This is a genomic window from Algoriphagus antarcticus, from assembly GCF_002150685.1.
GTDB lineage: Bacteria > Bacteroidota > Bacteroidia > Cytophagales > Cyclobacteriaceae > Algoriphagus > Algoriphagus antarcticus.
On record NZ_MSSW01000017.1, the window covers coordinates 115343 to 160187 of the forward strand.

General features: G+C 40.6%; 40 protein-coding genes, 1 tRNA gene and 1 pseudogene. 11 read left to right on the forward strand and 31 right to left on the reverse strand.

Annotated features, from left to right (window positions below):
- Positions 1–38 precede the first annotated feature (38 nt).
- The 4 genes from BVH04_RS08550 to BVH04_RS26610 form a co-directional block, all read right to left on the reverse strand.
- Positions 39–665: a WbqC family protein gene (locus BVH04_RS08550; RefSeq protein WP_086541051.1), complete on the reverse strand. Its 627-nt coding sequence runs from the start codon at positions 663–665 to the stop codon at positions 39–41.
- Between the two features lies 1 nt (position 666).
- The gene (locus BVH04_RS08555; protein ID WP_086541052.1) at positions 667–1296 is read right to left on the reverse strand and encodes an L-threonylcarbamoyladenylate synthase; all 630 of its coding nucleotides are present in this window, start codon (positions 1294–1296) and stop codon (positions 667–669) included.
- Positions 1297–1463: 167 nt separating this feature from the next.
- Entirely contained in the window at positions 1464–1907 is a 444-nt protein-coding gene (locus tag BVH04_RS08560) for a (deoxy)nucleoside triphosphate pyrophosphohydrolase (RefSeq protein WP_240510881.1), read from the reverse strand.
- Positions 1904–2881, reverse strand: a complete 978-nt coding sequence (locus BVH04_RS26610) for a peroxiredoxin family protein (protein ID WP_086541053.1) — start codon at positions 2879–2881, stop codon at positions 1904–1906. The genes BVH04_RS08560 and BVH04_RS26610 overlap by 4 nt, the downstream gene beginning before the upstream one ends.
- A gap of 321 nt (positions 2882–3202) precedes the next feature.
- Between BVH04_RS26610 and mltG the strand changes: the two genes are divergently transcribed.
- The 5 genes from mltG (at position 3203) to BVH04_RS08590 (ending at position 7809) form a co-directional block, all read left to right on the forward strand.
- Positions 3203–4246, forward strand: coding sequence for an endolytic transglycosylase MltG (gene mltG, locus BVH04_RS08570; RefSeq protein ID WP_086541054.1), 1044 nt, complete (start codon positions 3203–3205; stop codon positions 4244–4246).
- Positions 4247–4248: 2 nt separating this feature from the next.
- Positions 4249–4665, forward strand: coding sequence for an acyl-CoA thioesterase (locus BVH04_RS08575; RefSeq protein ID WP_086541055.1), 417 nt, complete (start codon positions 4249–4251; stop codon positions 4663–4665).
- A 4-nt stretch (positions 4666–4669) separates the two neighbouring features.
- Positions 4670–5653 carry a YihY/virulence factor BrkB family protein gene (locus BVH04_RS08580; protein ID WP_086541090.1) on the forward strand — a complete coding sequence of 328 codons (984 nt, stop codon included), beginning with the start codon at positions 4670–4672 and terminating at the stop codon, positions 5651–5653.
- A gap of 168 nt (positions 5654–5821) precedes the next feature.
- On the forward strand, positions 5822–7603 hold the full coding sequence (locus BVH04_RS08585; protein ID WP_240510882.1) for a DUF885 domain-containing protein: 1782 nt from the start codon (positions 5822–5824) through the stop codon (positions 7601–7603).
- A 121-nt stretch (positions 7604–7724) separates the two neighbouring features.
- Positions 7725–7809 (forward strand) — tRNA-Ser (locus tag BVH04_RS08590).
- Positions 7810–8176: 367 nt separating this feature from the next.
- On the opposite strand, the gene BVH04_RS08600 is transcribed toward BVH04_RS08590, so the two are convergent.
- The gene (locus tag BVH04_RS08600; RefSeq protein ID WP_086541058.1) at positions 8177–9013 is read right to left on the reverse strand and encodes an alpha/beta hydrolase; all 837 of its coding nucleotides are present in this window, start codon (positions 9011–9013) and stop codon (positions 8177–8179) included.
- A gap of 165 nt (positions 9014–9178) precedes the next feature.
- Between BVH04_RS08600 and BVH04_RS08605 the strand changes: the two genes are divergently transcribed.
- The gene (locus BVH04_RS08605; protein WP_086541059.1) at positions 9179–9379 is read left to right on the forward strand and encodes a hypothetical protein; all 201 of its coding nucleotides are present in this window, start codon (positions 9179–9181) and stop codon (positions 9377–9379) included.
- A 255-nt stretch (positions 9380–9634) separates the two neighbouring features.
- Here the strand turns inward: BVH04_RS08605 and BVH04_RS08610 are convergent, their stop codons facing one another.
- The 5 genes from BVH04_RS08610 to BVH04_RS08630 form a co-directional block, all read right to left on the reverse strand.
- The gene (locus BVH04_RS08610; protein WP_086541060.1) at positions 9635–10540 is read right to left on the reverse strand and encodes an ArdC family protein; all 906 of its coding nucleotides are present in this window, start codon (positions 10538–10540) and stop codon (positions 9635–9637) included.
- Between the two features lie 1553 nt (positions 10541–12093).
- Positions 12094–12777, reverse strand: coding sequence for a hypothetical protein (locus tag BVH04_RS08615; protein ID WP_086541061.1), 684 nt, complete (start codon positions 12775–12777; stop codon positions 12094–12096).
- Positions 12778–12784: 7 nt separating this feature from the next.
- Positions 12785–17128 (reverse strand): DUF6443 domain-containing protein, encoded by a 4344-nt coding sequence (locus BVH04_RS08620; RefSeq protein ID WP_240510883.1) that lies wholly within the window; start codon positions 17126–17128, stop codon positions 12785–12787.
- Between the two features lie 5 nt (positions 17129–17133).
- Positions 17134–20496 (reverse strand): PKD domain-containing protein, encoded by a 3363-nt coding sequence (locus tag BVH04_RS08625; RefSeq protein WP_086541062.1) that lies wholly within the window; start codon positions 20494–20496, stop codon positions 17134–17136.
- A gap of 7 nt (positions 20497–20503) precedes the next feature.
- Complete coding sequence (locus BVH04_RS08630; protein WP_086541063.1) at positions 20504–21502, reverse strand: hypothetical protein; 999 nt, start codon at positions 21500–21502, stop codon at positions 20504–20506.
- A gap of 1002 nt (positions 21503–22504) precedes the next feature.
- On the opposite strand from BVH04_RS08630, the gene BVH04_RS25095 reads away from it, so the two are divergent.
- Entirely contained in the window at positions 22505–22705 is a 201-nt protein-coding gene (locus tag BVH04_RS25095; RefSeq protein WP_140160548.1) for a hypothetical protein, read from the forward strand.
- A 323-nt stretch (positions 22706–23028) separates the two neighbouring features.
- Here BVH04_RS25095 and ltrA read toward each other — a convergent pair whose 3' ends face one another.
- From ltrA to BVH04_RS26355, 3 genes and pseudogenes are all read right to left on the reverse strand, one after another.
- Positions 23029–24306: a group II intron reverse transcriptase/maturase gene (gene ltrA, locus BVH04_RS08640; protein WP_240510884.1), complete on the reverse strand. Its 1278-nt coding sequence runs from the start codon at positions 24304–24306 to the stop codon at positions 23029–23031.
- 624 nt (positions 24307–24930) lie between these two features.
- Positions 24931–25335 (reverse strand): zincin-like metallopeptidase domain-containing protein, encoded by a 405-nt coding sequence (locus BVH04_RS26350; protein ID WP_262481365.1) that lies wholly within the window; start codon positions 25333–25335, stop codon positions 24931–24933.
- A gap of 168 nt (positions 25336–25503) precedes the next feature.
- Positions 25504–25800, reverse strand: a pseudogene (locus BVH04_RS26355) (ArdC-like ssDNA-binding domain-containing protein); the annotation flags it as partial.
- Positions 25801–26579: 779 nt separating this feature from the next.
- Here BVH04_RS26355 and BVH04_RS26780 point away from each other — a divergent pair.
- Together BVH04_RS26780 and BVH04_RS08655 are read left to right on the forward strand one after the other, a co-directional pair.
- The gene (locus BVH04_RS26780; protein WP_449353821.1) at positions 26580–26660 is read left to right on the forward strand and encodes an IS1/IS1595 family N-terminal zinc-binding domain-containing protein; all 81 of its coding nucleotides are present in this window, start codon (positions 26580–26582) and stop codon (positions 26658–26660) included.
- Complete coding sequence (locus BVH04_RS08655) at positions 26661–27521, forward strand: IS256 family transposase, variant Zn-binding type (RefSeq protein WP_240510885.1); 861 nt, start codon at positions 26661–26663, stop codon at positions 27519–27521. It abuts the gene before it with no gap.
- A 241-nt stretch (positions 27522–27762) separates the two neighbouring features.
- Here the strand turns inward: BVH04_RS08655 and BVH04_RS25405 are convergent, their stop codons facing one another.
- Positions 27763–27924, reverse strand: a complete 162-nt coding sequence (locus BVH04_RS25405; protein ID WP_169714385.1) for a hypothetical protein — start codon at positions 27922–27924, stop codon at positions 27763–27765.
- 46 nt (positions 27925–27970) lie between these two features.
- Positions 27971–28294, reverse strand: coding sequence for a hypothetical protein (locus BVH04_RS08660; RefSeq protein ID WP_086541067.1), 324 nt, complete (start codon positions 28292–28294; stop codon positions 27971–27973).
- Positions 28295–28346: 52 nt separating this feature from the next.
- Here BVH04_RS08660 and BVH04_RS08665 point away from each other — a divergent pair, with 52 nt between their 5' ends.
- Positions 28347–29558, forward strand: coding sequence for an ISL3 family transposase (locus tag BVH04_RS08665; protein WP_086541068.1), 1212 nt, complete (start codon positions 28347–28349; stop codon positions 29556–29558).
- Positions 29559–30228: 670 nt separating this feature from the next.
- Here the strand turns inward: BVH04_RS08665 and BVH04_RS08675 are convergent.
- The 6 genes from BVH04_RS08675 to BVH04_RS25410 all read right to left on the reverse strand — a co-directional run bounded on the left by BVH04_RS08675 (position 30229) and on the right by BVH04_RS25410 (position 35372).
- Complete coding sequence (locus tag BVH04_RS08675) at positions 30229–30744, reverse strand: hypothetical protein (RefSeq protein ID WP_086541070.1); 516 nt, start codon at positions 30742–30744, stop codon at positions 30229–30231.
- A complete protein-coding gene (locus BVH04_RS25100) occupies positions 30735–32720 on the reverse strand; it encodes a type I restriction endonuclease (RefSeq protein ID WP_116116461.1) in 1986 nt (661 codons plus the stop codon). Before BVH04_RS25100 ends, BVH04_RS08675 begins: the two co-directional genes overlap by 10 nt.
- 161 nt (positions 32721–32881) lie before the next feature.
- A complete protein-coding gene (locus tag BVH04_RS08690) occupies positions 32882–34117 on the reverse strand; it encodes an ATP-binding protein (RefSeq protein ID WP_205635820.1) in 1236 nt (411 codons plus the stop codon).
- A complete protein-coding gene (locus BVH04_RS25770) occupies positions 34114–34539 on the reverse strand; it encodes an ATP-binding protein (protein ID WP_205635821.1) in 426 nt (141 codons plus the stop codon). Before BVH04_RS25770 ends, BVH04_RS08690 begins: the two co-directional genes overlap by 4 nt.
- A 4-nt stretch (positions 34540–34543) precedes the next feature.
- On the reverse strand, positions 34544–35128 hold the full coding sequence (locus BVH04_RS08695) for a hypothetical protein (RefSeq protein ID WP_086541071.1): 585 nt from the start codon (positions 35126–35128) through the stop codon (positions 34544–34546).
- Positions 35129–35216: 88 nt separating this feature from the next.
- Positions 35217–35372: a hypothetical protein gene (locus tag BVH04_RS25410; protein ID WP_169714387.1), complete on the reverse strand. Its 156-nt coding sequence runs from the start codon at positions 35370–35372 to the stop codon at positions 35217–35219.
- A gap of 150 nt (positions 35373–35522) precedes the next feature.
- Between BVH04_RS25410 and BVH04_RS25415 the strand changes: the two genes are divergently transcribed.
- Positions 35523–35696: a hypothetical protein gene (locus BVH04_RS25415; RefSeq protein WP_169714388.1), complete on the forward strand. Its 174-nt coding sequence runs from the start codon at positions 35523–35525 to the stop codon at positions 35694–35696.
- A gap of 42 nt (positions 35697–35738) precedes the next feature.
- On the opposite strand, the gene BVH04_RS08700 is transcribed toward BVH04_RS25415, so the two are convergent.
- From BVH04_RS08700 to BVH04_RS25420, 10 genes are all read right to left on the reverse strand, one after another.
- Entirely contained in the window at positions 35739–36191 is a 453-nt protein-coding gene (locus tag BVH04_RS08700; RefSeq protein WP_140160549.1) for a hypothetical protein, read from the reverse strand.
- A gap of 8 nt (positions 36192–36199) precedes the next feature.
- Complete coding sequence (locus BVH04_RS08705) at positions 36200–37522, reverse strand: AAA family ATPase (protein WP_086541073.1); 1323 nt, start codon at positions 37520–37522, stop codon at positions 36200–36202.
- A gap of 25 nt (positions 37523–37547) precedes the next feature.
- Positions 37548–37778 (reverse strand): hypothetical protein, encoded by a 231-nt coding sequence (locus BVH04_RS08710; protein ID WP_086541074.1) that lies wholly within the window; start codon positions 37776–37778, stop codon positions 37548–37550.
- Positions 37779–37830: 52 nt separating this feature from the next.
- Positions 37831–38721, reverse strand: a complete 891-nt coding sequence (locus BVH04_RS08715; RefSeq protein WP_086541075.1) for a restriction endonuclease subunit S — start codon at positions 38719–38721, stop codon at positions 37831–37833.
- A gap of 3 nt (positions 38722–38724) precedes the next feature.
- Entirely contained in the window at positions 38725–39147 is a 423-nt protein-coding gene (locus BVH04_RS08720; protein ID WP_086541076.1) for a restriction endonuclease subunit S, read from the reverse strand.
- Positions 39147–40394 (reverse strand): hypothetical protein, encoded by a 1248-nt coding sequence (locus BVH04_RS08725; RefSeq protein WP_086541077.1) that lies wholly within the window; start codon positions 40392–40394, stop codon positions 39147–39149. Before BVH04_RS08725 ends, BVH04_RS08720 begins: the two co-directional genes overlap by 1 nt.
- 8 nt (positions 40395–40402) lie before the next feature.
- On the reverse strand, positions 40403–41443 hold the full coding sequence (rhuM, locus tag BVH04_RS08730; RefSeq protein WP_086541078.1) for a virulence RhuM family protein: 1041 nt from the start codon (positions 41441–41443) through the stop codon (positions 40403–40405).
- 3 nt (positions 41444–41446) lie between these two features.
- Positions 41447–43015: a type I restriction-modification system subunit M gene (locus BVH04_RS08735; protein WP_086541079.1), complete on the reverse strand. Its 1569-nt coding sequence runs from the start codon at positions 43013–43015 to the stop codon at positions 41447–41449.
- Positions 43008–43574: a restriction endonuclease subunit S gene (locus tag BVH04_RS08740; protein ID WP_086541080.1), complete on the reverse strand. Its 567-nt coding sequence runs from the start codon at positions 43572–43574 to the stop codon at positions 43008–43010. The genes BVH04_RS08735 and BVH04_RS08740 overlap by 8 nt, the downstream gene beginning before the upstream one ends.
- An 814-nt stretch (positions 43575–44388) precedes the next feature.
- Positions 44389–44845: hypothetical protein (locus BVH04_RS25420; protein WP_169714389.1), on the reverse strand; the 457-nt coding region annotated here is incomplete at its 5' end.

The window sequence follows — 44845 nt, forward strand, 5'->3', positions numbered from 1 at the left end:
CGAATTTGTTTTGAAAACACAATCCTTTTGCAGATTGTTCACTGTTTTTTTACAGACTTTAAGACTATACCCTTAGATGCAGGCCCTTCGCAAAACAACAAATCCAGAATGCTGAGGTTAGGATCAAAGTCTAAGCCAAAAAGTTGGAAATAGGACTCTGGATCATAGTAATTCCGCTCAGAAAAAGGCGCTGAGGGTATCAGTTGCCCTCTTATGTCTGCAGTCAAAGTTTGATCCTGACTGTTATCATGCACCCGCATCTTGACAGACAATCCGAGTAACTTGAGACAGATTGTCAGCATTTCCCAGTTCAGCTCCCACAAACTCTCCAGATTCTGCTGAAAAACCTTTTCAAAATAAGGGAAATAATATTCATAAAACGGAGCTTTTCCATAAGCGCTCTGAATACTCCGTAAGTGAATATTCAGCCAGTTTTGGTCATTGTCAATCTTGATCCTGTTCTGCGAAATTCTTGGTCTCCTACCTTGAATCGGTACACTCAGCGTCGCTACTTTATTGGCTAGGCGTATTTGAGTACGGTTGAAAAAAGATTGTCTTTGATACGTTGCCTCTGGAAAAAGGACTATTTCATTTGCTTGCGCAATAACTGCAAAAAACTCAAGATTTGGAAAATAGTGCAGGTCAACTGCAATGCTCTTTTCCATACTATTCTAAATCTTCCAGTTTTCCCAAACCTTCTCTTATCACTTCCACTTCATCTCGTGTGCAGTCAAGTACAGTGGAAGCGATATTCTGCCCGTAACCACCATCAATTACTACATCCACTAGATGCTGATATTTTTCAAAAATCAATTCTGGATCAGTGCTGTATTCTATCACTTCGTCTTCATCATTGATCGATGTAGTGAGGATAGGATGTCCCAGCTCTTCTACGAGCATGCGCGGTACATTATGATTAGGCACTCTGATTCCGAGCGTCTTCTTGTTGCTGTGCAGTATTTTCGGCACCTGATTACTTGCTTCCAAAATAAATGTAAAAGGGCCTGGTAATCCTTTTTTCATCATCTTAAACACTGGCTTGGTAATCACCCGGGTGAATTGGGAAATATTACTCAGATCAGCGCAAATGATAGAAAAGTTATGTTTTCGGGGATTGATCCCCTTGATTTTGCAGATGCGCTCCACCGCCCGCAAATTCATAATATCGCAGCCCATACCATAAACGGTATCCGTAGGATAAATCACCACTCCACCATCTCGAAGCGTGTCAGCGATTTGTCTGATCTTATCTGGATCAGGGTTTTCCTCATATAATCGAATCAATTCAGCAGGCATATTTTATTTTATGATTAACCGCAATGGCCATAGTCTCTTGGCTTTTCAGGCTGAAAGACTCCTATCTATCTACAGGCAGGGAAGTGACCTTAAATGCTAGTCCTGATAGCTTTCGGAACTACCAAATTCTATAAGTCTTTTATCTCTCTATTGTTTGAAAAGCAGATTTACAAATTTTTATTTTCTCTTTTATAATCAACTAGTTGTTTCTGAATATTGTTCCAATTCACAAAAAGGTGATCAACTATGGGAATATCAGCGGGAGCCCAGTTCACCACTTTTAATTCTTCCCTTGCTAGCCATTGTAAGTCTAGGTGCTCTAGCAAAGTAATTTCCCCACTTTCCCAACTACATACAAATGGAATTAACCGAACCACTTTTCCCTCAGTATAAGAATGCTCATTAGGTTGCAAAGAGCCGACCAAACTAATCGAAATCGCCAATTCCTCCTTGATCTCACGAATCAGACAATCCGCCGGACTTTCTCCTTCTTCAATTTTCCCGCCAGGAAATTCCCATAAGCCAGGCAGCGACATAGTTTCAGATCGCTGAGCACACAGTACTTTTTTGTCCAAAAATATAAGGGCGCAGGTGACTGGAATGACTATCACAAACGAATTTTATTTATTTGCTCTTCATCATACCCAGCAAACACCATTTCGATTTTCCCTGATTCATCAATTAGAAAAAAAGAGGGATAACCACTAACGCCATAGTCTTCACCCACTTGCTTTGCATTTGTTAAGACGGGAAACGGGACTTTGACATTAGCTACATATTTCTCAATCTTATCCTGCTCGTCCACTGGGTTAATATATAGTGGCACTATTTCATCTTTGAATTGAAAATCGGGCCTATTGAATTCGTCAAGAGCAATTTTACACCAACCACATCGGATCATGGAGAAATCAAGAAATACTTTCCGACCTCTATAATCAGAAAGTCTAACTGTGTTGCCATCCAAGTCTTTTAACTTAAAATCAGGAGCCATTTCACCTTTTGAAAGCAGCTGTCTGCTATCTTTTTGATCTGCAACTTTCGATGTATAAGTCTGTGGTGGTAGGTAACTCAAGCGCTCTTCATTAATAGAGAAATCATATTCTAAAAATTCAATATCAATAAATTGGCTATGCTCGCCATTATGAAAAAGCCGTCGAGAATAATAGGTCAAGAAGGAGTTGGCCGGATTAATTATAAGGTGATTTACTAAGTAAATCTGCTTATCTCCAATCAAGGTATCCATTTCTACATTCAGAAAATCAAAGAAAGTTTTACCATTAATAACCGTATCTGCATTATACTTCCATGGCTCCATTTTCAATAAAATGATTGGAGAAAACTTCAGGAAGGTATTGGAAGAAGCCATGCTTTCAAATTGCTCCGCTTGTTCATCGTCATAGACTTTAACAGTACTTTCTTTATGATCCACCTGCATGAGCACATCATCCAAGTACACTATAGCACTAGTTTCTTTTTCGCCAATGTAATTGTAGCCGAAGTATTTATTGTCGTGCTTTTGGAAATCCAATTGGCTCACTGTGGTATCTACTTCTTTCAAATTAGGATCTTCCCAATACATCTTCATTGTAAGCCTGACCTGTTCGCTATCAAGAATTTTTGCCTTTGCCTGATGAAATACTTCCTCAGGTTTCTGTGACTGCTGGCAAGAAACAGTTACAAAAAAAAACCAATTAGGACGGTAAGAGATTTTGCTTTCATTTTATCTGTGTTGATTGTCAAGGTAAGCACTTCATCAAAGTAGTCATAATTGTTTAGGAGATTATTTAGTGTTGAAGTCAGTAACAGAAACATTTCAAAATGAAAAGGTAAGCGAGCTATTGGATTCAGTCATTGGATATTTCACTTAGCGATTCTCTTAGCTCTTTTCCCTATTTTTGGGACCTGTATGCAAAGCGATAAAAGAAAAAACATCTATCTCGTCCTAGTCATTGCCATCTCGGTGATGACTATCTCTATGAGTTTCTATTTCTATCAGGTTTTTTTCAGCCCCAATGCGCTGATAGATTCCGACCAGAATTATATGTTGAAAATCGGGAGCAATGATCCTTACAAGACCGTTGCCAACAAGTTGTATGATGACCGCGTGGTAAACGACTTGGTAAGTTTTGGCTTTCTAGCCAAAGTATTGGGCTACCAGGATGAGGTAAAACCTGGACTTTATACCATTACCCCGAAAATGACCAACCTCCAATTGATCAGACTACTTCGATCAGGAAAGCAAACTCCCATACGAGTCACATTCAACAATGTGCGGACTAAGGAAGACTTGGCAGAAAAAATCACAGCAAATATGGAGATTTCCGGAGATCAATTTTTAGACCTCGTGCAGGATTCAGTCTATATTCGCAAGTTTGATTTTGACGAAGAGACGATCATGAGCATGTTCATTCCAAATACATACGAACTTTGGTGGAACACGAGTGCCGAGGCACTTTTTGACAGAATGTATCGGGAATACAAAAGCTTCTGGACGGACGAAAGAAAGCAGAAAGCAAGTTTGCTTGGCTTAAGTCCAAAAGAAGTAAGCACTTTGGCAAGTATAGTACAAGCCGAAAGTCAAAAAGCGGATGAGAGATCCACAATCGCAGGTGTTTATTTGAACAGAATTAAATTAGGAATGCCATTGCAGGCTGATCCAACTTTGGTTTTTGCTTTGGGAGATTTTGAATTAAAACGTGTGCTGAACGTCCACAAAGAAACCGATAGTCCATACAATACCTATATGTATGCCGGACTTCCTCCTGGACCAATCAACCTTCCAGATATCAATTCTTTGGATGCTGTGCTCAATTCGGAAGATCACGAATATCTATACTTCTGCGCAAAAGAAGATTTCTCCGGCTACCATTCTTTTGCCACCAATTTGGCACAGCATAATGCAAATGCCCGAAGATATCAGGCTGCGCTAAATGCCGCGAAGATCTATTAATCATGTACACAGCCGAAACCCAAATCCGAGTTCGATACGCTGAAACCGACCAGATGAGTTACGTCTATTATGGCAACTACGCGATGTACTTCGAAGTGGCCAGAGTGGAAGCGATGCGAAGTATTGGGTTTTCGTACAAGGAGATGGAAGAGGAGGGTGTGATGATGCCTGTGCTGGAAAGCCATTTCCGCTATCTAAAACCAGGTAAGTACGATGAACTGCTCACGATCAAAACCACCATCCCAACTCTGCCTGGAGCGCGAATTCGATTTGAATATGAAGTCTATAATGAGCAGCATGAACTGATCACCGAAGGCTGGACTACACTCACTTTCCTCAAAAAAGACAGCCACCGCCCAACAAGACCTCCACAGAATTTGTTAGCTTTATTGAAAGGGTATTTTCAAGAAGTAGGATAAAGTGATCAAAACAAAAATCCTTAGGTTAGAAGTTAAGTTACTTTGGCAAGCTCGAAGGCTCAAGAAAATCCATTTCGGAGATCCTGACAAAAACCTCTACGATCTAGGAAGGATTTTTCTGATTCAGCTGCAAAAAGACGATATACTTGAGCGTTCAGGATCTATGGCGTTTAGCTATACGATAGCACTATTCCCAATGATCCTTTTTCTGCTTAACCTCATCCCCTACTTGCAGGATATTTTCCCTTACATCACCACTCAAAACATCCTGACTTTCACCCAAGAGATTCTACCCGAAGAAATCTACGCACAATCAGAAGGAACCATTATGGACATTGTGTCTAAGCCAAGGCAAAGTCTGCTCTCGCTGGGTTTCTTTTTTGCCCTGTTCGCGTCTACTCAAGGTGTGGTGTCTATGATGAACTCATTTAACTCAGTATATCAAACGAAGGAAAATAGAGGGTTTTTTCAGAGCCGAGGCATAGCTGTCAGCATTGTGTTTATACTCGCATTTACTGTGATTACGGCGAGTTTGGTGATGATCGTGGGAGAAATACTTATCCGAAGACTTGATGAGATGCAAGTTTTCAATTCCGGCTTTATGCTTTTCTTATTCACCAGTTTGAAATTCCTCATATTGCTTTTCATGTTTTACATCACTACTGCGTTCATTTTCAGATTTGCGCCAGCAGTCCATGACAGATGGAATTTTTTTTCTGCCGGGGCAAAATTAGCAGGACTTCTAATTACCCTTGGTTTTTATGGCTTCACTTTTTACCTAAATAATTTCGCTAGCTACAATAGACTTTATGGCTCCATCGGAACGTTGATTGCCTTGATGCTATGGCTCCTTATTACCTCCATTATCATCATTGTGTGCTTTGAGGTAAATGTGAGTTTGGATCTCGTAGAGGAGAATAAAAAACGAAAGAATATCAAAGAAATTGAGGATTTGATTCAAGATGAGAAAAAAATCATAGCCCGATAAAGTTGGCTTTGCTGCCTTTTCCAGAAAAACAAGGACTTATTACTTTACGAATTTCCTTAGATTTTATTTCCTTATATTTCTTGGAAATATACCCCCAACCAAATGAAAATAAGTCTAATAAAATGTTCTGCACTTCTGTTGTTGTGCTTGATTTTTTTCAACAGCTGCATGAAAACGGAAGAGGCAAAAGATTCCACGGCAGAAATAAACACCTGGTTTGATCAGGAATACGAAGAATTACTGCAGATGAGCCCTCTTCAGCTTACTACCCAAGGCAGAAAAGACCATTATTCAGAAATAGACGACTTGAGTGAAGCAGGCGAAAAGAAGAAGCTGGATTGGATGGAAGCGAGTTTTGCAGAGATGAAGGAAAAGTTCGCTCTTGATGAGATTGACCACCAAGCGCAATTGTCGTGGAGACTTTGGGAATACCAGTTGGAGCAAGCCAAATCAGAATATGAATTCAGGAATTCTGGCTATGAGTTCAATCAAATGACGGGCTCGCACACTTCTCTCCCAAATATGCTGATCAATTATCATAAAGTAGATTCCTTGGCAGATATGGAAGCGCTGATATCACGTTATACTGAGCTTGGCAGAGCAATAGGACAACTTTTGGACAGAGCAAAAGCACAGGCAACAGAAGGAAATAAGCCTCCAAAATTCGCTTATGACTATGTGATCAAGCAATCTGAGGCACTTATTCAAGGTCAGCCATTTGATGATTCAGATGAAAACTCACCGCTATGGAATGATGCACTGGCAAAAATCCAAAAATTGGAAGATGACGGGAAAATCACAACTGAGGAAGCAGGAACTTTAAAAACAAAAGCTAAAGAATCCCTAGCTAGCTCAGTCGAGCCAGCCTATGCAAGTTTGGTTGCTTGGCTAAAAGAAGAATTACCCACCTTGGAAGCTACCCCAACCGGGCTTAGTCGTCACAGCAATGGAGACAAGTATTATGCTTTTAGACTTAAAAGTGCCACCACCACAGATCTATCTGCTGACGAAATCCATGAAATTGGCCTTAAGGAAGTAGAAAGAATAAAAAATGAAATGCTTGCCATAAAAGAGCAAGTAGGTTTTGAAGGTGACTTAAAGGCCTTTTTCAAATTCGTCAATAGTGACCCTCAATTCTTTTTTCCAAATACGGATGAGGGAAGACAAGCTTATCTGGATGAATCCACAGCATATTTGGATACGATGAACGAGAAAACTCCTGATTTCTTTGGCATACTTCCAAAAGCAAAATTGGTTGTAAAGCGCGTGGAAGCATTCCGCGAGCAAGATGGTGCTCCTCAGCATTATTCTCAAGGTACTCCCGACGGAAGCAGACCTGGAACTTACTATGTGCATCTGTCGGACATGACTGCCATGCCAAAATCCACCCTGGAAGGTGTTGCCTATCATGAAGGCATACCTGGTCATCACATGCAGATTTCCATTCAGCAGGAACTTCAGGATATCCCCAAGTTCAGAACACAACTTTTCTTCAATGCCTATGTCGAGGGCTGGGCTTTATACTCTGAATCACTGGCAAAAGAAATGGGAGGGTATAAAAATCCATACTATGATTTTGGCAGATTGGTGAATGAGATCTGGAGAGCTATCCGTCTAGTCACGGATACTGGAATTCATTCCAAAGGATGGACAGAAGCTGAAGCTATTGCCTATTTCGAAGAAAACTCATCCATCTCAGCTGGGGCAATCCAGTCGGAAGTAAGAAGATACATGGTAATGCCAGGCCAGGCGACAGGTTATAAGATTGGTATGCTCAAGATTCAGGAATTGAGAACAAAGGCAGAAAATGCCCTTGGAGATAAGTTTGACTTGAAAGCATTCCATGACTTAGTACTTGGTCGAGGGGCACTTCCTTTGAACCTGTTGGAAGAGGAAGTGGATCTCTGGATAGCTGAAAGCTCGGGGAAAGAAAGTACGAAATCCGAATAATTTAAAAATTAATAGCAATACAATCAGAAGGTTAGCACAAAAAGCAAGAATGTGCTTTGCAAAAGTTTACTTTTATCCTACTTTTGCAATCCTAATCGGGCATAATACCTGATGACGACCCAGAGGAATGGCAGAGCGGTCGAATGCGGCGGTCTTGAAAACCGTTGTACCGTGAGGTACCGGGGGTTCGAATCCCTCTTCCTCTACATTTACAAACCCTAACTATCTGAAATATTGATAGTTAGGGTTTTGTTTTTAGATTCAGTAGCGAAATCAGTAGCGATTTGGTTTTATTTTTGGAAATATTCTGGAAAGCGTGGAGCTTTTAATTTTTCAGGAATTCATGTGCACTTTCAGAAATCATTCACAAACGATCATTTGCAAGCTGATCGAAATGACATCCTACTGAACCATGAACTCCTCATTTTAGAACTCGTAATAATCGTACGGTACGAGGTGTGCGAGCTGTACTACAAGTACGATTTGCCATCATTCTTTTTCCTTTTGTTGTTTCAAAAGTTTATATGATCACCTTACTCGAATTATTTTAGTAGACTGATCGTAAATACTGTTTCATGATGCAACATTTGCCAAAAACCTATCAATTTGCTCCAGATACCAACCCCCAAAACCTTTATTGTCATAATCCACTTGAAATCCAGTTAAGTGATCTCCGCTATATTGAATAACTTCACAATTGTCCTTAAGTTGCCTCTGAAGCTTTAAAGCTGAATCATGAGTCGTAACCTTATCATTCGAAGCTGTTAAAATCAAAACTGGGCACTCGATCGAATTAACAGCAATTTCAAAGGTATTACTGCTTTCTGGTAGGAGAATTTCTTTTCCTTGTCCTTTATAGTAACCCACTACTTCATCAGGATTAGTAACAAAGCCTTCACCAATAATGAAGTCAATTTGATTCTTTATCTGAGGATAGGCTCTTGAAGCAATCGTGGTTCCCATTGACATAGCCCAAATGCCTATTTTCTTATTTGGAATTTTGTCAGCTATGGTTTCAACTACAGCCTCAAGATCCCATGCAAACTCCTTGTAATACAGATATTCCTTTTGTATCTCAAAATCCTGGCTTTTTCCGAATCCGCGATAGTCAAAGGTAACAACCGTATAACCGGAATTTGCCAAGATTATCGAATGGTAAACAAAGTAGGACATATTCCCTGCATCAGGATAAGCCAAAATCAGAATTGTATCCTTATCATTTTCTGGTTTGGCTTCGTAAATCCAGGTATTTAAGCGAAAGCCATCGGCAGTGTGAATATCCAGTTGTTGGTAGCTCCATTTTAAAGAATCAGGTGTTCTTATATATTCACGATCTGGATCAATGGAATAGACTTGGTTGAACTTGAATAAAAGTATGAAGAAGAGTATGGGTATCGCTGAGTTTTTCATAATGATTAGATTTACTGATTCTTGATTCAAATTCCTAATATATCAAATAGAGATCTGTTTTACTTTTATATAAAAACATCTTTACTTATTTACACTTTTACGTCTGATTTTTTTGAAGTGAAACTATAAATTCGTTTAATGTAGTTTAACCAAAACCATCTGATTATGTGGTCAGTAATAAAATTTCTAGGAACCCTATTCATTAGCTTTATTGCCATGATTGGAGCATTGGGAGCAGAAAATCCTTTTCCTCTTTTTGCTGTAGCTTGGGGTATCTGGATCATTTATATCCTCAGCTTGCGGGCAAAAAGAGAAAAGAAATTAGACAAAGAGCGTCTAATCAGAGAAATTCTGGATAAACTTTAGAACCCAAAAAGAAACTTCAGCGAAGCGAAAGATCCAAGAAGAAAAAAACATAACGAACCGAAGCTAACAAGCCTAAAGCCCATTCTGGAAAGAAAGGGCTTTTTCATGTGCGCGGTTTGGACCAGAGAAAGTATAAATCTGGTTCCAAGAAATAAGGAGACAATCAGCAGTGGCTGTAACATAATATCAGGTTCAACGATTTGAATCAAGCAAAAGCTAAGTTACAATAAACCATCATTCAATAAAAAAGGGGATTTAATCCTCCCCTTCTGATTCGATTCCAAGAATATAATTAGCTGCTTGATGTGCCTTTTGAGCTGCATAGATCAGCATTTTAGGATCATCTTGCAATGGCTTCAACCATCCTTTCATGTAGGCCAAGGAATTCTTGAAATTGGCGTCTTTAATTCCTGCGAATGCATTCAAATAGCTAGCTCCCATTTCAGCGATCAATTCCTCTTTTGAATATTCAATCGAGCCAAAACCAACCAAATCGGATCTTTCAGCAAATCGCCCTAACCTGTTTTCATGTCCTGTGGAATGGATCATTTCATGGAAAAGAATGGAGTAAAATTGCTCGTCTCCTTTGAAAGCTTCCTTATCAGGCATATTGATAAAGTCATTTACAGGACTATAAAAAGCTTCATTTCCTTCATGCACAATGTTTGGGCAATCGGCATAACCTGAAATAATAGACTCACAAGTCTCGATTGGTGAGAAAACTCTTTCCTCAGACTCTTCGATTGAAAAATCAACTCCTTCAATTTGATCGATGTTGAAAACTGTCCAGATAAACGGAGTAAACTTTCGTCCAAAAACATCCTCGTTTTCTCCTTCATTATTGGTGCTTTTACCTTTGACAAATTTGGAGATCTTCCAGAACACAACCTTATTACCCTTTTCATTCTTCTTGACGTTTCCGCCTAACTGCTTTGCTTGTTTGTAGGTCAGAAAATAAGGAGTATTGAATTTTTTGGAGTTGGTTACCCAACCAAGCCAAAGCGCATTGAACCCCAAATAAGGACGATCTGAAGCATAATTTTTAGGTGCATTTTTTGGATTCCAAACTTGCTCCCAAGTGAGATTTTCATTTTGGATTCCCTCGATGATTTCGTTTGTTACGGTTTCCGCTAGTTTGTTGAAGTTTTCCCAAGCTTTCATAGTAGAGATGTTTTAAGGTTTGTCAAAAAATGCAGTTCACTAATCCCACTTACCTGAGAGCCGAGGCTCTGAAACCCCATGATATCCAAGGATATTAGGAAGTTCGACCCGACACTAGATCCAAGATTTTCCCCGAACACAAGGCGCAGATTTTTGGGAGTGAAGGGAGATATGTAGGAGTGATGTGACATTTTTTTTATCCACTGGTATTGAGGTTCTGACCGACATGCAACCCATAAAGGGGGGTTCTGCATAGGGCAAAAGCCTGGGATTAAAAACTGGGAGGCAGTTCGTAGGAAACCCTGTTTTTTAGCTTAGGGCGAAGCGTACTTTTGAACATTGCAGGTTCGCACTCAACCTTTGCATTGGCGTGTCATGTCCTCACATACCGAGGCATAAGGCAGAAAAAAATGGAACGGAGCGGATACCTCCCGAAACGGACTGAAAATCCCCCAAGGAGCGGAAGGAAAATCGAAAAAGGCTTGCCCCCCAAACGAGGCTAGGGGCAGTGTTCCCCGAAATGGCCTTTCCTAGTCCCAGGCTTGCCGGGACGTGGGAAAAGGTAAAGTGTAGGGGAACTTTGCCCGTGGGGAGTGAAAGCCCTATTCCAGAGTGAAGAGACGAAAGCTGTCATTTGCAAAAATGGTGATGAAGGATCAAACTCGGGAAGTGGGCGAAACAGGGAATTCGGCTTAGGGATAGAATCGAAAATCCTTTCGGAAGAGATAGGAATCTGCAAATGGAAAGATTGAAGGGATAGCCCGTCCTTCGGAAAGCCCCCATTACAGCAAAAAGAAAATGAGCTTTACTGGCAGAAAAAACTGACCAGATCTTAAGAATTTATAAGATAATTAGCAATGATTATTAACAAAAAAAATATTTATATTTTATATAATATATTTCTATATTTTGAAGCTTTTGAATCTTTAGCATCAAAATTTTAGGTATTTCAAAGCATTCGTAATCCGGAGCAATGAAAAAAATCAGAACATAAACCAGCCTAAAAAACCCTAGAAACCACAAGCAAAATCGAGCGTTATCCAATTCTAAACTAGCAGGAGAAATGACCACTGACTACTATTTTTTTTCTAAAAAGCCTTTCTCTGACAAAATCGGAGCTGTCGACAGGGGTTAAGAGGATTTCGGACACTGGCTTTTACTAAGGCGATGTAGCGGGAAATCTGTTTCCCGAAGAAGGAACTGATGAAGAAATGAAATTTGAGTAAATATGAAAAAAGAAATTTAACTGGTTAAGAGAATTAGTACGAAACTGGTGAAGTTGACCAAGAACTAACATTTTAGATATAATTATTTGAAAGCCAAAATTTTAATTGTTTCTTTAAAAAAACCAAATCTGCGAAATCATTTTCTATGACCTTATAAATCATTTTTGGTGTTCCATTTTGAAGACGTTGTTGATTCCTGTTTATTCTTAAATTCAGGAGCTAAAGTCATCACTTTTCCATTAGGAATATAATGAAAACATATAGTTACATTTAAACAGACAATTTCATTCTTATTTTTTAAAGCAAGTGCATTATTGGGCTTCTGTTTTATTCCGTAAGTTCTGAACTTTGAAGATTTGCGATTTTCTTATTCTGCTTGCTTGCATCTATTTGGTTTAAAAATTCATCTCTTTCGACTATCGCATCATGCAAACTTTGAAACCATTTATTTATATTTATACCACAAGCTTTAAAGTGATTAACATCCCAATTTCTTTTATGGATTTGCTCTAATATACTTTGAGCTTCTTCACTACTTACTGTTAAAGCGATTTTGAGTTTTGCCTTCTGAAGGTCAGCCTGCAAGTAAGAATTAGGGGAGGCACTCAATGGCGGTGTTTTAGAATACTCATCCAAAACTGCTACTAATTGTTTTAAGGAAATATTTCCCTCAAAGGGCAATGGACTTTGCTTTCTTATGGAGTCCAACACATCATCAAAAAACATCCCGTGATTTTCATAAGGTATATCGTATTGAAAGCCTTTTTTAGTTTTGAAGTCTCTTAAAAGAATAGGGTAATCAAAAATTGCTTTTAAGTCTTTTTTCCAGAGAGGGTAAATCACTAAATATGGACTGTAACTATCAGTAAAAGGGGATTTTATCAATTCTAGTCCAATGATTAACGGACTTACTACCTTGTATAGTTTACTCTGTGCATACAAAGACAATTCAGAAAAGGCATTTTGCCAATCTCCATTTACCTTCTTTTTTATTTCTTTACCTATTGACATTTTCAAATTAAGGTTTAATTATTTGTATTGTATATCCGGGAAAACTATTTGAATATTTCATATATTGAGCATTACTCATTACAGCTTTCCCAAACTTAAAATCAAAAATCGTCTTAGTATTATGGTTGACAACATCTAGAAATCCTTTACCTGTCGGACCATTAAAATAATTACTGCCTACACTAAGCCCTCTATTTCCATAAATACTTTGATAACGACTTAAAAGATTTTTAGCATAAACGTGCTTTGCAGTACCTGCAACACCTCCCGTACCTCCAATTGTCCTTTCTGCTAACGTGGCTGCCTTCTGAACTAACTGAGCATTTGAAAGCCCCGTTTTTGCAACATTCCCAAGCTGCCCTACCCGGATTGCAGGAAGCAAAAAACCTGCCGCGAAAACCCCCGCTTGGGTAACCGGGTGGTTGGCAAATGCCTGGTTTCCACTATAAATACCAGCCACTACCGGGTTCATCCCTCCAGAAAACAGCTTATGCCAATCTGCAACATTAAACATCCTGAGAGATTCGATGTGGTGGGTTGGGAGACTAATATAATCATGATTTACTCCAATTGACCCATAAATTTTCGCTGTTTTATCAAAACCTTGAGAGAGATTCAAAGGATTATTGTTGGCCATTGCTTGGCCGGCTAAAAAAGCGCCTCCCAACGCCCCCGCCCACTGACCCGCGGCTTGAGGCATTCCACCTCCAGCTAAATTCCCAGAAAAAGAGGCCAAAGCTCCGCCAATAAAATTGGAGGCCTGCACCCCTACTCCCGCAGCGTTGAGGCCAGCTGAAAACCCTGCTCCCAGACCCGCGGTTAAGCCTCCTAAAGCCGCTCCCCTAAACATTTGTGACCCTAACTGATTCCAGTTCCAGCTTTGCCCCGTTATAGCTGTGCTTGCAGCATATGTCGCTGCACCTACACCTGCTCCTATAACTGCTGCCTTAGCCGCGATCGCAAGTATTGGAAGAAATGCAGCAAACTCCCCATCCGGATCCACCATCATCACCGGGTTGTTGCCCATCGCCAGATACGGCGATGCAAACTGGTTTTGTGGATCCACCCCAAACCATCTCCCTAATGCAGCATCGTATTGTCTTGCGTGGAAGTCATACCATTTGGTCAGATCCTCGTATGTCTTGCCCTGAAAAAGATCCTTGGTAGCCTTCTCTCCTATCCTAGTCCAGTTCTTGGCGATCATCCCGTAGGTATAGTAGTCCGTCTGCTGGACGACATAGGACTCCGAGGTCATGATGCTGAAATCGTCAAAGAACGCCTCAGAGCCCGTCTGGCTCTCATTACTCAAATAAATATAGAAATATCCCGGTTCCTCTGCTACTACTTCCTGTGCCAATTTCTCATGCGGAACATTCGTTCCGTCTTCACGGGCGCTGTTGGTCATCTGGACAAACCCCCCGTATTTGTAATTCATCTCCCGGTCAAAAAAGAGGTAGTTGAGGAAGGCGGGAGGAGCGTCGCCTACATCCTTGCTGGACGTTAATAAACCAGCCATACCCACCGACTCCGTACCGATCATTTTTGCCGAGGCCGTCAGAGCTCCGTCGATGCCCATTGCCACGGGATCAGCAGCAGTGATGGCCATCAGCACAGCCATCACTGCTGGGTTGCGCTTCGCCTCACCGATATCCAGGTACTTCCCAAACACTTCCATCCGGACGGTGTCACCGGTCATCACGGAGACCGATTTGGCCAAGCCTATATTTTCCCCATTGCCGCCGCTGAGCCGCATAGCAAAGCTGGATTCAGATCCTTCGGTATGGTTGAGCATGTCGGCAGATATCCGTACGACCTCTTCATATCCGATAAACTGCTGGGATTCCTCCGACATATCACGGGGTTCCAGACCAGCCAATGAGGTAAACGCAGCGGGATCTTCCTGAAGTACCACACGGCTATTTCCAAGATGGTCTGTCAGGTAGTATTGATACTTGTTGCCATTATTAGCCAGTACTCTACCCAGCTCGTGGTTAATGTCCTGTAAGACGGTGCCCTCGAAAACCAACTCCCCAACGTAATGAACCGTTTTATTCGGGAAGCCACCAGTTCCCTGATAAGTCACATTCATTAGGGCACCACCCGCGTCGTAGGTGTATTTGATTGTGTTGCTGCCAAAGTTAACCTGTGACGGAAGGTCTTGATAGGTATAGGTAATGGCTGTGATACCTTTATTGGTATCTGATATCAGAAAACCATTAACATTGTATTGATAATCCGTACCGGACGGGTTCCCGTCTGTGAATCCCTCAGCTTTGTAAGTAGTGGGAGCATTGTCCGTCACGGCAGTCAGTCTGTTACCGCTGTAGGTATACGCCAGGTTGTCTGTCTGCACCGCTGTGCCTGCATTGCTCCTGTTCCGCGCTAATGCCGTTATATTTCCATTGGAACTGTAAGTTATGTTATTCTCATTATAAAGGCCATTACTGATCCAGGCGGTCGCTGGCTTGCTCTGATAAACGCTAGCTGTCAATTGCTGTGGAGTATTATAACTATAGTTGTATAGTTCCTCGGGAACGGCTCCATAATGGTGCCACTTTTGGGAGGTAATAAGTCCGTTGTGTTTAACGGTGTTACTGGCTCCGTTGCTCTTTTGATAATCCAGCTTTTCTTTGAACACGACCTGATTATCGGAAAATCTGTACAGGATCTCATCAGTCCATCCCTGAACGGTGGATTTCAACGTGGATTTATAAAGGAAAGTGCTGCCCTCATTTCGGCTGTGGTGGATAACATCGATAGCCTCCCCCAACTCATTGTATTGGTATTGGCTCAACAATACCTCTTCCTCTGAGTCAATTTGATGATATGTCTTCAGAGGTCGTCCGGCATGATCGTAGGTAAACCTTCGGTTGATAGTTTTATTTCCTCCTGTATACGAGTAGGCTGTTCTTACTTTTTCGGTCTCGCCGGAAAAAGCATATTGACTGGTAGCCCGAACGGTACCCCCCAACTGGTGGGAGGCTATGGTTTGGATGGGCTGGTAGTACTGATCGTAATAGGTTACAGCATATTGCCAGGCGATAGAAGTGCCCTGAGATCGGGATTTAGAACCTGTCGCCAATCCTTTAACCGCAGTTTCATTTGCAGCGGGAGTAAATCCTGAAACGGCCTGAAAAGCGTATAATGCATTGTTGTTAGACCAACCTGTATTGCTCCGAAAGCTGTAATCGTCGTAGTAGGCAATAGTTAGAATATTGGCTTCGGTGGCCGAGGCAGGAAAAGTCGCATTCAGGGAATATCCTACAGCAGTAGTGTTCTGGGTTTCGAATCTTCCTGTTGAAGCTCCAACATTTGTAGTCAGTGTTGCCCTCGTACTACTGGAAGCGAATGTACCGACAATTACCGGCCTGTTATGCGCATCGTATTTTACAAAATTCCATTCTGGATTTGCCATGGCGCGCTGGATGCCGTCTTGGGTGAGTACTGGGCGATCCCAACGGTCATAGATGGTATATACCCATTCCGCAGCAGGCGCTTTGCTGCCGATTTCTCTCCCTAGTTCATCGTATTCATAGCGAAAATGCCACATATTGGAATGTGCTGCATCCGGAGTAAAAGTGGCGGCAGAAGAAGGGGGAATAATAAAAAGTAATTCATTATAATCATTATACACGTAATAAGTACTCAGCCATGTAGTGGAAGTTGCTTGCACCTGAGAGAGGACTTTTCTACCCAACCAGTCGCTGTATTCTCTGGTTAGAAGGCCTACTTCGTCAAATGACTCTACTAGGGCAAGCGATCCCGCTACGTAAGTAGCCGTAGAACGGGGAAGCCCGCTGACTATATCCCACTTTCGTACGACGCTGGCATCATTGACCAGCGATTTGGCTCCATGGTACTTATTGGAGAAGTCTGTTCCAACTTTTGTAGACTGAAGAACGCGGTCAAGAGGAGAATCTTCATAAGTTGAGCTGCTCAATGGACGGGAATCTCCCGTTACTCCAGTCGGAGGGCTGGTGTAGAAACTAGCCTGCTCGGAGACAGCGCTGCTGCGAAATGCGCCTGTGGTAGATGTAATCCGATACGGCAGGTACTGAGTGCTTACGCGACCCTTAATGTCATATATCACTGGAGCTACCAGGTCATTTTGAAGGGGACTGGCCTGACGGCTGACAGACTGTATGGGCCTTCCCAGACCATCCGCGTATTGAAATGTGGTTGATTTGCTACCGATAGGCAAGCTCAATACCTGAGCATCCGTAGTTTGTCCTGAGACATAAACTGTTTCTTTCCTAGTAAAATTGCTTCCTGGACTTGGTGCAAGGGTCTGGGCACTTGCCCAACCACCAACTAACAGATAAATGACGGACAGCTGAATCTTTCGTATCATGGTGATCAAATTTCAATAGGAGTACACAAGGGATTGCTTTCGTAGATATTCATAAAGCTATTCGCAACTGCGGTATTGCTACAGCTATCAGTAATGGTGCACCTAATGTTATAGTAGCCTGGGGCGATGGTATTGACAAAGTCCGCATAGTTGTTAACACCATTACTAAATGTTAGCCATAAACCACCCTGCTGGTACTCAAAGTGGTAGTTGTATATGCCTACGCAACCCGTGCTGGTGAGTGGACTAAAATTTGTCTGAAACCTTGTATAACCCGTATCTACCTGAGAAGCTGTACATGATCCCCATACTCGTGTGGCAGGATTACAAAGGTCCTTTTCTTGCGCTCCGTTGGCGCAAATCGTGATTTGCAAAGCTCCGGTCACCAACAGATTATAAGATTTGGTTACAGAGTTGAATTCGTTTGTCAATAGGGTCGAGGTTATGGTATATAAGCCTGGAGTGGGGTAGGTATAATTCATTGTTGTTCGATTGTCAGTATAGCTGACTCCAGTTCCGGTCGTCCAATGCCTAGTCGTGGTCCCTCCTGAAGGAACAATAATGTCCTCCAAACTGAAAGTCACTGACTGTCCCGCCGCGATCTGAGAATTGGTTGCTGCTATCCGAAAGTTTGGAGTCTCGTTTTTGGAATGGTAACGGTATCTTTCGCGGATATTGTTACTATTGTCCTTTACCAGCCGCAGCCTGTTTAAGCCATCATATTCCATATTTACAGCTTTGTTGTTTTGATCAGTCTCCTTTGTCACTCCCACCATGGGCTTATATAAATAATTGGAAGTGAAGGGATTTGAGGCTGGACTTACCGTGCTGCTGGCCAAAGTCATGTTATTATTCGAATAGGTGTAATCGACTTTGATTCCATTTCGGTGTGTTTGTGAAGTCAGCTTTCCTGTGGCGTTATTGTATGTTTGATTTGACACTTCTACAAAAAGCGGGGACATGTCAAACCCTCCGCTTGCATTAATCTTTGATCCCGTGTAGTTTGTGGCAGTATTCTTTTTGCTAATCCACTGAGATTGAGGATAGATCCATCCGCTGAAATAGGAATACTTGTTTATACTCGCTGCAGTCAGATAATTAACCCCACCCCGCTGGATGAAGCTTTGAGACTCTACCACGGCATTGTTCATGTGCAGTTCACGCATTTTGACAATTGCCTTTCCCTCCGGCCCCATGGCATTCAAAGCCTGTGTATTGCAGTTGTTATAGATGATGTAGCAATTGTTTTCGCAGGTGGACCCTCCATTCGTGCAGCTGTTCAGGCACACAGTCAGCTGAGTTTCACAATTGGAAGTACTGTAGTTGTAATCCGTGTTCGTGATATATTTGGTGACACTTATCGACTTTTCATTTGGATTGGTACTGTTCCAAGCGCTCACGCTGGCAATTTGATAAGTCGGAGTTTGGTAACTGTATTGCTCTACCGTTGCATAAGTTTTTGTACTTAAAACCTGATCACGGTAGGTAGTCGTTTTTTTGGTGAGAGTAATCGGTTTTGAGATAAAAGTATAATTGCTCTCTTTGGTCTGTATACCATTGTTACCTAGGACTTTCATCTCTTCTTTCCCACTGATAGATCTGAGGTTGGCAATGTTCAGGTCGTATTCAAAAACCTCGGAATAAAGAGGCGTTAAATTGTCTCCCTGCAAGAATGCTTTTTTGGACAACAGCAATCCTCTTTCCCAAAATCTTGTGCTCCAAAATGAAACGGGAGTGTCTGTATTCAGGGTTTGCGAAAAGGTTGATCCCGAAAAAATGTATTCAGTTGCTCCTTTCCCATTTTCAATTTCAACAACTCGGGTGTATCCGACAAAAATCCCATTTGCATCAAAAATATCGGCCTGGTTATGTGAAAACCAGCGGGTCAGATAGGGGAAATTGAGCTTGAAAAAAGAATGCCTGTTAATCTCCCCACTGGAAATCAAGACCTGCTGCCCACTTTGGGTAATGGTTTTTTCATATTTATAGTCAAGTACACTAATAGTACCCGTACCGTCATACTTCCTAATTTTAGAGATCCTGTTACCACTTAGAACTGGCATCAATTGGTCTACTACCACTGGATATGCATAGGCATTGATGTAGGTCACCCCAAATTTAACAACACCTGAATGTGGCTCGAAATCATAGAGAGTGTAACCGCCCCCCCTAAAGTCGATTCTGGTCAAGAGATTTGCTTTCATTCTAGCCGCGTCGGGTTTTCTTGTTCCTGTCTCCATGTTTTCGATAGAGGCAGGAATCCAATCGGTGCCTGTATAGCTATTGTACAAGCCGAGATAATCAATGCTTTTGGAGTCTCTGCAAGGGAGATTGATAGTTTGGTTATAGGAAAAGCTATAGATTGGATTTGAGCCCAAATCATGGATAGATTCCAGGCGCAGCCGCTTGCACATTGCCCCTCCTGATCCGAAATATCCATACTTAAAAGAAAGTTTGTTGCTCTGGGCTCCCAAGTGATCCAATACCCTTATACTTTCAAGGTATTTTCCGCCAACAACATCTTCCCTGCCAATACTATAAGTAAAAACCGCAGAACCTCCTGAGGTTGTTATGGATAAAAGGTTCTTCACATTTTGCGTGAGGGAATAGGAGTTGTTTACTACTACGTTCGGGTTCGGTACTGCGCCTGTATCCTTTATATAAGAGTAACTTTCATAATTATTCGTACTCGTGGAATAAAAGTACGTAGCGACATCAGTGCCATTTGGTGATACAATTCTTTCCAACAACCATGAGGACGTGTAGGTTTTAGAAGTGGTAGAGCTGGCAGTTGTTTTTCGATAGGTAGTAGTTTCCTGGAAATTCGAATTCGTACCAAAGAAGTATTTAACTCCGTTTGCGTCAGTGATTTCCCATGTTCCACTTCCACCGCTTCGACAGATTCCCGGCTTGATCACAACATCTTGATAGGGCATCAGCAAAGGAATTCCATTCCTATCCAAGACAAATTTCCCTGAAATTCCCCCAGCTGAAAAAGTGTATATATCGGGCTCAGTATCGGTAGGATTAGGTTTACAATATCCTCCCGCTAAATCATCAGGTTCTCCCCGAACAACTCTGGTCACCACTCCCCCGGCCATTAATGACCATCCCAAACCTTCTGAGCTCGCCAAATCCTGAACCCGGTGACCAAAGCTGTTGTAAGAGAGAGAAATCGAGGCAGACAGTTCTTTTCCAGGCAGGTTCACAAGAGGGATGTTGATATTTGGAGAACCCGTTAGTAGATTAACTTGGTTAGTCATTCGGACAATCCCCATAGAATTCGGAGAAGGACCCACGTAATTTTGGGCAGAAATGGTTTGAAAAAGAAAATAAACAACAATTGCTAATTTTAACTTATTGGACATTTTAAATTCATTTTATGTTTTTGTAGATCAACCCCAATTGTATTCCTGTGTGTTTCTTTAAGTATGAGCCTTCACTGAATAATTCCTTTCCCAATGGGAGCAGCAAGACGGAACGTAAATGCATCTTACCCACTATCCTTAAATCAGTCCCCAAACCTGTTTTTAACGGGACTTGCGTCGGAGAAGGAATGACTGGCTCAATTCCGTTGTTGGAAATTTTTAGGCTGTATTCAGTAATCCAAAGAAAATTCCTCGCAAAATCACGGACAAAAAACAGCTTGAGTCCTTCCAATTGCGTTTCTTGGTCCAAGCCAACTGAGACCCCTATGCCTGAGACAGACTTCTTTGACAACGCATACCCCGCTTGGGAATGAAGTTCAGATTTACCGATTCCGGAAGGTGAAAATTGGATCAGCGCACCAAATTCAAGTCTTTCGTAAAATTTTTTACCTTGCAACGAGTTTCTTCTGATAGCTTCCTGCGCTATCCGTGAGTCTAAGAGCTCCGCATACTTCTCTTTCTCGGAGGAAAGTTTCTGATGTGCATCAGTCAACTTTTCCTTCGGTATTGAAAAATTCATTTGAGTTAGTTTTTGACGAATTCTTTCAGCTTCCGCATCGGTCTCCAAACTGCTTAAAAATGATTCTTCCAAGCTTCTACTTTCCAACAATTCTCCCGCTCCTTGAGATTGAGCTTGACGTTCAAATTCGGACTCAAGTTTTAGAACAACTTTGGCTGTGTCTAATTGCATTGAGTCCTTCATAAAATCGGGTTTTTGCAGTAAGCCCAGTTTTTCTTTCATCGACGAAAGATCGGATTTAGGTAACTTGATTTTTAAATCTGGAGTCAAGTGGGAATTGTTTGGCAAAACAGGTTTTTTTTGTTGACCAAGAGAAGGAATAGAATAAACGAGTAATGCTAGCACTGTTAAAAAAAGAAAACGCCTAATGGAGGTTGAAGAACTCCCAAGCGAAAATGGACATTTAGCACTTTTTTTCTTATTCATTGAGTTGCAAAAAGGCTTCCTAGGATTAAAATGAATCACAAAAATATGACCGGGTGCGTACTGTCCAGCATGAGGCTAAGCTCAGAAAAAATAGCATCCAAAAAAATACCCTATATAGGGTATTTTTTTATTGTAATTTAATGTTTAAGCCAAATTATATTTGCATATAAACAGATATAATAGAATTATATAATTCATTTTCATGTATTCATTTCAAAAAAATCAGTTGAAATAATGAAGAATTCCTGATTTTTTAGAAATTCTCGATTTTGTTTTATTTCTAGGATTTAGCTAAAAAAATAAAGCATTGTTCAAAGAAAAATTCAAAAGTGAATTAGTTTAGTTTAAATAAATATTTTTAGTAAAAATTACTAAAAATTGTTTTTTAGTAATTTTTACTAGTTTTAAAGGCTTCCATAAATAATCAGACCTTAAGACTGATGTAAACCTCCCATGTAACCGAGTATAACTTGATCGATTAATTCATATCAAAAACGTAAAATGAACTCCTTGAAATGAATAATATGCATCTATAAACGAAAGTATAAAGACATATTCATAGATTTCTTTCTATGGGCTTATAACAAACAATCTGATTACAGTTTTCAGCAATTTGTCAATCAATGCGTGACCCTAATCAATTCCGGATGAAAAAAAGAAAAGAAATTCGATGAGTAGCTTCGAGAATCTGCTTTTTAAAAAATATAAGGGGAATTCATTGAAGTAGTGGAAATCGAACTTTTCGTGTGTTTTTTTACCCTATTGGATTAAACCGTTAGGGATTGTAATGGAAAATGCGTTTGATTTCTAGTAATCTAATGTCTTTTTGAGATATACGGTAGAATAAAGTACCATCACCGAGCCAAAACAGAATTACAAAAATATTGACCTTTTATATATTTTTATATAATTACATATTTACTCATTTAAATTTTTACTTGATAATATTTGGAATTTAAATCATAAATCCGTAAAATGTAGTTCAACCAAATCAAACTGCTCATGTGGTCAACAATCAAATTTTTAGGAACAGTATTTATTAGCTTTATAGCTATGATTGGAGCATTGGGAGCAGAAAATCCTTTTCCTCTTTTTGCTGTAGCTTGGGGAATTTGGATTCTCTACATCTTGAGCATACGGGCAAAAAGAGAAAAGAAACTAGAGAAAGAGCGTCTGATTAGAGAAATACTCGATAAGCTTTAGAAGCCAAAAAGAAACTTCAGCGAAGCGAAAGATCCTAGAAGAAAAAAGCATATAGAACCAAAGCTAACAAGCCTAAAGCCCATTCTGGAAAGAAAGGGCTTTTTCAGGTGTGCGGTTTGGACCAGAGAAAGTAAAAATCCAGTTCCAAGAAATAAGGTGACAATCAGCAGTGGCTGTAACATAATATCAGGTTCAATTATTTGAATCAAGCAAAAGCTAAGTTACAATAAACCATCATTCAATAATCGAGTAGGAAGATAGGGGTTAATCCCCTATCTGTCCTCTCACACCACCGTACGTACCGTTCGGTATACGGCGGTTTGTTAAAATAATGATGGCTGTGTTTCATTAGTCAGCCGTTGATAAGTGTTGGAAAACCCTGTATATCCCTGCTTTGTAAAATACGCATTGTTCAGGGTCGTACTCAGTATCGGACTATGTGCCACTCGGCAGTACCATTTACTACTGTTTCCCCATTCAAACGACTTTTGCCTGTTTGCTTTCAATTTCAACAAATTCAAAGTTCTTGTCTTGCACTTCTTCCATTCCTTCCACAAGCCCATGCGTAATCTTACCCTTACGCACGCATCAAGAGTTCGCATAGCTGACTTGGCGTTCGCTATCCGGAAGTAACTCACCCAGCCTTGGATCAGTGAGCCAAGTTTTACTATTTTCTCTCTGGTGTTACTCCCATTATTCCGCCTGGTGATTGCCTTGCTTTTCTCCTTGATCCGCTCCATGGACTTCTTGGCAATACGTACTGACCAGTTCCCTGCATCTTTATAGAAGCTGAAACCCAGTAACGTACTCTCTGATGGATGACTGACCTTACTCTTCGCTTTGTTTACTTTTAACTTCAAGCTATTCTCTAGGTACTTCGTGATATTCCTCAGCACGCGATGTGCTGATTTTTCACTCTTTACATAGATGCTGCAGTCATCTGCATATCTCACAAAACTCAACCCTCTTCTAGCTAACTCTTTATCCAGTTCGTCTAGTAGAATATTCGATAGCAATGGGCTCAGGGGGCTACCTTGCGGTGTGCCTTCCAGTCGCTGACTCACTACTCCTGCTTCCATTACGCCGCTGCGAAAGTAGGCACGAATAAGACCTAATGTGGCTTTGTCCGTGACCTTGAGCATCAGAAGACTCATCAGTTTGTCGTGGTTCACCTGATCGAAGAACTTTTCCAGATCAAGTTCTATCACATAAACATTCCCTTCATTAAGAAAGGTCTGTGCCTGTAATACGGCCTGATGGGCATTCTTACTCGGGCGAAAACCATAACTGAAGGCCGAAAAGAAGGGCTCGTAGTATTGAGCTAACCAAATGCTGATCGACTGTTGGAGCAACCGATCTACTACCGTGGGTATTCCCAACATTCTTACCCCTCCCTGTGGTTTGGGTATCTCTACCTTTTGTACAGGGCTTGGCTTGTACTTGCCTGACAGTACTTCCTTGCGTAAGTCTTGGTAGTGGGTGCTTAGGTAGTCACGAAGTTCATCGGTCTGCATACCGTCCACACCCCCCACCCCCTTGTTGCGTTCTACCTGCAAAAGGGATCTTTCAATCATACGCCTGTCCATAATTCTATCCAGCATCCTCCTTGACTTTTTGACTCACAGGGGCACTCCCTTACTGGTTCACTGATCGGCTAAGCTCCTTTTGCATGCTACTTTCGGGTTCCGCCCTATCCTCCTGCAAACAGTTCTCTTACGTGGTTCGGCTTTTTGCTTTCTCTGTAAAACATCGTAATTCGTTCCCTTACTTTAACATTCAGCCCTTCGGTCTTTTCGTGAGACTTCCCTGTATTTGTTTGGTGACAGGACTCGTTTCTTACCTACTATGGCGTCTGCTGACTTCTGAAAATACCGAAGTACATCACTATACTCATTTATCAGTTGGGTATGCTAAAAAAAAATACCCACGATATACTCTCAGATCTCTCAGGGTAAGATCATTCGCTTTCTGTTCATGTAGCCTCTCCATTTACGTAGCTGTGTTCTGTGCAGTATAGGGCTTCTGTTTCTTTTGCAACATCACCCACACAGCCCCGCCTTATATGAAGTTTCTGTTCGTAGGCTCAAACATTTGCCGCCAGCTTCCTTCAGATTCGCAGTCGCCCGCGACACCCTTGCTATTGGCTAACGATAAGTACTGCAACTCTCGTTTGGGACTTTCACCCTAGAGCGTTATGACCATGCCTGACACACAAAAAAGGGGATTTAATCCTCCCCTTCTGATTCAATTCCGAGAATATAATTGGCTGCTTGATGCGCTTTTTGGGCGGCATAGATCAGCATTTTAGGATCATCCTGCAAAGGCTTCAACCATCCTTTCATGTAAGCCAAGGAATTCTTGAAATTGGCATCTTTGATTCCTGCGAATGCATTCAAATAGCTAGCTCCCATTTCTGCAATTAATTCCTCTTTTGAATATTCAATCGAGCCAAAACCAACTAAATCGGATCTTTCAGAAAATCGGCCTAACCTCTTTTCATGTCCTGTTGAGTGGATCATTTCATGAAAAAGAATGGAGTAAAATTGCTCGTCTCCTTTGAAAGCTTCCTTATCAGGCATATTGATAAAGTCATTTACAGGGCTATAAAAAGCTTCATTGCCTTCATGCACAATATTTGGGCAATCGGCATAACCTGAAATAATAGACTCACAAGTCTCGATTGGTGAGAAAACTCTTTCATCAGACTCTTCGATTGAAAAATCAACTCCTTCTATTTGATCGATGTTGAAAACTGTCCAGATAAACGGAGTAAACTTTCTTCCAAAAACTTTCTCATTCTCACCTTCATTGTTTTTGCTTTCACCTTTGACAAATTTGGAGATTTTCCAGAATACAACCTTGGTGCCTTTTTCGTTCTTTTTCACATTTCCACCCAACTGCTTTGCCTGCTTATAGGTCAGAAAATAAGGAGTACTGAATTTTTTAGAAGAAGTCACCCAAGCAAGCCAAAGCGAATTAAAGCCTAAATAAGGACGATCTGAAGCATAATTTTTAGGTGAATTTTTAGGGTTCCACACGTTCTCCCAAGTAAGATTTTCATTTTGGATTCCCTCTATGATTTCGTTTGTTACGGTTTCCGCTAGTTTGTTGAAGTTTTCCTAAGCATTCATAGTACGATTAATTTCAATTGTTTTACCGAAATAGTTAATTGAAATTCAGTCATATAAAAACCCATCATATCCAAGGATATTAGGAAGTTCGACCCGACACTAGACCCAAGATTTTCCCCTAACACAAGGGGCAGATTTTTGGGAGTGATGGGCGATATGTAGGAGTGTTGTGACATTTTTTTTATCCACTGGTATTGAGGTTCTGACCGACATGCAACCCACAGAGGGTGGTTCTGCATATGGCAAAAGGCTGGGAGGAAAACTGGGAGGTAGTCCGTAGGAGACCCCGTTTTTAGCTCAGGGCGGAGCGCACTTTTGAACACTGCAGGTTCGCACTCAACCTTTGCTTTGTCGTGTAATACACTCACATATCAAGGCATTAGGAGAAAAAAATGGAACGGAACGATTACCGCCGGGAACGGAGCAAAATTCCTTTGGGAGCGTTATATAAATCAAAAAAGGCTTGTCCCCCTAAAGTTGGTTAGGAGCAGTGTTCAACCGTAAGGCCTTCTCGAGTCCCAAGCTTGCCGGGACTCGAATAAAGGCTAAGTGAGGAGGAACTCTGCCCGCGGGAAGTGAAAGGACTCTCCGATTTAATGGTCAAAAATAGTTGGTAAAACTCGTGTAAGACATTGATTTACTGTCTTTTGAAACAACCTTATTGAAAGTCATTTCAATAAGGTTGTATTGTTTTATGGAAAAGTCAAAAAAAAAGGTGTTGGGCATGTGGCTTTCTAGACTCAATCAAGTGGGGAAAGCAAGGTGGCAAGCAGCGATATAAATGTAAAAACTGCGGGATTCTCTTTACCGGTTCGAATCCCTAGGTGACCAAGTCCAACCAATTTATATGGTTTGAAAAGTGGGTTATCGGCAAGCAAACATTAGAGCAGTTGGTTTTTCTCACAGGGTACAGTAAAAGTACCATTCAGCGGCTGTTCAAAGGCTATTTGAAGGAGCCTCCGAAGTTGAGTGTTTACCCCTCTGAGCGTGTAAACCTGATCATTGACGGCACTTATTTCACCAACGACTTGTGTCTGATTCTGTATCGAGACAACACCGTTAAGTTTACCCAGCTCTATCGTTTCAGTAGCGGAGAACGGTATGAGGAGCTGAAGGAAGACCTGGAAAATCTGTTGGCCCTTGGTGTTCAGATTGAGTCCATCACCTGTGATGGTCACCGGGCTCTACTAAGAGCGGTCAAGAAAGTTTGCCCCGATGTGACCCTTCAGCGATGTGTGATCCATGTCCAGCGTATGTGCAGAATATGGCTTTCCAGTAAACCAAAGAGCATTGCTGGTCAGGAACTTCGAAGAATCATCTCTACACTGCATCTGATCCGTACCCAACAGCAGCTCAGCTTTTGGCTGTTGGATCTGGCCAATTGGGATGCCGGCCATCATGAGTTTGTACATGAGAAAACCGTCAACCCCACAACGGGAAAATACTGGTATAAACATAAGCTGTTGAAGTGTTCCTTCTCTGTAATCATGAGCGCTCTGCCCAATTTGTTTCACTATCTGGACAACCCAAAAATCCCCAAATCAACAAACGGACTGGAGTCCTTCTTCGGACATTTAAAAAACAATCTGAATGTCCATAGGGGACTATCGTACGCAAACAGGAAAAGCTTTTTGAGATGGTATCTGTACTTTAATCAACTAAATAACAGGTTTTCCAAGCCATGAAACAAGAAGAATGAAGCATGAAAAAAAGGGCCCCGAAAAAACGAAGCCCTTCCATTCCACTTGACAGATTTTATTGCTGGTAAGTTGCTCCTCAGCAGAGCTTAAGTCCTCTTCAAATCTGTCGCAAATTATAATGAATATTTAAACCAAAGTCACCAACTATTTTTGACCACATTACCGACTCTCCCAAAGTGAAGAGAGGGAAGTTGTCATTTGAAAAATGGTGCTGACAGATCGAAACTCAGGGAGTGGGCGAAACGGTGAAACGGCTTAGGGATAGAATCGGAAGATCTACCCCTTCCGGATCCATCATCAATACCACTGTGTAATTGCCCAGTTCCAGATAAGAGGCTTGCAAACCTGTTTTGAATACGATACCAAGCGAACTTCGATGATTCTGCAAATATCGAACTCCATTTTATATGCGATCAAACAATCACAATAGCTAATTACTTTAGCTTGATTAATTCACTTTTTTTGAATTGAAAATCAATTAGTTTTAATTTTGATATTCTTTGCTCAATGTAAACCTTATAAAAAAAATCATATCCAATTCTCGCCATTCTTCTTTTATTGAAATAGAGAGTGTAACAAAATACTCCCACTTGCCAAACGTTGTCGTTTTTATCCAATAGTAAAGGATTTAGATATTCTCCTGCCAAACTTTGACTTTTCATTAAGTACCATTCCGCTTTATAGTTTTCTCTAATATGTTCACCAACGGCGAACAACCAAAGCATAAAGCCAATATCCGATTTTTTCATTTTCTTCATGAAAAATGGTTCTACCACGAATTTAATGGAATAGCTATCTTTAAGCAAAAAGATGTTTACGGAGAATCTTTTCACAAGAATACTAGATTTAGAAGATGGATGGGTAGTCGAATCGGTTGACACAGATTTTTCTAAAGAGGAAATTTCTATCCAAATAGTCTGTTTGTCGGAGCAGTTAGAAGATACCCAGACTGGTGAACTCTGCAAAATTTACGATCACGCGCCGGCACGTAAATGGAGGCACTTGGACACGATGCAATACAAAACGTATATCAAGTGTGCACTGCCTCGGATTATTACTTCTCAGGGTAAAGTAAAGACTGTTCAGCCCAGCTGGGCCTCTGGGTACGAGCGTCATACCTTCCTGTTTGAGCATGCGGTAATAGACTTGCTCCAGGCGAGTAAAAATCAAACCAAAACAGCTCAAATTATGCGCTGTGGGTTCAATGTGGTAAATCGGATCATGCACCTGAGCACAAAAAGAGGCATGGAGAGAAGAAACTATACAGAGCTGGTATTTGATCAATTAAGTGTTGATGAAAAGTCCTTTAAGAAGGGTCATCAGTACATCACTGTGCTGAGTCATCCCGGGTCTGGTTGTGTGCTTGATGTGGAAGAAGATCGAACAAAGGAGGCTTGTAAGTCACTATTTAATAGAACATTAACCGAAACACAACTTGGGCAGGTAACCACAATCAGTATGGATATGTGGCCCGCATATATCAATTCAGCGGAGGAGCTGCTTCCCAATGCTGCGATCACGCACGATCGGTTTCATCTGATCATGTACCTCAATAAGGCTATCGATCAAGTGCGCCGAAGAGAAGTAAAACAGCATGACGAGCTAAAAAACACACGCTATGCCTTACTTAAGAATTCAGAAAACCTCACAGAGAAACAACGGATTAAGTTTGAAGCAATTGCCGGTGCGAACTATGAGGTTAGCAAGGCTTGGCAAGTAAGAGAAAACTTCAAAGATCTGTTCAGTTGCGGAAAACTTTTCGCTTGGACACTATACAACAAATGGACAGCTGACTCGAAGAAGAGAAAAATAAAGGAAATAGACAAAGTAGTAGAGACATTCAACAACCATATTTCCGGAGTGGTAAATGCATTGATCATGAATCTAAGCAATGCAATGGCTGAACGCCTAAATGGCAAAATTCAAGAACTCAAAACAGTAGGAAAAGGCTATCGAACCTTTGCCAACTTTAGAAGCGCAATACTATTTTTCCATGGTGGCTTAGATCTATATCCCCACTAACTTAAGGGTAGAACCTGAAAAAAATAAAGTAATATCCTCCAGTGTCCCATATTCCTTCAAACCCACATAATCTTGTCCGATGAGCGATGAGATCATGCTTAGGTTATCACTCCGTTTCTCGACAATGGATGTAATGAAATCGGATTCTTGCAAAAAACAAAGTTACCCATTCAATAATGTATTTTAAATCCAATATTTATTAAGGATAGGCTTCTAGAATACGTTGAAGAAATGATGCGAACAATATTCAATGCTTTTGCATAAACCCTTATATTACCCTTAACAATTCCACTAAAAGTTGTAATTGTTAAGGGTAATTTGGGCACAGCATCAAACCAAATATAATAAAATATAGGCCTACAATGTGTTCCACGATTAAACCAATATCAATAAAACCAAATAGTATTCTATTCTTTTTTACTTTCAATGACTTTACAGCCAAATACACAAATACAAACATACTTGTAAGAATTGCTGAAAGAAATAATTTGGAATTCAGTTCCGTCAACATTCCACACATCGCGAGACAAAAATTAATTTAATAGTTACTAATTCCAAGATTGCTATATAATACCAATGCACTTTTCCCACTATTTAAAAAAAAAAATTCTAAAGTAAAATAAAAATTCCTAGTTCTACGCTTAAAACGACTCTAAACTAACAGGCCGAATTAGTGAGATAGAACATCTACAATAGAATCTCCCTTAAAATAGTAATATAAAAGTATCTCATTTCTTAAATACACAGGTCTACCGGGAACAAAAAGAGGCTCTGACTTACCTCTTTTTTTCATTTCGTAATCTTCATATATTTTATCGTTCTCAATCTCGATTCTCAAATAATAGTCTCGATTGACTTTGTGTTCGATATTGAATATGGCAATACACGCATTCAGCGGATCTGTAGTAAAACTGGTCTCATCAGAAATATCGCAGGACACCGAATAATTAATTTTATAAACATATAAACTATCTATGCTCCACCCTTCATTAAGCAAATAACCCTTAATTTCATTGATAGCCTTTGTTTCAGGCCGTCCTGGTTTTGCATTGAGGTACAATTCGGAAAAAGGTATTGAAGTAATTGGCTCAGCATGCTCATTATTTATTCTTATACCTTCTTTACCAGGTTCGTTGCAAGCGTTCAGACACATGAACACAATTAAAATTAATAATTTCATTTCCATCTCCCCATGTTTTGGTAAGAAAATGCCCCATCACTTCCAAGGCCAACTCGGAATAAATTAGCGTTGTGTAATATTTTGATAGGGTTATTTACAAATTTGATCATAAGTGCATCTGGACCACCTTTATAACCCGGAGGGATTAAACCATATGACTGAGGATGAGTATGAGCATGTGTATTTATCTGATACTTTTGCCCCTTGAATTGAACCCATCTCGTCCTGAATTCACCCGGCACAACATCTAAAGCATCATTGAAGCTAACATAAGTCCCATCCTTGGCTATATAGTTCTTGTCATAAGGTAAAGCTATTGCATTTCCATTTTCCAATTCCCAACCGGAAAGTTCTCTGATTGAATTGCCATTTGCATCAAACGAGTTCTTCCAAAGGTAATCATAAAATGCCTTTTTGTTTGCAAAATACCTGGCACCCGACGCATCTATTTTCGACTTGGCATGATTTAAACCCGCATTTATCAAACCTGCTGCAAACCCCTGCGAGAAATTCCCGCCCGTTGCATTTGCAGTTAATCCCCCGGCCATCCCAGAAAATCCATATAAGCCAACGGTACTGTTTGCAAACTTCCCACCATACATCATAAAAGAGGACCCTCCGAATGAAGATGCAAAACTAGTTAAATAAGAACCCATAGAAGGATTTTGTCCGAAAGCCGCCCCAACCATAATATTTGCTTGGCCATGCATCATCGCACGGCCGATCTCGCCGCCAAGTCCTAGACTACCGACAGGCCCCATCATGGTTCCTATTCCCGTAGTGACGACTCCGGATAGTGCACCCATCCCGACGGATTTCCCAAACTGAGCCCAGTTCCAATTATTGAAACCTCCATTACTGAAGGTGACATTTGCCGTATATCCAGCTGCTCCTATCGCTGCTCCAATAATTGCCGCAAAGCAAATCGGACATTCCCCATCCGGATCGGTAAACATTACCGGATTGTTCATCATCGCTGAGTAGGGCGAGTTGTAGGGCATTACTCCAGCCTTTGGATCTGATCCAAACCACCTGCCCAATGCCGCGTCGTATTGCCTAGAATGGAAATCATACCATTTCGTCAAATCCTCGTATGTCTTGCCTTGGAACAGATCCTTGGTAGCCTTTTCTCCTACTCTGGTCCAGTTCTTGGCGATCATGCCGTAAGGATAATAGTCCGTTTGCTGTACAACGTAGGACTCGGAAGTCATGATGCTGAAATCGTTGAAGAAAGCCTCAGAGCCCGTCTGACTCTCGTTACTCAGATAAATATAGAAATATCCCGGTTCCTCAGCTATTACCTCCTGTGCCAATCTCTCATGCGGGACATTCGTTGCATAGCTTGATTCCTGAGTCGCCAAGGAAAGCACCATTTGTGCATAGACATACAAACCTCTGATTCCATCTTCCTGCTGATTACGCAGATGCTGCGATATGGCCTGCTTCAGCGGATCTTTCATATCCGGTCGCTTGCATTCGATCACTACAATGGGAATTCCATTGATAAAAAGTACTAAATCCGGAATATAATGATCTTTAGAACCGCTCCGTACGACTTTGTATTCTTCCGTGACGTGAAAGTGATTGTTTTCCAGATTTTCCCAATCAATGTATTGCAGGGTAAAACTCTTCTTGTCGCCATCCACAGATTGCTCGACTGCCTTTCCCAAAGCAAGAAAATTATAGACCTTTTCGCAGGCGTGAATGTAGCCCTCGTTGAGGGTGATTTCCTGAAGACTTCGGATCCCGCTGTCAATATTGGCATCACTGAGATATGTATGTCTAGAGCTGCTAACCCGCTTTTCAGAATTGATCAACTTCAGCTGCTTTCGGAGAATCTCTTCCAAAATCACCTGACTGGTCTTTCCTCCACGGAGCTTCATCGCCTCCGCTTGGCTCAGGTAATCATAGCCCAGCTTGATTAGCAGCTGAATCGCAGGAATCTGGGAAATATGGTCTTCTTGAAAGCTGGGAGTTTGCATTGTCTCTAATTTTCTTCTAATAAATCTATTACAAATTGTTCATTTTTATTAGAGAATAATTCATTTTAAATAATTGATAATCAATATTTTAACTAGTAAAGCTACTGAAGTCTTCTCTTAAACCTTCTCTTAAATTTTCTCTTAGCTTTTCAATTCATACCTCATACTAAATGCCACCGAGGGTTTTTCGAGGTCCCTCTATTTTCAAGTTTTCCTTTCATTCTTAACTCAGAAAGAAGATTTCCAACCTTATTCTTTTTTTGATTATCATTCATCCAGTCTGGTAATTTATTCCACAATAATTCATCGATCTCACTTCTTTCCAAACTCTTATGCTCTCTGATCGCTTTTTCAATCAAATCGAGATAGTACTTTTTGTCAAATGCTTTATTCTTTGAATAAGTAGCTTTTTGCCCAGTCTTCTCCGCAACTTTAAGTCCTATGAAATAATTTGGCTTCCTACCTTCTATCAGCCTTTTACTTCTTAGGTGCTTTTCTTCAAGATCCGTCAAAACCTTCTTCTTCTGTACTTTATCCAGCATTATGATTTCTTCTAGGGTCAGATCATTATTTCGTGCTAACATTCGGGCATATTCCATTTCGAGGATTTTACCTGCAATAGTCACTTTAACTTTACCACCTGAGAGATCGTAGTCGGGCATCGGAAAAAATCGCTCTCGTTGAAAATTAAAAATCTTCTTAATACCGCCACCAGCTGTATCTACCATTTTTAGGTTAAACATTGCAGCAGCCAAAAAGCGATTTCGGTAATGTTCCTCAGGTGCATCTTCTTTTACCACCTTTTCTACACTTCCAGGAATGAAGGAACCTAGATTAGTGAAAATTAACTGATCATCCATTTCCACCACATTGATTCGACCATGCTTGGTATAATCCTGATGAGCAATACAATTATTCAAAGCTTCACGTATAGAATAGGGCTCATATTGGTTGACTTCTTCTGGAAAAAGTGTTCCGTCTTTGATATACCGATATTTCAGGTTGCGGATTTTGGCATATACTTTATCCACTGCCAAGATCATAGGGCAACCGAAAATGGCATAATCCTTATCATTGCCGTTGGCATCTTTCAACAGCCAGCGAACTTTAGCTTCGGCAGGATTGATGAAATGCTCTGATTCCTCCCTACCCAAAAGAATAATGGCAGTTCGAGTAATCTTTCCCTTAATAGTGATTTTGGCCTTATTCAAAAAGGTAATATCATCCCAAAGGTCCAGCTCTGAGGCCTTCTCTAGAAATTTGTTTTTGTAATTCTTTCGGGCAAGAGCAATCGCTTCTTCATCTAAGTCGGCAATGGTAGCATCCCGTACAGTAGCTGCACTCCAGTCTTCAGTGGTAGCTTGGGCTCGGATTCGTTCTATTTCTTCCAGATTCAAAGGAGAAAGCTCTTCATCGTCTCGTCCGTAATAGTCCCCTCAAAAGAAATAGGAAAGCCTTTTGGGGCAGACGGGATCTGAAACATGACTACCCGCCCTTCAGGTTCGTTCAACTCATAAATTTCAATAAACGTAATTCGATTGGTGGTTTTGTTTGCAATTTCGCTTTTCATGCTGTCTAAGTCTTTCCGCTTTGGTCGAAACTGACTACCCACGATTGCATGTTTCTTATTTTCGATGCCAAACACCAACCATGCATAGGGTACACCTTTGAGATTGGCTTCATTACTTAATGCCGAAAAATATTTACCCAGTTTCGAAAAATCATAGCCCGATTTCGCCTCTTTAAACTCCGCAATTTCATTCTCATCAGTGAGATTTCTGAGACCTAAGAGAATGTATTTCAGTTCTTCTGTGGTCATCCTTTCAGTCTTCAATTTTTTGCATTTCTTCCCAAACCTGGTCCGGATAGATTTGACATCGGTCCACTTCAATATATTCAATATTGATTACCGGAATATAATTCTGTTCTCCATCTTCATCAGGCATTGAAATAAATCCTCCTCTTAGAAAATGTGGATTTTCAAAACTTTCTTCAGTTAGATTCAAGAAGTCATCCTCTGGATCCAAGCTGTCAAAAACCACGGGTTCTTTACAACCTCTTAGTAAAAAAATAGCAGAGGGGATCAGGAGTTCTCCATCTAAATCGGAAGCCAGATCAAAATTATCTCGATAAACTAGAGGAACTTCAAGAGCAGCTGGCACATCCCACAAAAAAATAATTCTTTTAATAGCTTCTATTCGGATGAAAACCATTCGCTCAGGAATCGCATAGAATGAAATGAAGTTTCTGGCGTGATCATTCAGATCATCTGTATAATGGGATAGAAAATTTTCAAATTCCTCGACAGTTTCAAAATCCACATTAAATAGCAATTCCTCACCTCGAATCAATTCGATTCTAAGGGTGTGTTTAAAGTTGTAATCTTTTGATTGATCTATTCTTGCCATGACTATACTAGTTAATCTTTATCCACCAATTTACTTTTTATCCGACTCACAATCGCACTTGGCTGCTTGCCAAAAATATTACTCAGCTTCATTGCCTATTTCTTAGCTTAAAAATGTTTGAAAGCTTTCCTCCACGAAGCTTCATCGCATCAGCTTGGCTCAGGTAATCATACCCCAACTTGATCAACAGCTGAATCGCAGGAATCTGGGAAATAGGATCTTCTTGAAAGCTGGGAGTTTGCATCTTATTTATGCATTATGGAGAAATTTGATGGCCTTATAGAGAATACTTCAAATCTAAAACCGAGCTTAAAGCATTCTTTAGAAGGGTTTTTCATAGTTATAGAGAAATTATAGCTCAATACGGAGAATTTTACTCCCATTCATTTTTAACATGTTTCTTTATTTCCGCACCCAAAAGGCCGCTTTTTTAGCATTTGAAAACATCACAAGTGGAGTTATAGAGAAATTCCAACTCAATACGGAGAATCAAATTCATAGCTGCATCAAGAATATGGAGAATTTTATCTTCAATATGGAGAATCACTTGATCGGTGATAGACTATGATAACAAAACCTGAATTTCTCAAAATGATCAAAGACGACTTCCTTATGAATAATATCCCTGAAGCCCCGCATCTAAAGACCAAATCCTAACTGACCAGCCTGGAAATAGCTTGCATTGCTCCTGCCAATCTTGGATAATCGAGTAGTCTCCAAAACCTATACCCTGACTTGATTTGGTTGGAAAGTTATCTATCCACTGAAGCAATTCCTCTTTATCAGGAAATTTCAGAGCGGTAAAGGGACTCACACCATTTAAAGCACTTTTTACTTGGTCTACAAAATCCTTAGCTTTTTCATATTTCAGATTACCACTTAGCTTCGCAATAGGATTTCCAGTTTCAACGAGAACTATGAATGGGAGAAAAAATAAATCCTTGGCATTTATTCTCTCTTCAAATTCAGATAGAACCGTAGCTCTATCAGAATTACTTCCAGGGATATCGAGAATATTTAAGAAAATAGTTGTGTCAATGATCCAAATATTTGGTTTTGCCATGGTCAAACTCATTTTATAGATTCCAACCATTTCAAAGCCTTCTCTTTTTTCGCCTCTGACCCTTCATAGTCTTTGACAAAGCGAGAAAGTAATCCTTCAGTGACCAAGTCTCCCAAACTTCCCTGTGCGATTAATTCGGGATAATCCGGCACGTCCTTGAGTGAAACCAGTCGAGAACTTCCATCTTCCTTGTCCCGATAGCAAAACACCACATTAGGAATCACGTCGCTCGGAAGTGCATCCATCAGGGCGGGATTGTGTGTGCTAAGGATAATTCTTAATCTCCGTTCTAATGCAATTTTATTGATCTGATTTAGCAATAGCTTCGCACGACTGGGGTGAACGCCATTATCTATTTCTTCAATAATCACAATGCTGTTCTCCTCAGCAGAGAGCAAAGCCGCCGCAATAGCCAATACCCGAAGGGTTCCATCAGACAGAACTCCCGCATCCATTCGCCGATTTACGCTTCCAAAAGTCTCAGTTAATGTAACCATCACCTCTCCTCTAGGTCCTTCCAAAAATCCAATATCTGAAATATCCTGTTCGGGAAGGCTTTTGATGAAGTCCAGAATTGCTTCCTTTTGATTTCCCTCTTGGCTCAAAAGAGGATCTTCTTTTTGATTGACTAGATTATATAAAACTGCCGAAATGTTGGAACCATTTCCAAGTATCGCAGTATCAGAAGTAAAACTATACCCCCGCATGGCTTGCGGTGAAGGATCCAAAAATAAAATCCTAGATAATAATGACTCTGTATATTTTGAACGTTGACTAATTAAAATTTTCGACTTTTGATAAGTCGGGTTTATCTTACCATCAGCACTCATTTGTGTAAAAATGGCAAGTTGATCTGAACATTTAACATGGGGCTTCTTTCCTCCTTTAGCAAAATTATTCCAAGCCACGATGATATCAGTAGCTTGGTCTTCAGTTGGACGAGTAGTTTCATAAAGCATTTCTGCAGAATCCAGATACATCGACTCCTTTGCAATGTGTAGTTCTTTTCCTTTCCTAAGATCAAATGAAATTTTCAACTCCCAAGCATGAGCTAATGCCCGATCATGCATCTTACACCCAATTAAAAATTCCTTTTTGTCTCTATAAAAAATATTCCAAAGCTGCCCCCGAATGGCAGCATTGTTCTGATTGATTTCAAACTGCAATGCAGAAAGCTTCTGCCCCTGTGCCATCCAACTCAGAAATCGGATCGCCTCCAAGGCATTGCTTTTTCCGGAAGCATTCGCTCCAACTATCACGGTCAGTGGAGCAAGCTTCAGCTCTGCTTTTTTGTAGCTTTTGAAATTTTCGATGGTGAAGGATTGAATCATAATAGTTCAATTTAATAAAAACACGTTATTGCTGCATTAGTCTATCTATTTCCAATTTTGAGGCAATCGGAATTTCTTGTGCCCATTCATCAATTTCTAATGACAAAGATTCATAATTGGGCTCAACACTGTGATTCAATTTCCTTTTTAATTCTGAGAGCTTAATATTTATTTTCACAACCATTTGGTCGGAAAGCGTATTTGCCAATTTAATGGCATTAATTGCAGATACTTTTTTGTTCAATTCATTTTTCATATTTTATTTCATTTCCAATAAATACTAGCAAAAATTCAATTCTCGATTTTTTTCAAATATTTATTTTCAATCGTTTCTTCCCCGTCAGTAGCACTTGCATCAGTCCTTTTTTCTGCTCCCTCAACTTCTCCGCTTTGGCTTTGAGCAGGCTGATTTCTTTATCTGCTGCTTGCAATAGTTGGGCAATGGCGGTTTGTTCTTCTAAAGAATCAGGAATGATGAAAGATAAATTATGAATAATGGTTTTAGTAACACTATAAACCGATGAACCAGTAGCATATTTCCTGAGTGTGTTCCTAACCTTTTCTGATGCGAAAAAGTAAGCTGCTAAATCGAGTGAAATTATTTTTTTATCTCCTCTTAATACAAGTGTATGAAGTCCACCAATTGCCTTTTTGCCATTTAAATTTTTTATTTCAACAGCGGCTCCTACACCATTATAGTCCTCAGATGCATCAGCCATTACAATATCACCATCCTGCAAATAGTTAATTTTTTCAATTTTAAGGCTTTTATTAATTAATTGAGGAATAGCTGTTTGGGTGTTAAAATCTAAAAAGGAACTGTCATACTTAGCATGAATATCTCCATAATGGATACAATAAATTGACCCTTCACAATCACTTTGAAGACCATTTCTTGAGATGGAATATGATTTAACAAACTTGAAAACATCAGCTATATGAATGGTCTTCCATCTATGGTGCAACATTCCTAATTCAATATTTTTCAATCTCATCTTTCCGGTCAGTAGCTGCTGCATCAGCCATTTTTTCTGAAGTTCTTTCTGGTGGATCAGCTGCTTGGCCGCTTGGATCGCCCCATCCCAAGTCGATAGACAATCTGCTATCGCTCGCTGCTCGGGGAGAGGTATTACTAGGAAGGGGAAATCACCAACATCCTTACTCGTAATATTAGGATCTTTTCTACTACTACCAGCCAACCTTTACCAGTCACCCACTTTTCCATTGAGCCAATTAATTAAGAAAACAGGATCAACTTTTTCTATATCAACGGTCAAGGCAGATAAAGCTTGATTTATTGTCGCTTCTATTTGGAGAATTCCAGTTCTACCGATTTGATTAAAACCACCATACATCGCGACTAAAACCGTCCCAATAGGGTACTTCCTCAATGAAGTTTCTTTAAATGCCTTTTCTGTGATTTTTTCCTCAGTCTCAAAAATCTTAGAATTATTAAGATCAGTAGTTTTTACCCAATAAATACTTCCATTCTTATGATATTCACTGTTACTTCTCAGTGGAGTCGTACCAGAGGTGACTTTTGCAATATCTTTAAGCTTCAGAAGTTTCCACCCTTCTGGAACCTCACCTCTCATCTCTGATTTTTTCTTTTCTATTTCTTGCATTAGTTTCCGTAGTCTAATTGGTAGCAGCGATCGATTTCAGCTAAGATTAAGTTGACAATTGATTCTTGTTGTTCCTCAGAAAATTTGGTTTCTAGGGGAATCTCCTCTTCCGCTATGGATAGCACCCAGACTTTGAATTCATCCGTTTCATCCTCCGTCTGCCAGTACCGATCGTCTAGATCAACCGAAATCTGAGTTCCCCATTCCTGAAGTTCTTTCTTCTGATAGCGACGAATGTCAAGATTGATATGCCCGACGAAATCGTCAGAACCATGGGCTTCCACCTGATCGATAAAGAATTCGACTCCTTCCCGAGGCAGGATGTTTTCCAGCGTTTTCCGCTGTGTGAAAAAGGTATAATGAATCTGATTATCGAGAAGATTATAGGTTTCTCGAAGTTTGGAATGCAGCTCCCTCAAGATCAATGTTATTTCCTCACGAATTGCGAGAATGGCTGCGGCATCTCGCTCTTCGGGATCTTCCAGATTTCCTTTGGCTTTCAGTTCTCCGTTGGGAAGTAGCCAGCATTCCGCCCAATCCAACCCTTCCGATGTATGGACGCGTTTACCTACAGTTTCAGGTTCGTCTTGGGCTACTTTATCCCAATAAGCAAACTCCTCGATAGGAAGCTGAATCAGTGAAATCTCACCATTTGGCAGATCCAGATAGTCCGAAAATGCTTCGTTGATCCGAGGGATGGCTTCTGCGTCTAGCCCTAGTTCCAGATCGGAAGAAGAAATCAGGTTTTCTATTTCTCTCATTTCTTCAAGAATACCTTGAGTTAGGTCATTTTCAGAGTAATGATTGAATTGTGGACGAAATGCCTTACCTGCGATGCGATCCAATTTTGTGACTAGAACTTCATCTTCAGCAATCTCTTCCAGTGCTTCATTCGCAAGATGCTCTAGATTCTCATCCTCACTCAAAAAGTAAAATTTCAAAATCGATTTATCTGAAATAGTAAGTTCTTCCACAAAAGGACTCAGCACTTCATTCAACTCAAAATGCACATCTGATGAAATTCCTTGCGGATATGAATAGACTCGAAACAGTTCTTCTGCTAATTCAGTCAGTTGTGGTTTTTTAATTCCTCGCTCCGTAGTCCATTGAATTACAACCTTTCGCCAAAGTGGTAAAAGCACAAGTCTGGCTTGCTTTCGAAGCCCAAATGCCCAATCCGGTTGGACGGCTATCCGATGAGATTCTTGAATCCCTGATCTAAGTCGACTGTGATGGAATTCGTTCATAGTTAGTTCTATTGTACTTTTGGAAGTTTCCTAGTCAGCTTATCGAAGTCACTCTCATACAGCGTATCCTGCTTTTTGCTAAAGTTGTCGAACTCTTGTTCTGCTAAGGCAATAGCGACCTGATGGCTCACCTTGCCAGCATCTTTCAGAACAACCTGCTCATTGAATTGTAGAAAAGCATCGAGCTTGTCAACCCAATCTTTCATGTGCATCATAATCCCACGATTGGCTTGCATCTCTGCATAGTCCAGGTACATGGCCACGATTCGGTTCAGTCCATCGAGTTCCTTTTGGTTCAAATAGTTTTTAGCGATTCCCACATCCGTTTTACGGATTTGACCGGATGGAGCATTTTTCCAGGTAGTTAGACCCATGTTTTCTTTCTTGCTATCTGCTCTTGTATGTACTATTTCTGCTGCAGTTTGCCCGGTAATTGCCCAATGGAGTTTGTTTTGAACAGTAGCGAAAAAGATTTTTGTAACATCAGTATCTAACTGATAGTCAGCACTGCATTGGGCGTAGATATCGGTTATTTTCTGATAAAATCGCCGCTCACTGCTCCTAATATCCCGAATACGAGCAAGTTGCTCTTCGAAATAATCCTTCCCAAAGATGTTGTTTGGGTTTTTGAGTCGCTCATCATCCATGGTAAACCCCTTAATAATGAATTCCTTTAAGCGTTCGGTAGCCCAAATCCGAAAGGCAGTTGCCTGTGTGCTATTCACCCGATACCCAACCGAGATGATTGCATCGAGATTATAGTATTTAACCTTGGACTTCTGTGTTTTTCCATCGATGGCACCATGTAGAGTGGTATGTTCCATAATGGAACTGACCACAAGATCATCCAATTCTCCTGATTCAAAAATATTCTTGAGGTGCTTGGTAATCGCTGGCCTTTGCACTCCAAACAATTCTGCAATTCGTTGTTGAGTCAACCAGATCGTTTCGTTTAGCAAGTAAATTTCAACTATTACCTTACCATTTGGAGTAGTATAAAGTAGCACTTCATTAAATCCATCCGAAGCTCTTTTTGTTGATTTTTTCATAGTTCAGCCCAATAACTCCTTCAAGTATTCATCCATTCGACCCTGCACTTTTTCCAGTTCACCTTCCAATCGGACAATTTCCTGCTGCACTCCTGCGATATCCACTTCAGCTTCCTCCTCGAAGGTATCCACATAGCGAGGAATATTAAGGTTGAAGTCGTTGGCTTGGATTTCTTCGAACGTAGCTACATAGCTGAATTTTTCCTCCAAGACTCCAGCAGAAAGTTTCGCTTCACGGAAATCCATGTAGGTATCCACGATCTTTTTTATATCGCTATCCCGGAGTTTGTTTTGGTTTTTGGCGGCTTCATACTGTAGACTCGCATCGATAAAGAGCACCTCTGTCCCGGACTTTTTGGCTTTGTTGAAAATCAGAATTGCAGCCGGTATGCCTGTGCCGTAGAATAAGTTAGCCGGAAGTCCGATCACAGCCTCGAGTAGATTTTCCTCGATGGTTTTCTGGCGGATTTTGCCCTCAGAACTTCCCCGGAAAAGGACACCGTGAGGAACTACGACTCCCACTTTACCAGTAGTCTGATAAGTAGTTTCTATCATGTGGGTGATAAACGCCCAGTCTCCTTTACTTTTGGGAGGTACGCCCCGCCAAAATCGATTGTAGCGATCCGTCTCAGGATCCCAGGTAATCGTAGTAGTTTCTCCGTCTTTATCTTCTACTTTCCCCCATTTATCCAATGAAAAAGGAGGATTGGCTACCACAGTATCAAACTTCATCAACGAATCGCCTTCTTTGAGTTTGGGATTCCGAATGGTATCGCCCCATCTGATGGTTGCATTGTCAAAGCCATGCAAAAACATATTCATCACCGCGAGAGCCCAAGTACTTCCATTGGCTTCCTGACCATAAAGAGAGAAGTTCCTTGATCCTACTTCCTGACCTGCTTTGATCAGAAGCGAACCCGAACCACAAGTTGGGTCACAAATCCGAGAGCCTTCCTCCGATCGGGTAAGCTTCGCGAGCAAAGTGGACACTTCACTTGGCGTGAAAAATTCCCCAGCTTTTTTACCTGCATCTGAAGCAAAATTGGATATCAGGTATTCATAAGCCCCGCCAATAATATCCGAGCCATCCAAATGAGACGGGCGGAGGTCAAGCTCAGGTCTATTAAAATCTAGTAGCAGATTTCTAAGTCGGGTATTTTTGTCTTTGGGTTCGCCCAGTTTGCTATTGTTGAAATCAATATTCTGAAATATCCCCGCTCCATCTTCAGAGTATAATTTCTCCCGATTAGCTTCTTCCAAGTCCACCAAAGCGATATTGATGAGTTCCCCGACATTGGGTGCATTCCTGCTATCGTACAGAAATTTGAAATGGCTCTGAACAGGCACAATAAATCGCTCGTATTGCATGGATCGATTTGCGCGATCCAGGTCTCCACTGTACTTTTTCAGATATTCCTCCATCTTATCATCATGCACATCGCTGAGGTATTTGACGAAAAGCATGGTCAGCACATAGTCCTTATAGACGCTTGGATCGATGCTACCACGGAAAGTATCACAGGCTCGCCAAACTGCATTATTGATATCGTTTTGGGTGATTTTCTTAGTCATAATTCTGTACAATTTTGAGGATACTCAAATCCAATTTTAATTTCCTTAATCGATCCAATTCATCTAGAATCCATGTTTCTTCATTTTTCAGTTTACTGAGCTTCACCAACTTTTCTTGAACTTCTAATGGCAAAACTGGAATTTCAAATTCTTCCAAAAGCTTCTTGGTGATCGAAGGAATTGAAGTTCCTTTTGACATCTTTTTAAAAGACTCTTGACTCTGGGGAGAATTGAGAATCATAGCAATATAGTCTGGAAGTACCAGTTCAGTTTCAAGACTAATCACCAAAAACGAGGTCGATGCTACTGCGGCAGGATATTCGGCTTTGTAGACAGATGTAAAATTTTTCCAACCCTTTGCCGAAAATAAGATCTCTCCAGCTTTAAGGAGATGTTTATCAGAAACATTCCGACGCTTAATGTCGGGAAAAATAGTTGAACTCAAACTCCCTTCCGAATCAAAATACTTTGCTTGCATATAAACTAAATCCCCATTTTCCTGAGGTTTCAGAAAAATTCCAGATCGAATGGAAGCAAGTTCTTTAAGTGATTTTCTCAATTTTTATTCTAGTATAATCTCTACGAATAGACCATAATACAGAAATTGAATGGAAAAAGTTTTGAAAAATGAAATTTTTTTATTCTAGTATAAGAATTACGAAAATTGAGTTTAAGTACGACTCTTCACTTAAACAATTCTTAAATAACTCTAACCGATCGCCAAAGGAAATATCTCCACCACGCATTTATTTTGGGCCGGCCCTAAATAATCATTCTTAAAATTCTGATTTGACAGAAGCCAAATTCAAAACTTAGTGGGAAGCCCATAAAGAAGAAAGGGGAGCGACTTCTTCCAATTCGAAACCTTTGGATCAAGAAAAAATGTGAAGGTGTGATGTAAAATGTTATGATTGAGAAACACTACTTCATCACAGCAAATCACTGTCACTACTGCGAAATCACCCAAGCTGAACTGGGCCAAATCTAGGAAATAGCAGCAAAAAAAGGAGAACTATTTACTAAACGAGGTCGAGGGAGAAAACCAGAACTCCAAAGAATCGAACCAAATGCCACTTATGATTACTAGACAACCTCGTCTTTGCCTGCTACTGATGCAACAATGCCAAGACCGATACCTTCATTGGGGAAGAGTTCAAAAAAGTAGGAAAGGTTTTTCGTGAAAGCTGGGATGAAAGGTTAAAGTGATTTTTGATTGGAAAACCTCTCAAATTTTTCTTTTTAATCTATTGACAAGCCTAGAAAACTTCCAGCCTTTTTTTGCATTTTAGTTCATCGGGGCTTCCCCGAATGTTGACCCTTAGCTAAACTGTCCACCGGACTGATTTATAACGCTTATCTTGATCTGAAAATCTTTAATCTTCCTTCCCGTAGAACTTCCTTTTTTCTAGAATAGCACTCACTTTCTCATCAAAAGACTCCTTCAAATCAGCAGAAATATCCAGTAACCTAGGATCATCAGGTCGGTTGAAATGTAGAACAATCAAATAATAGACCGGGTGATTTTCTTGTAAAAAGCTAGAATAATTTCCGTTTTCGAATTCTCTTAGAAGAAAATCAGTATGATCATGGTAAAGAAAAAGGAAACATAAATGCACGAGCTCAGGTTGCTTTTCGAATACTTCGTAAAAGAGTTTCACTCTATTTTCTGGATAAAATGGCAACCCTATCCAAGCCGAAATAACTAAGCGCGAAATTTTTGATTTCAGCGTTTTCCCCTGATCAGTGTCTGCATGAAGGGAAATTAACTCCCAAGATTTTTCTTTTTGTTTATTGAACTGCCAAAATAGTATAGTAAGATTCAAAAGTGCT

Coding starts and splice junctions, on each gene's coding strand:
- BVH04_RS08665 (WP_086541068.1), top strand. CDS start 28,347: ATGTTTACGGAGAATCTTTTCACAAGAATACTAGATTTAGAAGATGGA.
- mltG (WP_086541054.1), top strand. CDS start 3,203: ATGCAAAGCGATAAAAGAAAAAACATCTATCTCGTCCTAGTCATTGCC.
- BVH04_RS08720 (WP_086541076.1), bottom strand. CDS start 39,147: ATGCAAGAAATAGAAAAGAAAAAATCAGAGATGAGAGGTGAGGTTCCA.
- BVH04_RS08615 (WP_086541061.1), bottom strand. CDS start 12,777: ATGTCAATAGGTAAAGAAATAAAAAAGAAGGTAAATGGAGATTGGCAA.
- BVH04_RS08675 (WP_086541070.1), bottom strand. CDS start 30,744: ATGGAAATGAAATTATTAATTTTAATTGTGTTCATGTGTCTGAACGCT.
- BVH04_RS26610 (WP_086541053.1), bottom strand. CDS start 2,881: ATGAAGATGTATTGGGAAGATCCTAATTTGAAAGAAGTAGATACCACA.
- BVH04_RS08660 (WP_086541067.1), bottom strand. CDS start 28,294: ATGAAGAAAATGAAAAAATCGGATATTGGCTTTATGCTTTGGTTGTTC.
- BVH04_RS08725 (WP_086541077.1), bottom strand. CDS start 40,394: ATGAACGAATTCCATCACAGTCGACTTAGATCAGGGATTCAAGAATCT.
- BVH04_RS08555 (WP_086541052.1), bottom strand. CDS start 1,296: ATGCCTGCTGAATTGATTCGATTATATGAGGAAAACCCTGATCCAGAT.
- BVH04_RS08575 (WP_086541055.1), top strand. CDS start 4,249: ATGTACACAGCCGAAACCCAAATCCGAGTTCGATACGCTGAAACCGAC.
- BVH04_RS08695 (WP_086541071.1), bottom strand. CDS start 35,128: ATGGCAAGAATAGATCAATCAAAAGATTACAACTTTAAACACACCCTT.
- rhuM (WP_086541078.1), bottom strand. CDS start 41,443: ATGAAAAAATCAACAAAAAGAGCTTCGGATGGATTTAATGAAGTGCTA.
- BVH04_RS08630 (WP_086541063.1), bottom strand. CDS start 21,502: ATGAATAAGAAAAAAAGTGCTAAATGTCCATTTTCGCTTGGGAGTTCT.
- BVH04_RS25770 (WP_205635821.1), bottom strand. CDS start 34,539: ATGACCACAGAAGAACTGAAATACATTCTCTTAGGTCTCAGAAATCTC.
- BVH04_RS25415 (WP_169714388.1), top strand. CDS start 35,523: ATGTTTCTTTATTTCCGCACCCAAAAGGCCGCTTTTTTAGCATTTGAA.
- ltrA (WP_240510884.1), bottom strand. CDS start 24,306: ATGCTGGATAGAATTATGGACAGGCGTATGATTGAAAGATCCCTTTTG.
- BVH04_RS25410 (WP_169714387.1), bottom strand. CDS start 35,372: ATGCAAACTCCCAGCTTTCAAGAAGATCCTATTTCCCAGATTCCTGCG.
- BVH04_RS08600 (WP_086541058.1), bottom strand. CDS start 9,013: ATGAAAAACTCAGCGATACCCATACTCTTCTTCATACTTTTATTCAAG.
- BVH04_RS25100 (WP_116116461.1), bottom strand. CDS start 32,720: ATGCAAACTCCCAGCTTTCAAGAAGACCATATTTCCCAGATTCCTGCG.
- BVH04_RS08605 (WP_086541059.1), top strand. CDS start 9,179: ATGTGGTCAGTAATAAAATTTCTAGGAACCCTATTCATTAGCTTTATT.
- BVH04_RS08700 (WP_140160549.1), bottom strand. CDS start 36,191: ATGGCAAAACCAAATATTTGGATCATTGACACAACTATTTTCTTAAAT.
- BVH04_RS08625 (WP_086541062.1), bottom strand. CDS start 20,496: ATGTCCAATAAGTTAAAATTAGCAATTGTTGTTTATTTTCTTTTTCAA.
- BVH04_RS08710 (WP_086541074.1), bottom strand. CDS start 37,778: ATGAAAAATGAATTGAACAAAAAAGTATCTGCAATTAATGCCATTAAA.
- BVH04_RS25095 (WP_140160548.1), top strand. CDS start 22,505: ATGTGGTCAACAATCAAATTTTTAGGAACAGTATTTATTAGCTTTATA.
- BVH04_RS08550 (WP_086541051.1), bottom strand. CDS start 665: ATGGAAAAGAGCATTGCAGTTGACCTGCACTATTTTCCAAATCTTGAG.
- BVH04_RS08735 (WP_086541079.1), bottom strand. CDS start 43,015: ATGACTAAGAAAATCACCCAAAACGATATCAATAATGCAGTTTGGCGA.
- BVH04_RS08705 (WP_086541073.1), bottom strand. CDS start 37,522: ATGATTCAATCCTTCACCATCGAAAATTTCAAAAGCTACAAAAAAGCA.
- BVH04_RS08585 (WP_240510882.1), top strand. CDS start 5,822: ATGAAAACGGAAGAGGCAAAAGATTCCACGGCAGAAATAAACACCTGG.
- BVH04_RS08620 (WP_240510883.1), bottom strand. CDS start 17,128: ATGATACGAAAGATTCAGCTGTCCGTCATTTATCTGTTAGTTGGTGGT.
- BVH04_RS08610 (WP_086541060.1), bottom strand. CDS start 10,540: ATGAAAGCTTGGGAAAACTTCAACAAACTAGCGGAAACCGTAACAAAC.